At 31.4% G+C, this 57671-nt stretch carries 59 protein-coding genes and 1 pseudogene (1 of these 60 running past the window's edge); 26 read left to right on the forward strand and 34 right to left on the reverse strand.

All coding sequences use genetic code 11. The annotated features are described in order from the left end of the window. Positions 1-234: 234 nt before the first annotated feature. From NiCM35_RS23255 to NiCM35_RS23350, 20 genes are all read left to right on the forward strand, one after another. Positions 235-423, forward strand: coding sequence for a hypothetical protein (locus tag NiCM35_RS23255; protein WP_047944802.1), 189 nt, complete (start codon positions 235-237; stop codon positions 421-423). Positions 424-435: 12 nt separating this feature from the next. Continuing rightward, entirely contained in the window at positions 436-609 is a 174-nt protein-coding gene (locus NiCM35_RS23260; protein WP_186325669.1) for a hypothetical protein, read from the forward strand. Positions 610-794: 185 nt separating this feature from the next. Further along, positions 795-1415: a thermonuclease family protein gene (locus NiCM35_RS23265; protein ID WP_144545656.1), complete on the forward strand. Its 621-nt coding sequence runs from the start codon at positions 795-797 to the stop codon at positions 1413-1415. A gap of 40 nt (positions 1416-1455) precedes the next feature. Further along, positions 1456-1629 (forward strand): aspartyl-phosphate phosphatase Spo0E family protein, encoded by a 174-nt coding sequence (locus NiCM35_RS23270; protein ID WP_016204211.1) that lies wholly within the window; start codon positions 1456-1458, stop codon positions 1627-1629. Positions 1630-1659: 30 nt separating this feature from the next. After that, positions 1660-1905 carry a hypothetical protein gene (locus NiCM35_RS23275; RefSeq protein ID WP_144545658.1) on the forward strand — a complete coding sequence of 82 codons (246 nt, stop codon included), beginning with the start codon at positions 1660-1662 and terminating at the stop codon, positions 1903-1905. Between the two features lie 296 nt (positions 1906-2201). Beyond that, complete coding sequence (locus tag NiCM35_RS23280; protein WP_016204213.1) at positions 2202-2528, forward strand: DUF4257 domain-containing protein; 327 nt, start codon at positions 2202-2204, stop codon at positions 2526-2528. Positions 2529-2643: 115 nt separating this feature from the next. Continuing rightward, entirely contained in the window at positions 2644-2898 is a 255-nt protein-coding gene (locus tag NiCM35_RS23285) for a hypothetical protein (protein WP_016204214.1), read from the forward strand. Between the two features lie 265 nt (positions 2899-3163). Further along, entirely contained in the window at positions 3164-3619 is a 456-nt protein-coding gene (locus NiCM35_RS23290; protein WP_152112338.1) for a hypothetical protein, read from the forward strand. A gap of 15 nt (positions 3620-3634) precedes the next feature. Next, entirely contained in the window at positions 3635-3916 is a 282-nt protein-coding gene (locus NiCM35_RS23295; protein WP_144545662.1) for a hypothetical protein, read from the forward strand. A 261-nt stretch (positions 3917-4177) separates the two neighbouring features. Beyond that, the gene (locus tag NiCM35_RS23300; protein ID WP_193224516.1) at positions 4178-5773 is read left to right on the forward strand and encodes an NlpC/P60 family protein; all 1596 of its coding nucleotides are present in this window, start codon (positions 4178-4180) and stop codon (positions 5771-5773) included. Between the two features lie 26 nt (positions 5774-5799). After that, positions 5800-5994 (forward strand): DUF2187 family protein, encoded by a 195-nt coding sequence (locus NiCM35_RS23305; protein WP_047944806.1) that lies wholly within the window; start codon positions 5800-5802, stop codon positions 5992-5994. Positions 5995-6352: 358 nt separating this feature from the next. Beyond that, entirely contained in the window at positions 6353-6907 is a 555-nt protein-coding gene (locus NiCM35_RS23310) for a GNAT family N-acetyltransferase (protein ID WP_152112339.1), read from the forward strand. A 53-nt stretch (positions 6908-6960) separates the two neighbouring features. Continuing rightward, positions 6961-10998, forward strand: coding sequence for a YobI family P-loop NTPase (locus NiCM35_RS23315; protein WP_152112340.1), 4038 nt, complete (start codon positions 6961-6963; stop codon positions 10996-10998). A gap of 453 nt (positions 10999-11451) precedes the next feature. Next, positions 11452-12258 carry a eukaryotic translation initiation factor eIF-2-beta/eIF-5 family protein gene (locus NiCM35_RS23320; protein ID WP_152112341.1) on the forward strand — a complete coding sequence of 269 codons (807 nt, stop codon included), beginning with the start codon at positions 11452-11454 and terminating at the stop codon, positions 12256-12258. Between the two features lie 22 nt (positions 12259-12280). After that, positions 12281-12835 (forward strand): hypothetical protein, encoded by a 555-nt coding sequence (locus NiCM35_RS23325; RefSeq protein WP_152112342.1) that lies wholly within the window; start codon positions 12281-12283, stop codon positions 12833-12835. Positions 12836-12927: 92 nt separating this feature from the next. Then, on the forward strand, positions 12928-13725 hold the full coding sequence (locus NiCM35_RS23330; RefSeq protein ID WP_152112343.1) for a BAR domain-containing protein: 798 nt from the start codon (positions 12928-12930) through the stop codon (positions 13723-13725). Further along, positions 13688-14125: a helix-turn-helix domain-containing protein gene (locus NiCM35_RS23335; protein ID WP_152112344.1), complete on the forward strand. Its 438-nt coding sequence runs from the start codon at positions 13688-13690 to the stop codon at positions 14123-14125. The genes NiCM35_RS23330 and NiCM35_RS23335 overlap by 38 nt, the downstream gene beginning before the upstream one ends. A 125-nt stretch (positions 14126-14250) precedes the next feature. Beyond that, entirely contained in the window at positions 14251-14838 is a 588-nt protein-coding gene (locus NiCM35_RS23340) for a DUF6037 family protein (protein ID WP_152112345.1), read from the forward strand. Continuing rightward, the gene (locus NiCM35_RS23345) at positions 14838-15233 is read left to right on the forward strand and encodes a hypothetical protein (protein ID WP_152112346.1); all 396 of its coding nucleotides are present in this window, start codon (positions 14838-14840) and stop codon (positions 15231-15233) included. Before NiCM35_RS23340 ends, NiCM35_RS23345 begins: the two co-directional genes overlap by 1 nt. Positions 15234-15389: 156 nt before the next feature. Continuing rightward, the gene (locus NiCM35_RS23350; protein ID WP_152112347.1) at positions 15390-17072 is read left to right on the forward strand and encodes a hypothetical protein; all 1683 of its coding nucleotides are present in this window, start codon (positions 15390-15392) and stop codon (positions 17070-17072) included. A gap of 512 nt (positions 17073-17584) precedes the next feature. On the opposite strand, the gene NiCM35_RS23355 is transcribed toward NiCM35_RS23350, so the two are convergent. From NiCM35_RS23355 to NiCM35_RS23365, 3 genes are all read right to left on the reverse strand, one after another. After that, complete coding sequence (locus tag NiCM35_RS23355; RefSeq protein ID WP_152112348.1) at positions 17585-18238, reverse strand: hypothetical protein; 654 nt, start codon at positions 18236-18238, stop codon at positions 17585-17587. Between the two features lie 739 nt (positions 18239-18977). Continuing rightward, complete coding sequence (locus tag NiCM35_RS23360; protein ID WP_152112349.1) at positions 18978-20660, reverse strand: ATP-dependent helicase; 1683 nt, start codon at positions 20658-20660, stop codon at positions 18978-18980. Beyond that, positions 20645-22792, reverse strand: coding sequence for an ATP-dependent nuclease (locus NiCM35_RS23365; protein ID WP_152112350.1), 2148 nt, complete (start codon positions 22790-22792; stop codon positions 20645-20647). The genes NiCM35_RS23360 and NiCM35_RS23365 overlap by 16 nt, the downstream gene beginning before the upstream one ends. A 322-nt stretch (positions 22793-23114) precedes the next feature. Between NiCM35_RS23365 and xerS the strand changes: the two genes are divergently transcribed. Next, entirely contained in the window at positions 23115-24230 is a 1116-nt protein-coding gene (gene xerS, locus NiCM35_RS23370; RefSeq protein ID WP_226793376.1) for a tyrosine recombinase XerS, read from the forward strand. Between the two features lie 406 nt (positions 24231-24636). Here the strand turns inward: xerS and NiCM35_RS23375 are convergent, their stop codons facing one another. The 3 genes from NiCM35_RS23375 to NiCM35_RS23385 form a co-directional block, all read right to left on the reverse strand. Continuing rightward, on the reverse strand, positions 24637-24876 hold the full coding sequence (locus NiCM35_RS23375) for a hypothetical protein (protein WP_144545499.1): 240 nt from the start codon (positions 24874-24876) through the stop codon (positions 24637-24639). Positions 24877-24960: 84 nt separating this feature from the next. Next, positions 24961-25734: a hypothetical protein gene (locus tag NiCM35_RS23380; protein WP_152112352.1), complete on the reverse strand. Its 774-nt coding sequence runs from the start codon at positions 25732-25734 to the stop codon at positions 24961-24963. Positions 25735-25763: 29 nt separating this feature from the next. Beyond that, positions 25764-26009, reverse strand: coding sequence for a helix-turn-helix domain-containing protein (locus NiCM35_RS23385; protein ID WP_152112353.1), 246 nt, complete (start codon positions 26007-26009; stop codon positions 25764-25766). Positions 26010-26102: 93 nt separating this feature from the next. Here NiCM35_RS23385 and NiCM35_RS23390 point away from each other — a divergent pair, with 93 nt between their 5' ends. Next, complete coding sequence (locus NiCM35_RS23390) at positions 26103-27074, forward strand: DNA adenine methylase (protein ID WP_152112354.1); 972 nt, start codon at positions 26103-26105, stop codon at positions 27072-27074. A 64-nt stretch (positions 27075-27138) separates the two neighbouring features. Next, a complete protein-coding gene (locus tag NiCM35_RS23395; RefSeq protein ID WP_152112355.1) occupies positions 27139-27786 on the forward strand; it encodes a hypothetical protein in 648 nt (215 codons plus the stop codon). 20 nt (positions 27787-27806) lie between these two features. Here the strand turns inward: NiCM35_RS23395 and NiCM35_RS23400 are convergent, their stop codons facing one another. The 4 genes from NiCM35_RS23400 to NiCM35_RS23415 form a co-directional block, all read right to left on the reverse strand. Further along, positions 27807-29069, reverse strand: coding sequence for a Y-family DNA polymerase (locus tag NiCM35_RS23400; RefSeq protein WP_152112356.1), 1263 nt, complete (start codon positions 29067-29069; stop codon positions 27807-27809). A gap of 10 nt (positions 29070-29079) precedes the next feature. Further along, positions 29080-29301: a hypothetical protein gene (locus tag NiCM35_RS23405; protein ID WP_016204233.1), complete on the reverse strand. Its 222-nt coding sequence runs from the start codon at positions 29299-29301 to the stop codon at positions 29080-29082. Between the two features lie 338 nt (positions 29302-29639). Beyond that, positions 29640-29792, reverse strand: coding sequence for a hypothetical protein (locus NiCM35_RS23410; protein WP_162837595.1), 153 nt, complete (start codon positions 29790-29792; stop codon positions 29640-29642). 133 nt (positions 29793-29925) lie between these two features. Beyond that, the gene (locus tag NiCM35_RS23415; protein WP_152112357.1) at positions 29926-30786 is read right to left on the reverse strand and encodes an ATP-dependent DNA ligase; all 861 of its coding nucleotides are present in this window, start codon (positions 30784-30786) and stop codon (positions 29926-29928) included. A gap of 323 nt (positions 30787-31109) precedes the next feature. Here NiCM35_RS23415 and NiCM35_RS23420 point away from each other — a divergent pair, with 323 nt between their 5' ends. Continuing rightward, entirely contained in the window at positions 31110-32291 is a 1182-nt protein-coding gene (locus NiCM35_RS23420) for a hypothetical protein (protein WP_152112358.1), read from the forward strand. After that, entirely contained in the window at positions 32284-33030 is a 747-nt protein-coding gene (locus NiCM35_RS23425; protein ID WP_152112359.1) for a hypothetical protein, read from the forward strand. Before NiCM35_RS23420 ends, NiCM35_RS23425 begins: the two co-directional genes overlap by 8 nt. On the opposite strand, the gene NiCM35_RS23430 is transcribed toward NiCM35_RS23425, so the two are convergent. From NiCM35_RS23430 to NiCM35_RS23465, 8 genes are all read right to left on the reverse strand, one after another. After that, entirely contained in the window at positions 33031-33678 is a 648-nt protein-coding gene (locus tag NiCM35_RS23430; RefSeq protein WP_152112360.1) for a hypothetical protein, read from the reverse strand. Beyond that, positions 33675-34220 carry a hypothetical protein gene (locus NiCM35_RS23435; protein ID WP_152112361.1) on the reverse strand — a complete coding sequence of 182 codons (546 nt, stop codon included), beginning with the start codon at positions 34218-34220 and terminating at the stop codon, positions 33675-33677. The genes NiCM35_RS23430 and NiCM35_RS23435 overlap by 4 nt, the downstream gene beginning before the upstream one ends. Before the next feature lie 17 nt (positions 34221-34237). Next, positions 34238-36310, reverse strand: coding sequence for a peptidoglycan DD-metalloendopeptidase family protein (locus NiCM35_RS23440; RefSeq protein WP_226793379.1), 2073 nt, complete (start codon positions 36308-36310; stop codon positions 34238-34240). A gap of 6 nt (positions 36311-36316) precedes the next feature. Next, complete coding sequence (locus tag NiCM35_RS23445) at positions 36317-40699, reverse strand: hypothetical protein (RefSeq protein WP_053215801.1); 4383 nt, start codon at positions 40697-40699, stop codon at positions 36317-36319. Between the two features lie 20 nt (positions 40700-40719). Further along, positions 40720-42834 (reverse strand): VirB4 family type IV secretion system protein, encoded by a 2115-nt coding sequence (locus NiCM35_RS23450; protein ID WP_047944562.1) that lies wholly within the window; start codon positions 42832-42834, stop codon positions 40720-40722. Next, positions 42782-43690 carry a hypothetical protein gene (locus NiCM35_RS23455; protein WP_016204244.1) on the reverse strand — a complete coding sequence of 303 codons (909 nt, stop codon included), beginning with the start codon at positions 43688-43690 and terminating at the stop codon, positions 42782-42784. The genes NiCM35_RS23450 and NiCM35_RS23455 overlap by 53 nt, the downstream gene beginning before the upstream one ends. 1 nt (position 43691) lies before the next feature. Continuing rightward, positions 43692-44042: a PrgI family mobile element protein gene (locus NiCM35_RS23460; RefSeq protein WP_016204245.1), complete on the reverse strand. Its 351-nt coding sequence runs from the start codon at positions 44040-44042 to the stop codon at positions 43692-43694. A 68-nt stretch (positions 44043-44110) separates the two neighbouring features. Then, positions 44111-44494, reverse strand: coding sequence for a pilin (locus NiCM35_RS23465; protein WP_016204246.1), 384 nt, complete (start codon positions 44492-44494; stop codon positions 44111-44113). 849 nt (positions 44495-45343) lie between these two features. On the opposite strand from NiCM35_RS23465, the gene NiCM35_RS23470 reads away from it, so the two are divergent. Beyond that, entirely contained in the window at positions 45344-46678 is a 1335-nt protein-coding gene (locus tag NiCM35_RS23470) for a hypothetical protein (RefSeq protein ID WP_016204248.1), read from the forward strand. A 949-nt stretch (positions 46679-47627) separates the two neighbouring features. On the opposite strand, the pseudogene trxB reads toward NiCM35_RS23470, so the two are convergent. From trxB to NiCM35_RS23550, 16 genes and pseudogenes are all read right to left on the reverse strand, one after another. Continuing rightward, a pseudogene (gene trxB, locus NiCM35_RS23475) lies at positions 47628-48579 on the reverse strand (thioredoxin-disulfide reductase). Between the two features lie 168 nt (positions 48580-48747). Next, complete coding sequence (locus NiCM35_RS23480; protein WP_371471656.1) at positions 48748-49692, reverse strand: MFS transporter; 945 nt, start codon at positions 49690-49692, stop codon at positions 48748-48750. 205 nt (positions 49693-49897) lie between these two features. Further along, positions 49898-50047 carry an SHOCT domain-containing protein gene (locus tag NiCM35_RS23485; protein WP_019380829.1) on the reverse strand — a complete coding sequence of 50 codons (150 nt, stop codon included), beginning with the start codon at positions 50045-50047 and terminating at the stop codon, positions 49898-49900. Positions 50048-50094: 47 nt separating this feature from the next. Further along, entirely contained in the window at positions 50095-50694 is a 600-nt protein-coding gene (locus NiCM35_RS23490; RefSeq protein ID WP_016204385.1) for a class I SAM-dependent methyltransferase, read from the reverse strand. 26 nt (positions 50695-50720) lie between these two features. Continuing rightward, entirely contained in the window at positions 50721-51287 is a 567-nt protein-coding gene (locus NiCM35_RS23495) for a peroxiredoxin family protein (protein WP_016204386.1), read from the reverse strand. Further along, positions 51284-52009, reverse strand: a complete 726-nt coding sequence (locus NiCM35_RS23500; RefSeq protein ID WP_019380828.1) for a cytochrome c biogenesis CcdA family protein — start codon at positions 52007-52009, stop codon at positions 51284-51286. Before NiCM35_RS23500 ends, NiCM35_RS23495 begins: the two co-directional genes overlap by 4 nt. A 19-nt stretch (positions 52010-52028) precedes the next feature. After that, positions 52029-52691 (reverse strand): hypothetical protein, encoded by a 663-nt coding sequence (locus tag NiCM35_RS23505; protein ID WP_016204387.1) that lies wholly within the window; start codon positions 52689-52691, stop codon positions 52029-52031. A gap of 225 nt (positions 52692-52916) precedes the next feature. Next, positions 52917-53309, reverse strand: coding sequence for a rhodanese-like domain-containing protein (locus tag NiCM35_RS23510; protein WP_019380827.1), 393 nt, complete (start codon positions 53307-53309; stop codon positions 52917-52919). A gap of 319 nt (positions 53310-53628) precedes the next feature. After that, a complete protein-coding gene (locus NiCM35_RS23515; RefSeq protein WP_016204390.1) occupies positions 53629-54009 on the reverse strand; it encodes a peroxiredoxin family protein in 381 nt (126 codons plus the stop codon). A gap of 14 nt (positions 54010-54023) precedes the next feature. Further along, the gene (locus NiCM35_RS23520; RefSeq protein ID WP_016204391.1) at positions 54024-54371 is read right to left on the reverse strand and encodes a DsrE/DsrF/DrsH-like family protein; all 348 of its coding nucleotides are present in this window, start codon (positions 54369-54371) and stop codon (positions 54024-54026) included. Positions 54372-54423: 52 nt separating this feature from the next. After that, a complete protein-coding gene (locus NiCM35_RS23525) occupies positions 54424-55200 on the reverse strand; it encodes a sulfite exporter TauE/SafE family protein (protein WP_016204392.1) in 777 nt (258 codons plus the stop codon). A gap of 52 nt (positions 55201-55252) precedes the next feature. Then, positions 55253-55480 (reverse strand): sulfurtransferase TusA family protein, encoded by a 228-nt coding sequence (locus NiCM35_RS23530; protein ID WP_016204393.1) that lies wholly within the window; start codon positions 55478-55480, stop codon positions 55253-55255. Positions 55481-55506: 26 nt separating this feature from the next. Next, positions 55507-56634 (reverse strand): MBL fold metallo-hydrolase, encoded by a 1128-nt coding sequence (locus NiCM35_RS23535; protein ID WP_016204394.1) that lies wholly within the window; start codon positions 56632-56634, stop codon positions 55507-55509. 52 nt (positions 56635-56686) lie between these two features. Then, positions 56687-57079, reverse strand: coding sequence for a DsrE/DsrF/DrsH-like family protein (locus NiCM35_RS23540; protein WP_016204395.1), 393 nt, complete (start codon positions 57077-57079; stop codon positions 56687-56689). 12 nt (positions 57080-57091) lie between these two features. Then, positions 57092-57325 (reverse strand): glutaredoxin family protein, encoded by a 234-nt coding sequence (locus NiCM35_RS23545; RefSeq protein WP_016204396.1) that lies wholly within the window; start codon positions 57323-57325, stop codon positions 57092-57094. Between the two features lie 16 nt (positions 57326-57341). After that, positions 57342-57671 carry the 3' portion of a sulfurtransferase TusA family protein gene (locus NiCM35_RS23550; RefSeq protein ID WP_016204397.1) on the reverse strand. 246 nt of this gene lie beyond the right edge of the window, so only the last 330 of its 576 coding nucleotides appear in the window; the start codon falls outside the window, past its right edge; the stop codon is at positions 57342-57344.

Raw genomic sequence — 57671 nt, forward strand, 5'->3', positions numbered from 1 at the left:
TTTAATGATCTATAAAAATGAAGAAGCGGCTATATTTGTTGCAAATGAGTTTGATTATGATATTAGCGAAGAGGTTTCTTATTTATTTGATATCGAAAAGATTAAAAATATTTGTGAAAACCAAAAGGATGTACCAGATTTCTCTGATGATTACTATAAAGAAAATTAAAAATTCTGATATTTTTTTGAAATCATATTAGTAATAATTGGTACAGGTTAAATGGAGGAACTGAGATGTATTACGATCGTGAAATACATATAAGAGTGGAAAGAGAGAGAAAAAGAATAATCGAATTCCTAAAAGAAAAGGGGATCACACGAAATAAAGATGATGAAAAAATAGATGATTTAACACTTTTGTCATTAACTTTAATGGAAAATGAATTACTAGCAGATATAAATACCAAAAAAGTATCTATATAGGAGGATTATTTAATGATTAGTTATACTGAAGAAGAAAAAGAAGTTGTGACTAAATTAGTTATGGAGTTAGCAAGAATAGATAATAAGAAAAGAAGAAAAGATTTAGTTTGGTGGTATTCCATGGCCAGTGGAATCAATAATAATGAAAAAACTAAGAAAATCATGGAGGATATAGAAGCAATTTAGCTTTGCCTTTTCTGAAAGGAGAGTTTAGTTTTTTTTGGGTTGAATTTTTCTATTTTTATCCTTATTATAAATATATAGGAAATTAGAAGAGTGAATATAATATATTGAGAAATGGGAGCACCCCAATTACTAAGTAAAGTCTTAGTATATTGGAGTGCTCTCTTTTTTGGAAATGAGGGGTTTAGATGAAAAAGATTATTTCCACTTTATTTATTTTATTTTTATTAAGTGGATGTTCAACAGATAGCCTAGTTACTTACCAGTCTAAAGAGAACTACAAGACTGATAATCAGGTAGAAAAGGAGATTTCGTTTAAGAAGTACTTTAATGATGTCAATCGTTCTAGTGAAAAGGCAGCTGATATTAAAACAGAAAAACACAAAGCTATAGTAAAAAAAGTGATAGATGCTGACACTTTAGTTTTGGAAGCAGATAAGTATACCGCTTTGAGGTTAATCGGAATAAATGGACCTGAAATTACAAAAGGGAAGAATGAGCCATTTGGACAAGAAGGTAAGGAATATCTGGCTAACCTTATAGAAGGAAAGGAAATTACCTATCAATTGGATCCTAATGCTGATGAAAAGGATAAGTACGGAAGAATTTTGGCGCATGTCTTTTTAGATCAAATTAGTATTCAGTCATATTTATTAAAAGAGGGATATGTTAAATTAGCTTACTTATTTGATGAATATGAATTTATTGATGTCTATAAGGATGCAGAAAATATAGCAAAAGAAAAACAATTAAATATTTGGAGCATCCCTGGTTATGCAGATACTGACTTAAATGGTTTTGTTAAGTAATACAAAGATATTCTAAAACAATAAAATTGGAGGAATACTCATGTATAAACTAAGAGATCAAATAGAGCGGGTAAGAGAAGAAATGTTAAAAATTGCATTCTCAGAGGGATTTAATTCTCCCGAAGCAATAAAGAAGAGTAAAGAGTTAGATGAATTAATACTAAGATATCAGCAAATGAACCAAAATGAATCGGTAGAAGTTAGAATTTGTTAAGAGGGTAAGAATAGTTTAGGAGGGGACATAATGATAGATTGGAGAGAAGAAGACGTTAATAGATTCTTTAGCTATCATAAAACAATTACTTATTATGGTGATGAAATACCTAAGTATCTGGTTCTAGAAAATCCAGATGGGGACGGTTGGATAATTGGTATGTTTTATCCATTTATAGGAGGAGAGTACGTTCCATTAGAAGAAGCGGGAGACGTACGACTATTATTTTCTACATTAAAGTCAGCAAAAAATTATGTGGATTTTAATTTATGGTGAGAAGTGATCAAATAATAAAAATTCTTAGACTTGAAAATTTATATCTAGTAAAAAGGGATAGGTTTACTATCTCTTTTTAAATTGTGTAGTGTTATAAGAAAGAAAATCGTATAATAAATGTATAACCATTTTTTCTTTTTTCTTTTTTGGCAATCCTATTTAGGATTAGCGTCTTAACTAATAAACACGCAGCCTTTGGGCTAATAGGCATAATACATGTAACGCATGTATTTATTGTCTATTGCCTCAAAGGCTTTTTTGTGTTTGCGCAAATTTTTCAAGAGAGGTGAATAGGCATGTTAAATAAAATAATTTTGGCTGGTTGTATTGGATTTGGTATGGGAGTTTTAACTCACGCAAAGAGGTATGGGACAATAAAAAAACCGAGGAATAATAAACTTACATTCTATCCGGGTTTCTTATTGGATGGTTGTTTTGGAGCTGTTGGAGCTATTGTTACGATTTTATTCAGTGATCCAAATGGAACGGAACGAGTAATTTTAACATCAATCTTAGGTGGATATGTAGGTGAAAATGCAATTATTAAAGTTGAAGAATCACTTCAATCAAAGAAGGAAAGCAGAATAGAGGAAATAAACAGAAAGATAAATCAGGATCTGTAGTGTTTATTTTTTCAACATGATTTCGATATGTTATAATATTTATAACAATAATCGTAGTATAGTGCAGAAGAGCATAGAATATAGTCGAGGTAAGATAGACGAGAGGAGAGAAATCATGAAACTGAATGATATCCTAACGGAAGAAGAAAAAAAACAAGTTAATGATTTAATGGTAGAGTTAGACGATTGTATTACTGAACGCCAAATGGATAAGATAACTAAGGCTATAGAAGAGATTTTTAATGAAGCTAAAAAAAGATATTATGAATCAATAGGTTCAAATAAAGAGCAAGCCGCTTCATTACAGGAAGATAGAAGGATATTTCATAGAAGATCCCCTAAGCGATTAAGAAAAGTATCATCTTACTGAACAGAGAAGAGATTAATAATCTCTTCTTTTTGTTTTGTTTTTGATAAGTACATAAGCACGATTCTTATGAAAATAAGAAAATAAAAGTGCTTATAGGATAAAGGAACATTAAATTAATGAAAATTAATAACAACTAGACTTTTCGTTATATGGTTGCTATAATTTACCTATATAAATAACGAAGAGGGAATCCCCCTAGATGAAGACATATAAACTGTATGTCTTATTCTAGGGGGATTTTTTTGTTGAAAGGAGAAAAAACGTCATGGAAAGAGAGAAAAAACTGAAAGAAGGCACATACTGTACGAATGTTTTATTAAGATGGTTAACAACAGATTTATTATTAACTAATAAAAGGTTTAAAGGGTATGATCGTAATACCGTTTTAGGTTTAATGCCTATAGGAAAAAATGAAGTTACTATGTCCTTAAAGAACATAGCTAGTGTTTCAACATCAACAAAATTTCATCTAAAGAGATTTTTGTTTGGTCTGTTTTTTACATTCATATTAGGACTTCCTTCTTTTGTTAATGGTGATTTTTTCATAGGATTAGTCCTTATTCTTATCGGTATTGTTCCCTTGTTTAACAGTTATACTTGTTCGTTAAATGTATCGAATAATGGAGGGGTAGCTTTACCTATTGAGATTTCTATACTGGAAAGAGGGAATTTACAAGAATTTGCAAATGCGATTAATGACACAATTGCTGAAGTAGAATAGGGGGCTTAGAAACAAATGTCTCTATCTTCAGAATTAGTTAAAAACGACTTTATTCAATTTCCTACAGATTATACAGATATGGTAATTAGATATGAATTAAGTAAATATGAATATATTGAAATACCCTTTATTAAAAAAAAAATTGAGAGTAAAGAATTAGCAGAATTAATTATAGAAAAAAGTAGTAGAGAAGAGAAAAAAACGCTTGTTGAGATGATAAACCGTATTCAAAAAAGAAATAGCTCGACAAAAGGGTATTTGGGGATCCTAGCAGTAGCTTTATCTACCAAAGAGTAATGTTTGAGAAAGTAATCACTTGATTTAACAAAGGTTTGATAGAGAGTGAGAAGTAAATGTGTATAGGAAAAGTACTTTTTGGTCTGAATATGGGCATTGTGCTAGCATTACCTCAATTAATCCTAATTTTAATTGATTATTTAAAGTGTTAATACATGAATATGTTGAACAAATTGAAAATTCAAATGGGATAACCCCAAGATTCATAGAGAGACATTCATTTCTATGTATTCTTGGGGTTATTTTTTGGGGAGGGTTAAAATGAGTAGTAAAATTAAAAGTATCACTTTTCTTTCTGCTATTGGGTTATCCATAGGGTTGATAAATGGACCAATCCATGTTGATGCAAATGAGAGTGAAAAAGAAATAACAACGATTGATTCGATTGATGAATATAATAAAAATTTGAAAGAACAAATTGTAAAGATGGATAAGGCTATAAATATAACCCAAAATGAATTAGTTTTAAAAAAAAGGCAACTAAATCATTTAAAAACAGCAATAGACTTAAATAAAAAGCAGGTAAAAAAAGTTAAAGATGAACTGGCCGCGAAAGAACATGAATATCAGGAAAAAAAGAAAAGTTCGGTGAATGATCTACCCTTTCTTTCGGATAATTTGGCCGGGATAAATGAAGATATTATTATAAAGAAGCACGTAAAGAACTTTAATTTCGTAGAAGATTTGAACAGAGATTTTACGTATTTAATGGAAAAACAAACATTACTTAATGAATTTAGCGATTTGAATGAACAATTGCAACAACAACAGGAAGCTTCCAGTAAATTAATAGATGCATTGAATGAAAAAGAGGATACTTATAAAGTAGAAAAAGAAAAATTAGAATTAAAAAGCAAAACTTTATCAAAGGATAAAGAGATGATTGAAGCCGCTATTACTAATGAAAATGCCAGGGTAAATGGAGAACGATTTGAAAGTGATTTTTACCAAAAAAGCATTACATCATCTAAAGAGGTACCAGAAGAATATATGCTATATTATCTTTATGGTGAACAGACATATAACATACCATGGTATTACTTAGCGGCTATACATGCTGTAGAAACCTCCTTTTCCACTCATGTTACCATGGAATCCAGTGTTGGAGCCATAGGACCTATGCAATTTATGCCTTCTTCATGGGTAGGATATAAGTACGATATTGGTGGAGGATTAGTAGCTGAAGATATAGACATCACCGATTTAGAAACCATAAAAAGAGGAAACGGGTTTGGAATTGATGCTAATAATGATGGAAAAGCAGACCCATGGAATCCAGCGGACAGCATTGCAAGCGCAGCGTATTACTTAGCCTCTCATGGATTTGAAAATAACAAAGAGAAGGCAATATGGGCCTATAACCATGCAGATTGGTATGTTGATAAAGTTATAAAGTTAGCAGAGAGCTTTAAGTTCCAAAAGGACATATCTATAATCGATCTAAATATTAATAAAAGTAGTGGGATTGATGTTACAACAGTAGGATATAAGTGGATAAATAATTCTTATTACGTATTTGGAGGAGGAAGGAGCAAAGAGGATATAAGTAGAGGGTATTTTGATTGTTCTAGCTTTGTTCATTGGGCATTTGAACAAGTTGGAGTAACCTTAGGCAATAGAAGCGGAGTGACAACAGACACTCTTAAAGAAATGGGGAATGCGGTTAATTATGAAGCTGCTAAACCAGGAGATCTCGTATTCTTTGATACTTATAAAAAAGATGGGCATGTTGGGATTTATTTAGGAGAAGGGAAATTCATCGGCGCCCAAAGCTCTACCGGAGTTGCAATTGAAGATATGGAAATAGGATATTGGAGTCAAAAGTTTAATGGAAGAGTTAAAAGGATTACCCATTAATGACATGCTGGAGGAATGGGAAATGGATGATAAAAATCAGAGCGAAAATAGACGATGTGATTATCTTTTTGAGAGCAAACCAAGAGGTGACAGGAGTAGTAACCTTAGTTAAGGAAAATTCAGTTATTGTTCAGTTATCTTCTTATGATACAAATTTTCTTCAATATGAAAGTAATTTAACAGTGGTTAATCATAAGAATTACACTGTACTAGCAAATTAATCTATATAACTGCTGAACCTAAAGTCTTTCTAAAAAGGAAACTTTAGGTTCTTTTGGTAGTTTTGATATAAAAAAGAAAAATTTAAAAGAAGAAGGTGATGATTTGATATCAGTCATAATGTTTTAAAGAAAGTTGGAGTCTCTTTTACTAAGAAACACCTTACATAGTTATTAAAAGAGAATCCTCCCTTGCAAATCTAAAATCTCTGCTATTGAAATCTCTGCTAGGATGACATTTAAAGGGATGAAACCTGCTACTAATGCTGTTCAACTTGTAGCGAAGAAACATATGAAATGCTAACATAGAAAATAGCTATGAGTATAGAATTTTTTGAATACAATGAGGTGATACGGGGTTATGTTTGATTTTATGTCGGAGATAGATAAATATAGAAATAAGAGATCTTTTTCTAAAGTAAACTCACAGGACTTGAAAAGCGTCTTAAAAAATGAACTAACTAAAATAGGAGATGATCCTGAAAAATTAGTACTAGATGTAGTGTACAAAAATGAAGAAATATTAATTGTATATCGTAATAATCTTGATTTAGAGGACAAGTATGGAAATTTTTTCATTGAACTAAAAGTAATTACTTCTCAAGGCGTTCTAAAAGACAGGGTTAGATTGGCGGCGAAATATATAATGAGAGAAGTAATAGAAATTCTTGAAATACAAGTATTTGGAGATAATCAGCATAGGGGATATGGTTCAGTTTTATTAACTGCTTTGATTGATATTGCGCTAGAGAATTCTATTAAAGAAATATCCGGATGGATTTCTTATGCTGATGAGGATCATTTTGATAAACTAGATTATTTTTATAAAAAACATGGATTTGCTGTATTCTGGCTTGATAACAAAAGACATGTTCATAAAGCAGCTGATATTATTTGGATAAATGATAGATATTAATTAACATTTTAATCATTTTTGAATATGGAAGTTGCTTAATAGAGGAGAATATAATGACCGAAATTAAATATGAGAGCTTAGCAGCTAAGAAGGATCTTGGTGAAGATGATGTAATTAAGAAATCCTACTTTTATGCATTAGATGAAGCGTTAAAGGAAAGGGATAATAAGAATATTGCTATTACAGGTGGTTATGGTGCGGGAAAAAGCACTATAATAGAATCTTACTTTGAAAAAAATGATAAAAAAGCAAAAAAAATGATGCGAGTATCAATTGCCACATTTCAATTAGAACAGAATTCGGACCCGAATTTAAATGAAAATCTACTAGAACAACAAATTTTGCAACAAATGTTTTACCAAGTAAATCCAGACCAAATTCCTAATTCAAGATTTACTAAGATTAGCGATTTAAATTTTTGGTATGTTTTTCGTATATTAGTATTTCTGATGTCCACCATAATTTTTACTTATTTATTAATAAGTAATGAATGGATGAATAGTCTTAAAGAAGTTTTAATTGATTGGGTGGGGAAAGGATTGTGGTCAAACGTAATGTTATTTTTAGGATATATAATTTTAACATTACTTTATGCTCCTGCTATTTATTTGATGTTAATGATTTTTAGAAAACTAGGTGTTAGTAAGTTTGGAATTGCAAATGCAAACATTGAGTTTAAATTGCAGGATGGAAACACTGTATTTAATAATTATATGGACGAAATAATATATCTCTTTCACAAATCAAAGTACAAATATATTGTATTTGAAGACTTAGATAGATTTAAAAATTTAAAGATATATGAAAGCCTTAGGAGTTTAAATACTACACTTAATAATTCAGCCCTATTAAAAGATTCAGATATAAAATTCATCTATGCATTAAAAGATGATATTTTCACTAACGAAGATGAATCAGAGCTAATTAATAATCGTACAAAGTTTTTTGATTTTATAATACCAACAATTAAAGTTATGCATAGCTCTAATGCTGAATCATTTCTATTGGGCAAACTAAAAGATGTAATTGAAGAAGAGAATTCAATCGGAGTAGTCAGTAACCAGCAAAAAATAAGCAAAAAGTTAATAGAAGATCTATCCTTATTTATTAATGATATGCGTACCCTCATTAACATTTGTAATGAATTCCAAGTATACCGTACTAGGTTAGAAGACTCTAGTGTTATTTATGATCAACTTTTTGCTTTCATTGTTTATAAGAATATCTATCCTAAGGATTATTCACATTTATTAGAGAATAAGGGATTAGTTTATAGAATTTTTAATAATAAAACAGAAATTATTTCAAACTTAAAAAATAAGATATCAGAACTAGAAAATAAAACAAAAAATGGAATCGGTAATATAATAACGTCTAAAGAAGATGTTGCTATGTTGTTTGCTAGAAAACAAAGATTAATGGATACGGTTTTAAAACAGGAACATAATATAATATTGAACATGACTAGTTATTCTAAAGATTATACGGCTGTTGGGATAAGTGTGCTTGATTATATTATGAATAATGGAATAGTTGGTCAATTTGGGGTCTACTCCAGGGATAATCATTATAATATGATAAATTCATATTCAAATTTAGAAGAATTTGTTACTATTGATAATACTAACTTTTTAAATCTATACAAAGATTTTGATCGAAATATTGTTCGACAAGAACTAGAAGTAGATGTGCAAATTAAAAACCTGGAGAAAAAAATAAAAAATATACAATCCAAGTCTATCTCAAGGTTAATGTTAGAAGATAAAATAGATCTTCATGTTGATTTATCTAATAAAGGATTACTGCAGCTACTTATACGAAATAATTGGTTAAATGAGTCTTATGAAGATTATTTGTCAGTTTTTCAGGAAGGTTCACTAAAAAAATTAGATATAGAGTTTATTCAAGCAGTTAAAAGAGGATTGGATGACAAAAAACATCTAGATGCTCCTTTAAAGAGTATTGAGAAAATCTCAAAGAAAATTAGAGTCGATGATATATCTAGTGTAGCTGTACTTAATATATATTTTATTAAATATTTACTAGAGTTTAATACAGAAGAAAATAATGAAAAACTATCGAAGATAATAAATATTTTATATATGGATATTGAGCAAGAGGATAGTGAACAAGAAAAAAAGATTGAAGAATATATAGAGTTTCTTGAAAGTTTACGGGATGAGAACGACCAATCAGAAAACCTAATTAGAAAGTTTCTGAAAAAAGCTATTACTAACGACATTGATATATGGGATATAGTAGTAATGAATGAGGATATTCCTATTGTACTAATTGATAAATATGTAAATTTAATCTTAATGAATGCCGATTCTATTGATTTAGAAAAATTGAAGAGTATTGATAATTTACGTCACTATATCTCAAAAGAAACTGATGTAACTAATATTTCTCTATCCGAAAACTTTCTTAAAATCGTTGGAAAACTAGATATTAAATTTAGTTCTTTAATTGGTTTTTCAGATGAAGTACTCGCTTGTTTAATAGAGATAGATGCTTACGAAATAACTCTTGAAAATTTAAGTGAAATATTTAAAGAACAGAAAATTTCTATAGAATTAATTAAAGGAAATAAAAGTGTTGAAAAATATACCTTTAATAATTTTGATATCTTAATAGATAAAGTTTTAGTATTTCAAAGTGAATATAATGAAAATGAAGAGGTATTAATCAACTTTATTAATACTATTGAAGAAGAAGATTATTCTATTCTGGAACCCTTGATAGTAAAATGGAATGGTACTGTAAGTGACTTATCTGCCATAAATCCAATTAGTTTGTTAGAAATGTTATATAAGAATAAAAAGTTTTCTCTCACTTGGTCAAATATAAAATATTGTACAGAGGCATTTAAAAATAGCAATATTAGCTTTAAAATTGGCCATTTATTATCAACTGATGAAAATTGGTTAGATTTAATAGAAAATAGTTTGAATTCTATACAAGAGGTAAATGCTAATAACGGCTTTTATAATGGATTTGTTAACTCGATTTTGGAATTAGGTATCCAAGATTATTCCTTGTTAGAAATGTTTATTAAAAAGTTAAACTACCCTGTAAAATTTGATACCTCTTTTCATATAAATCAGGAAACATTGAATGTGCTTATTGATAATGAATTACTTATATGGGATAAATCCGTATATATTCATTTAGAATCTTTAAATCATAAAAATAAGTATGTCTTAGACAAATTTAAGGATGCAAAAGAAGATATATCTTCTCTGATTTCAGAGAATGAAATGGAATGGTCGTTAAATATTTTAGAAATAATTCTCGAGGAAGGTAATACAGAAACTGTAACTATTAAGAACTACCTTAGTAATAAAGTTTCAGAGATACAGCTACGAGAATTTAAATTTATATTAGAAGAGGGATTTATCAGTTATGATAATGATATCCTTCAGTCATTGTTAAATGAACCTAACAAAAGTGAGTTAGTAATTGAATACCTACTATTTCTGTTATTAAATGGTCGTGAAGAGAGGGTAATAAAAGTATTTGAAGAAGATGAAATTACTTGGGATTATAGACTCTTTGAAGAGGTCAGAAAAATAAGTGCCGACGCTGCAAGTATATACTTAATAGATAATAAAGAAAAAATAGATAGTATTCAAATGGATCAGAAATTATTTGAAGGACTAATTAAACACTCAGCGGACGTCAGCTTAAGTCTGTCTGTAATTAACAATAATTATCTAAATATCAATATTAACTCAGTTGTTTCCAAAAAAATATACGAGCATTTTCAAAATAATAGTGAACTTGTTATTGATACCCTAGAAAATGTGTCTATCATAGGAATAATCAGAAATTTACCTATAGAAAATGCTTCAACTATGTTATTAGAGTTATTGAAAGTAAAACTTTTTGATCGGGAAGAAACATTTATAGTCCTCTCACAAATACAAACACCTTTTAATGAAATAAAGAGAAACGGTAAAAAGGTAGAGATTGATACTGTAGATAATAATATAAGCGAACTATTAGAGTACTTAAAAGTAAATCTACAAGTAATACTTGATTATACAGAAGAAGAAAAAGGTTATATTGTTAGAAATAAAAGGAAGTAGTTTTATTTTATGTTATAAATCGTAGAGACATTGATTTTTTCGAAAATGTAAGACGCTCAAAACTATAGATGATCTTTATTAATAAAAATCCTTTGCTATAATAAAATGTAGAGAAGGATTTTTTTATATAATTTGGATTATACTAAAGAAGGGACAGCATTTATAGCAGGTGTTTAACTATTCGTATAATACAAATTTTACGAATAAATATATAGAAATCAGAATGTATGTTTGGTATAATAAAAAGGATTAGAATAATCAATATTCTAATCCTTTTTATTATAGGTATGGGAACTACGCACCGCTGATTCAATGGCGCAGTGAGTACTTCCACCAAGTAATAAATAACGTGTCGCTATTTAAAGGCGCAACAAGTTATGTATTACTATACCCAAAATTAATGATTTATATATTATTATGCATGATTATAATTAAATTGTAAAGAGGGATTTTATGGAAAGAGACTTTGGGAGTATAAATTTAAAAATATTTTTTGATGAAAGCGGTAAAAATCAAACAAAACCTCATTTAATGGGCGGTTTAGCAATTCCAGAGTCTTATTATAACTCGCCTAAAGTACTTGCTTTAAATGAATTAATAAGAAAAAAAGAAATTCATTGGACTGCCTATGGAGGTGATAGTACAGAGAGAAATATAATTTGGAAAATAATATTGACATTGCTAGAACACCAATACCTATTGAAAATGAATGTTATTTCTTATAACCAGTCAAAGATTGAGGAAATTTCCAAAAAAATCAAAAATGTTTATGAAAATATTGCTGATCAAACAATTTATATGAAATTTCCTGAAAGGATAATATATGGACTTTTAAGAAAATATGGTTCTCATGTTCACTTAAATACTCAAATTTATATAGAACATGATACCACTTATCAAAATAAAAATTACGATTTAAGAAATCAACTTTTTGAACAGTTGAATATACAATCTGTTTATAGAGGTGAACATTTTACTATCCAAGAATCTAACTATTATTCAAAACAAGAAGAAGTTGGTATTGAATCAATAGATATTCTTTTAGGTATGGTACGTACTATAATTCGCAACGACTCCCCTACTTCCAAGAGAATTAGAGAAAAAAATAATCTAGTTATGAAGTTGCTTCTAAATGAAAAATTTTATCGTTTTATTACGCAAATTAAATACTTTGAATGGTCAAATTCTCCAGAATTAATTGAAGTAGACTTTGAAAATTATGTTCATATTTTTATGAGTTCAAATCAGACATTCGAATGAGAAATCTAGGATGGTGGTAAATTTGAAATATGATAAATTATATCTTATTAAAGTAGCAAAAGAGAATGCAGCATATTTTTCATCAGTTTCAACCTGGAATCAGCATGCTCAAGAGAATAATCTTCCAAGAGCAATGACATTTTCATATTATTTTGGGAGTTGGAATAAGGCTAAAGAGGAATTGTTTCCGAACATTGAAGTTTATAATCCATTCTTATCTGATTATACCAAAGAAGATCTTATAAAATTCGCTGAAACATATAAAAAGGAATTTACTACAGCTAGAAACTGGAATGATTTTAGTAAAGTACAGGGTCTTCCATCTTCCAAAGTTTACATTTATATATTTTCTTCATGGAACAACGCTAAGAAAGTGATTTTTAACAATTCATCTGTTAGAAAACGATATTATGAAGAAGATGAACTAGTAAATATTGCTTTAAAACACAACAAAGTTTTCACAACTATTAGTCAATGGACAACTTATTCTAAAATTAATAATCTCCCCTCTTCCAAAGTCTATGAACAACGTTTTGGCAGCTGGAATAAGGCTAAAGATAAAATATTTAATTCTTAAAGTAATAGAAGATGTTCCTCTGCCATCTGTTATAAATGTAACTTCATTTTTTATTATTATTACTTCAATGATTTAAAAAGGAGATGAAAAAAATGACTAAAATAGTTAGTTTGTTTAGTAGAAAACCAAATATGCAATATTTTTACAAAATTTTATCAAGGTTTGAGAGAGAAGTAGATTTCATAGTAGCTGATTATGCTCAATGGAGTGAAAAAATAGAAAAAGCAGATTTTGTAAGTAATGTAAATCTATATAAAAGACAAAACAGTGAAGAAACATATGAGGAATTATTTGCTAGGATTTCGAGTTCATTAACGGTGATAGAATCCCTCTGGAATTATTATGTTTTTGAAGATGATTTTATTAAGCGTACAAATGAATTAAATAGGAAAATAACACAACTTAAGAAAAGTGTGAGTATGGTTAAACAGAAATCAGATGAAATTACACAGGAATCCTTTTCACATATATTAAAAAAGATATGTGAAGAAAAAAACAATACAATAACTAGAGAAAATATCAAGAACATTTTATCAGTTTCTTATTCTGATTTTATTAATGAAATATTGATTCTCCCAATACATATAAAAAAGAAAGCCTATTTGTCACTAATTGAAACATATATTTTGGATTGTCAACATGGTAACTTTCGTTCTAGTAAATTTTCAATGAAAGTAGCTGAAGGTATTCATAACTTACCTTTTTTCTTATCCCGAGACCTAGAAAATTTTGAAGATGATTATTTTTGGCATCCTATTTTCAATTCTAAAACAAAAAATTATTTAGTTCAGCATTTTTTTAAAGGGTTAGTAAGTGCAATTGTATATCATCCGTCAGGGAGTGATTATTTAAATGAAAGCAATACCTCAAAGAGACATGAAGCCCATTAAAGAAAAGGTAGCAATACGGTTAAAAGCAATTCAAAAAGAGTATAGTCTATCTTTATCAGAAATGGCTATGTTATTAGAAATTCCAAAAGCTACTCTCAATTCGTATCTTAGAGGCTTAGCATTACCACCACTTTCGGTAGTAGAAAAATTTAAATTTAGCGATTTAGATGTTGAATGGCTTTATTACGGAGATATAGTTGAATATATAGGAGACTATTTGCTATTCAGAGGGCATGGGAAATTTCTAGATAGTCACCCGAATACTCCGCAGATGGTGTATCTGATGTATGACATAACTACTAGTGGTTCCAATCCTTCTGAAAAGGTAAGTTTAACAGATAAAGATATAGAGAGATTTTTTGAGAAGTACTATCGTGAGTGTATTAAACAAGTTTATTAAAATAAAATAGTTTTAGAATTTGAACAACGTTTTGGAAGCTGGAATAAGGCTAAAGATAAAATATTTAATTCTTAATATAGTTGTTGAGAAAAATAACTAATTCGGTTTGAAAGGAGAGTAGAATTATGAAACTTACTGGTTTAAAAGATTTATATAAAAGTATGAAACAACAAAATATTGATAGATACCAATTCGACTTTACATACTATAATGTAAAATTTGATGTACTTTACTTTATAGATGAAGTGCCTAATAAATTGGGATTCGGGATAAAGACACATAATTATTATTTTGAAACAGAAGTTAAAGCTGGATTTTATATAAGAGAATTTATAGAAGAGATAAGTACATTTTACAAAATTATGAAATTTAAAAGCAACAAGGAATCCCCATTTAAACCCAGTTATTTTTTTGAAGTATTTAATAAGCAAATACCTAATCAAGCTTTAAGAACGAATGTACCTCGTCCTAGTACTATTGCTACTTATAGAAAAGACGTGGATGAAGCAGACAAGATTTATTTTAAAGGCTGGATAAATCACAAAATAAAAAAAGTATCACCAGAAAATCTGGATAAAACTAAAAAGCTCCTCTCTTATAAGGCTTATGTTATGTGTAAAAATAAAAATATTAGTAGTAGTTGGAGTCCTAATCCTACGGATGAAAAACAATACGATTTATCAAAAAAAATGGAGTTCATGGAGGAAGATTAATGTTTAAGAGTGTAATAACTTCTCTACCAATTACTAAATTTAAAATTGATCATACCCGAATAGAGGAGAAAACAGAAGAAAATCTATTACAAAAAATTGCAAAAGATTATGAAAAGAAAACTGGAGTATCGATAACAAATGAGTATACCCTCCATCTAGTGCATATAAATGACATTCTACAGTGGGAGGCTACTAAAGAGCTAATTGGTGCTTTTTTTACTCAAACGTTAACTAATGGTTGTGGAGATCCACTAAGGTATTTGACCATGTTATTGGTGACTGGTAGAGCCCAAAAAAATATTGTTATAATTGAATGCGATGAAATAGAAAAGATTAGAAAAATTGAAGATCAGAGTTTAACACAAGCAATTGATGCAGAGACAATTTACTTATAAAAAATATAAAATGTGAAGATATTATGTAATGTATCTCACATAATATATTATAGAGTTTGATAAGTAATAAGATGGAGTGTTTAAAGGGGTATCAATACGCTAGTTTGCCCTACTTTTGTACTTTAATTAAGAATGATTTAAGGTGGTTCCTAAATTATGTTTTATAAAAATTTAAATTTATTTGGAATTCTTACATTTGAATCCAATAATTATAATAAAATACTTAAAGCAATAAAAGATTCCAAAGCTTATATTTCATTCGTAGAATCTAGTAAGGATAAAGGTACTCTGAATAAAAGGTATGAAAATTATGTTATGTTAAAACAGGCAGCTTATACTTTTAATGCACCTAAACGTAATAAGGATTCGAATACAACGAGTATCTATTCGTTGTTAACACCCCAGAGTATTTCAACTGAAATGATAGATAAATTTCTCAATGAACATGGAATGAACGATGACTTTGAGTATGAATATGGAATTGAACATTCTCAAGAGTCTGTGTATACAGCTACTCATAAAGTGATTCCGATTGAATATAGTACGTTTCATTTAGCTGTGGATCTTGATAATCATTATGAACAACTTAATCGACGGTATTTAAACGACACTTTTTTATTTAATAACTATCAAAGATTTTTTTTAATTCCCTTTTTAGGAAAATATGAAAACAAGTATGTTAAGCCGGTTGTAATTGTGAATGTATATGATGTCGGTATAATCACCATTCAACTTTCAATTGCTATTTCTAAAGGGAAAATTGAAATTACAAACAAAGAACCTAATTCCATTCAGTTAACAGATGTAGAGTTTTATCAGGAAAAAAATAATTTCTCGAAAAAGGATTATTGGAAAAGAAAGAAAGTTGATAGTGTTACAATTTATCAAATCATGGATTACTATTTCGATTTGCTGCAGTTAATTTGTAAGAAACAAGAACTAGTCCCTCAATCGCAAAAACAAATCGCATGGGTTTTAGGAGATTTTGAACCAAATAAAAGATCGTTGCATAAAGAATTTGTCGACAAAAATAAAGGTTTATATGTTTCCTATTTGACAAACGCACAAAAGGATATCATAGAGCGTATGCCAGATGAGTATTTAGATGAATACTTAAATAAAACAATAATTAATAAATATAACACTATGCATTTTTATTGTTCTGATGCTATTTCATTACTTAGTTTTTCTCACTCTGCTTTTCATAAGGAAGCAGTTGCAGCTTTAAAGGAAAATGAAAAAGAATTAAAAAAGGAAAAAGTATACGATCAAGCATTAAGTGAAAGCTATATTCAATATTCTATGTTTTATATGTCTGAGTTTCTAAGATTCTACGAATTAACATTTATTAAGAGGTTCTATGCTTTAAAATTATTAAATAGCTTATCTAGTAGTTCGTTTAATTCATTAAAAGAGTATAACTCTAATCGGAAAGAATTTAATGCTCTAAAAAGAAATTATGATGAACAACTTCTTTTTAAAACCTATGGAAGCCCAATGGAGTTGTACATTAATATACTAGAAAAGTCTGGGACGGATAAAATAGTAGATAAAGTTGAGAAACTTTTTACTAGTGCACGAGAAGATATTAGTAGTGCACGAGAATTTGCAATAAAACAATCGGAAACCTATATACTTATTATATCTTCAATTCTAACTGTCTTATTAGGTTACAGAGGAATTCAGTACTTAGTAGAGGGGTTATTGTTTAATTTGCCATTTAAGGTTGGGGAGATAATTGCTTTGCATCCCTTTAGATGGACAGTTTCTCTTTGGTTAATACTCTGTTTTAGTATGTTAATCTTAAATCTTATTAGATTTAAAGCGATTAAAAAATAATATTTCGTAATTATTGTATTATACGAATGTTTGTTCTATTCGGTTATATAAAATATATTTGTTATTTATGGAATATATTATTTAATAAATATTCCTAATTTCACCTTATAATATTAATTTGTCCTTTTATTTAAATAAAGAGCCCGTTAATGCAATAAGGAAATTTATTTTCTTCCTACCAATGTACTTGAAGTTAATTACCATTTGGATCATAAAAGTGGAAATATGAATGACCGTTATCTTCTTGTATAACCTCAACTTTACCTTATTACAACTTTTTGTTAGATAAAATGGCAGCATGGCTTTATTCATGCTGCCATTTATCGTATTAGTTACTTTATTATTCGATTTACAATTACTTCATAAGAGAATCGAGAACATCAAATTTCTGACCTGGGCGACTTAGATTTTTACAATAACACCCTGGTTTGGCAAATATGGACAGTAGATATTGCTATTCGGTTTTTTTGTTTAAATATAATTTTTAGTGTAAGTGTTGACCATAAATTATGTTAGAGTTTTATCAATAAATCATCTAGGTTACCATTATAGGATTGGTTTTCTATAGAATTAACTAGAAGAGTGGCATTTGTATGAACTGCATATAAGTATCTAAATATATCTCCTGCCATACATTCCATTGAAAGGGTATCATTTAGTAAATAAGCATCAATATATGGATTCCTTTTAAGCTCTTGTGCTTTGACTCTATGATTTCCATCGATAACAATTACAGTATTATGAGGATCATATGCAACGATAAATATTGGATTAACTTTTGTGAAATTGATGCAAGATTGTACTTTTAAAGGGTTTAATTGTGTTAGTCCATCAAGTAAATATTTTACTGGTACAGCCTCTGGTTTTAGCTTATTCCTTTTTATTATTTTGGTAGCTAATTCAATATCCCAATACAAACTAAAAAAATCTTCATCATCGAAATAAAATTCACGATGATAAAACTGTTTCATACCAAATCTTGAAAAATTGGGAACTGGCGCATTTTTCAATTTTTTATATAAATCCTCCATTAAATTCAAATGCCTAATCTCAATAGAGTCACTATATTCTATAAAAAAGTCACTGAAAAAATTATCAAGCCTATGAAAATTAATCTGTTTAAATTTATTTAATAATTCTAAATCTGTTAGTAGTTCCTGATTCATAATTAACCCTCAAATCTATTACCAATATTTTATGTATTTCTTTCTCTTTCAATATAAATTTATACTTATTTAAATTTAATAAATCTTCTTATATTTATATCATATTTTTGTTCTAGAAGTTTAGTAACAATTGGAAAAAACAAGAGCAAGGTTAATTATTAGCTTTAATCAATCTGTGGCCATTTTTAATTTTGGGGAAGGGGAATATCCTATATCTCTTCTGAAAACCTGATTACCTCAAAAAAAGGAGTCGCAGATAATCAGCTTCTTTTATGTATTAGAATTATTTGTATATAGAAGTTAATCGAAGGATAATATTATCTTAACTTCCTAATGACGCCGTTATTAGTGAAACTTGTTGAAGAATACCTGTAGCAAGAAGATTTCCTGTCATAAAGACTAAAATTAAAATAATATAGAGAATATAAGGACTCATTCATATTAGATAAATATAAGTACGAGCCTTATATTCAACAATCGCCCCCCCTTTTATCTATTATTAGCAAGGGTTTCACTTATTACAGGGTTGCTTGCTGCCCCTTTTCTTCCATAAGCTAGTTTGGCCCTATTGCAGTTGAGGGAATTGAAGGGCTATCCTTTTTATAAAGTGAAGATCTCTGCTCTTCTATTTTACAATATACAACATCTTTTATTTTTTATTACCTCTTTTAACAAGCCTCTCATTATCTATCTTTAAGCATAATTACTTCCATATAACATTATAATTAACTACCTTTTATCATGTTATTAATGTACTTTTTTCTCTTAGTTGAATTACTTCAAAACCTAAAGTTACAAGCTTCATCCTATTTTCATCACTGATAGCTTCCATTTTAATTATTAACCTGTTTTGAGCTCTACTCAACGCAACATAGTAAACCCTATGTGATTCTTTATTCATATCCGGTTTAATAAGAAAATCAATTTCTTTGCCATCACCCTTTGAAGGTAGACTTACACAAACTGTCTCATATTCTTCACCTTTAGATTGATGAATAGTTTTAAAATTGATCAATCCATTTTCTATAATCTTTATTTGCGAGACTAGCTGTATATAAGTTAATTTATCATATAAAGCCTTTACTTTACCTCTAGTAATTTTCCCTGTTACGTCATAATGACCAACTATATAATTATTGTGAAGATCGGTAATACTTTCATTTTGGATAACTTCATAATCATTTATAAGTCTCCTTAAGTTTTCTAAAGCTTCCTTTTCAGTAAACCCAATTGTCTTCCGATAGGCCTGTTTCATATATTTTAATGCATTCTTTATATCAAGATTTTTAGCTAGTTCTAAAGCTTGAACTAAATAATATATTCTCCAACTTCTATCTCCATCTGAATCATCTACCAAAATATTCACATTGGGTTGATTGGTATTTTTATACGATAAAAACATAACCTGCCCTAAATTATCTTTTAAATAAGAGTCTGCTTCTGAACTATCTCCAACTAGAATCATCGGTGCTGGACCATCTAAGTTAGTAGGGGAATATTGCTTAAAATCCACTGATTCTCTCATATGGTTTAATACATTAATAATTTGATTTGTAGATCGTCGATTTCCAGACAAAATATAAACTTTCATTTCATTTAAAGAAAATTCTCTGAATAAATCCACATTAGCTCCTTGAAAGGAATATATAGATTGACATATATCACCAATAATCCCAATACAAGTTTCCTTTTCACCAATCATTTTTAAAATTTCTGTTTGGATTGGACTAGTATCTTGAAATTCATCAATCAAAATATAAGGAAATCTAGCTCTTATAATTTCTATGACTTCTGGTTTTTCTTTAAGAATACGATAGGTGAAATAAAGGACATCGTCGTGGCTTATTTTACCCTCCGTCCAATATAATTGTTTATAAAGCATATACGATTGTTTCTTAATTGAATAGCTTCCAATTCGTCCATCATTAAATTTTATAAACTTAAGTACTGGTTCCCCAGCTTCTAAAATCCATTTTAGTTTCCCTAATGCTTCTACTAAAGATTTATCATCAGCAAAATGTAACTGCTGACTCCTTGTTTTAAAATCTCTTAACTGACTTTTTCTTAGCTTAATTTCCTCGTGCCCATCCATTTTTTCTAAAGGAATTAAAGGATCATTTAAAACCCAAATATATGGCTTTACAATAAATTTATAACAAAAACTATGAATTGTGGAAACTTCTGTAGAATTTGTACAACCTTGCAATCTTTGAATTAGAGTATTCACCGCTGTATTGGTATAAGTGATACAAGCAATTTGTCTGGATTTCTTTAGTTTATGTGACTTTTTGAGAATATTTCTAATATGATTTGTCAAAAAAGTAGTTTTCCCTGCACCTGGACCTGCATAGAGTTTAAAATTCTGGTCAATAGGAATTTCACTTAAGCTATTTTCCAATTCAATTGCTACTGAGATATCCATTTTATCGCCTCTCTTATATAATCTGGGGGACTAATTAAGTTTTCCTCATCATTACTAATTAAGTAAGCCATTTCTTGTGCTGCTTCCCCTTTTTTAACAGATAAAAGAAATCTACTTGCAAGTAATGCAATTCTATTTTCCTTAGAATCTTTCAAAACTCCATTTTCTACCGATTCTAATAGTTCCGTTTTAAATTTTGATTTTCTAATCCTACTTATCATTTCTTCTAAAGCTTCTTCTCGGTCAACCATTTTAAATAATTCTTTCAACTCATTACTATTAGAGATTGAACTTGTTACTAAGATATCATTGGTATAATTTGTTCTGATCATTTCATATTCAAAAGTAGAGCTCAAACCAATTGGTTGTGTATATACTCTTATGTTAGATGAATAGCTTTCTCTGTTACTGATAAGGTGATTCGATGTTTCTTTGTAATCATATAATTCATTATTTATACTAAAAAAAATAGGATGACATTTTTCCCAATTGCTTGAATCATCTTCTGTAGTGTCATAATTAGCATTTGCTTCTGCTGATGTTCCTTCAATTATTTTCTTTCTCACCGGGTCTAAATCCGTAATACAAGCAATTTTTTTATTAATTGCATAAGGAGATTTAATAGTATTAAATAATTTTAAGAAATGATCAAAATATCTGCCACCAATATTTAAAACTGTTGTATGGCTATCTTCCAAAGATAACCCTAGTTTACTAGCAAACTCTGGTATAACTAGTTGTTCTGCAATTCCCTCAACTAGTATAATATTTTTTGCGAAAAATAGATCCGCCTTAGTTACATCCAAAAATCTTTTTACATAATCTCTAGACTTCTGATCTTCTTCAGAATAGGTATTACCTTCTTTAGTTTCAAAAACTTTATATGGGTAAGCCGGCCTTATAACTTCTATAGGTTTTTCGTTTCCAATGTTAACTTTTAATTTTTGCATAATTATTATATCTTCTAAGTCAACAGCGGCTGTTATATTAGGAGAATGAGAAGTAATAAATATCTGTCTTACTTCAGATTCTTTATTTCTTTTTAGAAATTGTAAAAACTTGTATTGCATACTAGGGTGTAAATGAGCCTCTGGCTCTTCAATTGCTAAAATTGAAAATACTTTAGAATTAGATCCTAGATACTCTCCAGAAGAGTCCTTTTGCATTTTGGAAAGCAATAAAGAGATAAAGATTAAATTGTTATATCCTAAACCATTGCTTGTTGCGGGTAACTTAACACCCGTTTCCTTTTCTACAATTAATCTTAAAGCCGAATATAATTCATTATCGAGAATTTCACCTTCAAAAACGGGTTTCGAATTGTCTATACCTGCACCCGTATTTTTTACATACTTCAGAATTTGTTCTTCACCTTGAGTCATTCTATCTTTTAATGACTTTATTAATTTCTTTGATTCTTGAGCAAAACTATCTTTTTTTTGTTGAATTTTATCAAGCTTTTCTTGGATTTCTAAATTTACATCATTTTTAATTTCATAGTCCATATAAAAATCTATTACTTCTTTTAATAACATATTGTTACCTTTAAATAAATCCCTTTCAACATCCCTTATTGCACTAAGAAATTGAAAGTCGAATCTAGATAGTTCTGAGAAATTAACCTGATTTTTTAAATCTGCATTTCCCACATATGTTTTGCTAACATATTTCTTTAAAAAATGTTGCTCGATTACTTTCCAGTAAACATTTATATCAGTACTAGATATTTCATTCATTAATTTTCTGTATGTATCTACATCATTATCAGGTAAGAAAAAATTGAATGTTATAGTAGCTTCATATGGAGTACCTATACTTGTCAGCCAGTTAGAAACTGCAACCAATTCATCCGAGTACGATTCTTCATTATCTGATTCCATTAATTTCGCGGATATAGAGATATTGGGAGGATTAGATTTTAATTTATCTAATGCTAAATTGTGATTAAAATCATTAATATTTAGTTTTCTAGAGGATTTACTGTCAAACAAGATTTCTAAAGCTTTAATTATTGTAGTCTTCCCTGCGTTATTTTGACCAATTATCACGTTAATCCCTTCTTTAAATTCAATAACAGTTGGTTCACTAGTAAATCCTCTAAAATTAGTAACTTTTAATTCTGATATAAACATTAAAGTACTCCTTAATAGTTAAATTTTGTAATTCTATTTAATTATTTATATATTAACATATATTAATTTACAATATTCGAACATTTCCTTTATTCTTATTCCTCTATACGGCAACTAATCTACCATTTTGACATATGAATAAATACTTATCTCTGTTAAATACACAGTTTCAGGCAGTAATAAGCGTTAATCCTTCTTAATTTGAATTATGATATAATAAAGAAAACGTCTAATCCCTTATATACCAAGGTTTTAGACGTTTACCATTAGAAATTATTTAAGAGTTATTATACATTATGTAAAGAAATGTTTTTATTTAGGGGTGATAGAATTGGCTATAACAAAACAACATGAATATTATGAAAAGCGATTAGGGGAACTTCTAAAGGAAATGCCAGACTTTATAAATGAATATGTAGAAGCCAAAATGGATAATCGCTCCCCTCTTACCCTATTCAATTATGTTAGAGATTATAAGGAGTTTTTATCATGGTTAATGGCTGATGAAAGGGTCAAATGGTCTAGTTTAAAAACATTTCCAGTAAGCTTGTTAGGATCTCTTCCCCTATCAGATGCACAAGATTACTTTAAATATGTCAGTCGAAAAAAGTACGAGAAAGCAAATGAATCTCATAAAATAAGTTCAAAAACGGTTAATAGGCATAAGTCCTCCCTTCGTTCGCTTTTCAATTATTTAACGATTGAAGCAGAAGTTTTAGGAACACAAGGTGAACCATACTTTCATCGAAATGTAATGAAAAAAATTCCTATCAAGAAAGTTTCGGAAACTTTTAATGAAAGAGCACGAAAGATTTCGGAGAAAATCTTTATAGGAAATGAAGATCTCAATTTTTTGGAGTATATAAAAAATGAATATGAAAACACTCTTTCCCCTTCAGAATTAAAGTTCTTTAATCGTGACAAGGAACGAAATTTTGCTATCATTTCATTATTTTTGGGTAGCGGAATTAGAGTAAATGAACTGATAGAATTACGCCTTAAAGATATCGATAGTAAAAATAACGAAATAAGTATTATTAGAAAAGGCGGTAAGAAAGATACTATTCCAGTTACTCCTTCTTCGATGTTAGATGTATTAGATTATCTATCTATAAGAAATGAAAGGTATAACGCAGGAAATGAGGAAAGTCAGTATTTATTTGTTAAACAATATAAGGGAGATACACTCCCTCTTACTGCACGTGCTGTTGAGAATATAGTTTATAAGTATACCAAATCATTTGATAAACGAATGGCCCCCCATAAATTAAGACATACTTACGCTACTAATTTAGCAGAACAAACAGGAGGAGACATTCCGCTTATTATGAACCAATTGGGTCATACACAATCTGACATTTCCTTGCTTTATATCAATACATCTAGAGAAAAAGCTAAGCTTGCTGCAGAACGTCTTGATCAAAGGAGAAATAAATAACAAAGGGAGCATTAAAGTGATAACTTAATGCTCCCTTTGTTTAGAAATAATAAAGATGATTAAAAATAAAATAGCTGTTTAAAAAGTACAATAAAGTCACTTCGTGAACGTAACATCCATAAGTAATTTTTTTCGTTGTTACTTTGACTTACTTAACGATAAACTGGTTGCTCTGTTCTACTAATAATTTCAGAATCTTTTAACCCATGTATTTTACGAGAATACTCAGTCCCACACTTCGGACATTCGCCTACCATTCTAGGAGAGAAATCCTCTGAATATGAAAAGTCAATCACATTATCACAACTTTTATTAAAGCACTTGATTTTCATATGAATAATTGTATGATCTAAGGTTGGTTCAAAAAACATTAAATCACCCTTTTTGTTTAATTATTTGTTATTTATTATAAATAACGCACTTCTACTGAAGGATTGAGATCCTGAATTACTATACCTAAATCTTTTTTTATTTTATCTGAAGCCTTAACTATTAATGAAATGTGGTTAATATCTTTGTTTGGGTTATTTTTATCTCCATTCAAATCTGCTTTTTCTGTTGCACTCTCAATATTAATTTTAGTTGCTATTTTTGTTTCTCCTATTGTAAAAATTATTTCTGCATTTTTAGTTTTTTTTGAAAACACAATCTGACTTCCTTTCTTCTATTAGTGGGTGCAAAGTTTGTAATTCCCTGAATATGATCTTTCAAAAGCCAAGTTTTTTAAACTTTATATTTTATAATTAAGCTCTTTCTTTTTCCTTTCTCCTTTATAAAATTTTAAAAGAAAATCAACTACTATTCCGTAAGTTTGATGAAGTAAAGATAGCCAAACTTTAGGATGAATATATCCTAATAATCCACCAATAATTAATTTTTTTAAGTAGAATTTTGTATTATATGAATTATACTTTGTATAAATGATTCCTGGAACCTCTAAGTCGTTTATTATTATTACGTTATTGTTACTTGGTCGAACTAGCATTCTCTCCTTCTCAAGATCGGAAACTCTAATAATAACTTTATACTTTCTAGGTGAATTTTCATGCATATGTGAAAAGTAATAAGAATTGAAATTTGGCTCCATATTTTGTTCCTCTTGATGAAACCATATGTAGTTTTTTCTTTTATTTTTAAATTTCATTACATAATTTGTCTTGGCACTACTTTTAGCTTTCAATCTAATTTTACCTGTTTGTAAAAAATACTGATAGTCTTCATCAGATATGGAATTAGTGTAATGTATTAAGTGCCTATCTTTGATTTCCTCATATTCATTTGAAGTAATAGGATAAACATAAAAATTATTTGTTCTTCTTAGATAAAATTCATAAGAAATAAATAAAAGTATAAATAGTGACAATGTTAACCATTTTCCTATAAGTAGGTAAGTAACAAATATTAAAAAAATAAATAGGAGAAGATAAATAGACATGGATAATACAGCTATTGGTAGTTGTACTAATCCCCTAACTGTTCCTAGTTTCTTATTAAATAACTTCATATATTGTCCCCTCTTTCTAATTTTGAATGTTACTCCGCTTCCTTCTTTTCCACACCAAACCAAACTTCCATTGCGTCCTTTGAAAGTATCCACTCTTTTTTGGTATCAAATTTACTTTGGTGGTATTTTAACAAGCCGAGTTCAATCATTTTTTCTGTTTTTTGCCATTTTTTTTTATTTGAAGGTTTTAAATAGTTTCTTATAGTATCGGCAGGAACACCCCACCTTTCAGCTGCTTCTGAAACCGTCATAAAATTATCAATTGTTTTCTTCATAAAAAAATCCTTTCTATGCTGTTTCTACTACCATTTTAAACCGTATATGGTTATAATACAACCATGTATAGTTTTTGTTGAAGGAGTTTGATTATGATAAAAAATTTTAAATGTCAGTATTGTTATAATGAAGAAGTAGAGGATCTTACCTTTAATAAAGATAAAACTGGATATTGGTGTGAGGTATGTGATGGGTTTACTTTAGTTAATCAAAAGGATACAGGAAGGTATTTACTTATATTAGAAGATTCCTCTGGAAAAAACGAATCCATTGCATCTACTATTAAGTTTAAAAAGAGACTCTCACCTTTACGTTATCCTGGTGGTAAGAGTAAAATGGTCAATTACATATATAATCAACTCGATAATAAAAAAATGAATCACTTTGTTTCACCATATACAGGTGGTGGAAGTGTAGAATTCGCATTGTTAGAAGCGGGCGTTATTAACCACTTACATATAAATGATAATGATTTTGGTGTATATGCCCTTTATTGGGTAATTTTTAATATGCCATTTGCTTTAACGGAACGATTGAAAACATATACTCCTTCACGTGAGGATTTTTACAAAGCACAACTTACTATTAAGAAGGACTTTGACAAAATAAACATTGTAGAGGCAGCATGGAATACTTTGATTGTTAACAGGTTAGCTTATTCCGGAATATTTAATGCTAATCCACTGGGAGGAAAGAAAGGTACACCGCAACAATTAACTTCTAGGTGGAATCCAGATGAACTAATAAGACGAATAGAAAAATTACATTCCTTTTCAGACCAAGTAACGATAACTAATCAGGATGCTTGTGAAATGATTGAAGAGAGTTATTGGTGGGATCAAACTACTATTTTTATTGATCCCCCATATGTCAATAAAGCCTCTTCACTATATCGATGTTATTACAAAGAAGAGGATCACATTAAACTTAATTGTTTATTAGATACTTTATATCATGGTTTTGATGGTGCGGACTTAATTATAACTTATGACAATAATGAATGGCTGGAGAGCTTATATTTATACCCAACTGTTAAAGCTGTATCAAGAGCTTACACCATTTAAATATCAAGAACATTTTAAAATCGTCGATAATAATAGTAGATAAGAAAGGAGATTGTAAATTATAATGAGTTGGCCGTTTAGTAAAGAAAGATTATTTTTATATCTCTCATTTGTTATATATAGTTTTATAGTTATCTATGCTATTACATACATATATCCAAATTACTTTAATGAAACGATAGTTATATTCCTTGCTGTAATGTTTTTCAGCTATGGTGCATACTTGATATCCTGCTTAACTGGTGTTTATAAAAAGGTGCAGGAAATCGAGGGGGAAATTTATCGACAAGAAATTAAGAAAGCATATGCTCATTTCTACTCAGAAAAAAAGAGCGATATTAGGAATTCTGCTTCTTCAAAGGAAACGAAAGTGGAAAAAGAGGAATGGATAGAATTCGAGAAGGCTCAATGGTCTTGGAAAGGGAAAACCAACCGTGAATTAACAGCTGCAGAGAGGTATTTCAAAACTGAAAATAGTTTAAGACGGATAAATACTTTCGATAGGATTATAAATCTCATTTCTTCTCATTGTTACGGATTCTTTATTTTAGTTAATCCTCTCTATGCTTTTCTAACAACTATTCCAGTAGTTATCATTTCATTAGTACTATTTTTAATCTACAGAAAACTAAGAAAAAAATTACAGGAATTGTATATTGAAGTATACCCCGAAAATGTACGAGAGACATTGGAGAGTCTTGGTATAAAATAAAATCCCCCTTTAAGGGGGGATTAGGCTCTATGCCCACCAACCAATTTGGAACGGTGTACAGCTGTCCCTCCTGGAGTATAGGAGACTGCCCTTAGTAAAGAGGTGGGACCAAATTTATTTCTTAATTCGTCTACTACATAACCTATTTTTCGTTTTTTCCAACTATTAGTATCAAAAAGATCCAATTGCACTTCGTAATCATCTACGAGTTTGGACAAACTAACAGATATTTGTCTAACAATTTGTCCGCGATAATTTTCTCTCATAATATCCAAACATACCTTATATATATCCATGGTTGCATTAGTAGGATTTTCGATTGTTCTTGACCGATTAAATCCCCCACCATACTCATCTCGACTATATCCTAACCCAAAACTTATAGTGCGAACCGCATGATGATTTTTTCTTGCTCTTTTACATACCTCTTCGCACATTTCTAATACTACAGTTTCTATCTCTCTTCTTTCCTTGTAATCCCGAAGTAATATTTGACTTTTACCGTAACTGACTTGTCCAGCCATAATTGGTGAACCAATTTCGGATAAATCTATTCCCCAAGCATGATGAAACAATTGGTTTCCCAATATTCCAAACTTATTTTCCAGTAATTTTAAATCGTATCTAGCAAGTTGCCCTATAGAAAATATCCCCATACTGTTTAATGTTTTTTCAGTTCGCTTACCAATCCCCCACATTTCACTTAATGGTGATATTGGCCATAATTTCATTTGTACATCATTGAAAGTCCAAGTTGCAATACCACTATCCACCTTTTTAGCTTCTAAATCTAGACACAGTTTTGCCATAAGCATATTTGGACCGATTCCTACTGTACAGGGGAGTCCGAAATCACTGTAAATATCATATTGAATTTGTTTAGCTATTTCTTCTGGAGTGCCCCATTTATCAGAAGGGCCAAGTTCTAAAAAGCTTTCATCGATGGAGTAAACATGTACTTTATTAGGAGGTACATATCTATAAAATAACTTAATAATTTCTGTAGATACGCGGACAAATAAGGACATCGATGGATCCACTACAACAATACGAGGATCTTTTGGAATTTCAAACTTCCGAGAACCCGTTTTTATCTTAAAATCTCTTTTCATAGCAGGAGAGGCAGCAAGTACTATACTCCCCTCCCTCTCCATATTCCCTACTACAGCTAAGTGACAAGTAAGAGGGTCGAGACCTAATAATACAGCTGATACTGATGCATAAAATGACTTCATATCAACGGCTAGTATGTTTTTATGAGGAAACTGAGAGTAGTCGAACATAAACAATCACCTATTTTGTTATTTTACTTATCATTGAAAAAGGTAAATATAAAATTTCTTCTGTTGTATCTTTAACTAATCGAAAATGCTTGTTGTTGTAATCAATGAATATGGTTTTCCCTGTTATGATTGTCTCGCCTAATGCTAGGTGGTCAAAAACATAAAAAGAAACCGAAGAATTAGTTTCCATTGCATTATAAATTGTTTCTTCTTCAAGAAAAGAATAAGTCATTACTATCTCCTCCAATTAATATAAAAATTATATAAGAACTTATGTTCGATTACAATGTTATTTTCTTACTGGAATGTGTGATTTATACTATCGAATTTCAAATAATTGATATGATGAAATGAGAAAATGGAAGAAGAAGGTGAAATAAAAATACCTGTTATTGGAGAATTTAATTGAAGATGAATAGAGAATGTTAGAGGATTATCTATCTGTGATTTTAGATCCTAACGGATTGAAATTTTTGTAGTAAGGGTATATTATAATATATAAGAATTAAACTAAAAAACCAAGGAGCTACAACTCCTTGGACAACTACTTACGAGTGGTATGCTAAATAGTTATTTAGAAGACCCACCCTTTTGCTTCCTACGGCGCGGGGCGGGTTTTCGTTTGTTCTTCTTTTTGCTTGCAAAGCGATTTGCATAGCCTGCAGCAAGAGTAGTAAAAAAGATTTTTGCTACATCTTTGAGTAAGTCCAATACGAAATCCATTTGTATGTCACCTCCTTTCCCTCTTAGACAGGAAAAGAGTGCATACCACCCGCACCTATGTAGTTGTATCACCATTATATCACACCATTTTTCCATTAGGACAAACAAAACCCCTTACATTGTGTAAAGGGTGTTAAATGATAAATTTTTGAAAGCTAGCACTTCTCATAAAACCTTTAGAAGTTAAACATTGATATTTAATTTCGCCCTTTAGAAGAGGGTCTAAATATACAAAGTTCTTATCTTCTCCGATAATTAATTGTTTTGAAATTTTATAAAAGGCTTCCCTTTCCTTTTTGGGGACAAATTCCACAATTCCTCTTGATTGGTTCCCTTCTTTTATCAACCATCCAAAAGAGTTTTTTTTATATCCATAAATATTTCCTATTAAGAATTGGTAATTTTTGATTTTTTGGAAAGCGAAGGTTCGACTATCTAATATATATTTAGATGAGAGTTTTTTACTTACTATCCCTTCTAATCCTAGCTCCTTCACTTTATTAAATAAGGTTAGTCCATCGTTAAATGAGGTAGCTGCTGAAATTAGATGGTCATTATCAATAATCGAACTTAAGATATCTAATCTCTTTTCTAGGGGATCATGTATTGTAGATACTCCATTAAGGAAAAGAATATCAAATGCAACGAAGTGTACGGGGATAGCTTTCGCTAGAGAAACAATTTTATCTCTTTGAGACGCTTGAAATCGTGCCATTAGGCATTCGAAATTTGGTTTGGGTATTTCACCATTCTTATCAAGAACAATCACTTCTCCGTCCAATATACATGTTTGGACAGGCAAGTTTAAATTAAGTAATTCAATGTACTTTAATGTAACATCATTTCCATGTCTGGTGTAGATAGTGATTTTCCCATGATCGTAATGGAATAAAGCTCTATGTCCGTCAAATTTCAACTGATGTATATAATTTGAATCAGTTGATATAACCTCAGATGGTTGTAATAACATTGGTTTTAAAGGAGTGTTTAACACAGATTTTTCACCTCTTCTAATATCATAACAGAGACAGATTGGTCGATAAATAGAACGTTATTGTTAAAAGAGGAATAATGTGGTGACATAACCAAGGATAAGCCCTTCAGTTTATTAGAAGGACTTAAGTGTGGTGATTCATGCTTTAAGACTAATATATAACCATCCCGTCTATTTTATGCATTTGAAGTATGTATGATTGTATTAATTTTGATTACAGTTTTATCGTGGCGAAGAACATTGACTAAACATTGGTAATAATTTATAATTCAGTTATAAGCGGTGTAGTCATTGTTTTGTTCATAAAAAGGGAGAGGGCAGTTATGAATACGATACTTACATTCCTTAACGGTTTTGTTCAATACCGAAGGGGGAAACAGACAGGTTTAGCTGGATTATTAGGACTTATTATTTTTGTTTTGGCAGTTTACAGATGGGATATTACTTATCCAATTTTAGAATCGCTAAAAATTATTGATTTCTTTGATAATTTGGGTTTGATATATGAGGGCGAACCAGGAACGACGTTGTACGCAATAATGTTATTCTTATCAAGAGCAGCAATAGTAATAATGTTTTTCTTAGCAGTAGCTTTAATTCTAAGTTTATTTTTAATGATTATTGGATCTTCTAAGTTAGGCCAAAATTTATTAGCATACGTTGTATTAGTTATTATGACACCATTGGCAGTCTTGTGGATTATAGGATATGAGATTCTTCACTTATTGGGTTTCCGAACAAAAAAGGAAAAGGCAGAGGAGTCATATGAAAACTGGCATCAAGAGACTTTTGGAGAACATTCTGATAGATATAAGGAAGAGCAATTAAAGTATGAAGAGTCTCGTCTTTCCCCTTCTGATTTATTAAAAAAATACTGCACTACTTATTATATAGAGGATACAATTAGTCAGTTAAATAGATTGCCCATGTTTGGTGATACAGTTTTCATGCTAGGAGAAACCTATGATGGATCACTCTATATCTTAATGCCTGACCCTTTATTGAAATATAATAGAAAGATGGATATCGAATATAGGAGGAACTATTCTACTCCTATTAAAGCAGTACCATTTACTGTGAAAAATGTTGTGTTAGAAAAAAAAGATGATTCTAATATCATGAAATATAGACCAGAAAAAATGGTCATTTCTTTGAAGAAAAATCCCGAGTATAATGTAAATAGTGAATTAATTAAATATGAATTTTTAGTGGATATAGACTTTTTGGATATCAAGTCTTTTTATATGCCGGATCTTGATTTAAAAGACATTAAGCATTACATTAGCTCTTTCGGCAAAAGAAATGATTATCGAAGTTATTTAGAAGATAAGGTAGAAAAGTATTTTTCTCAAAAACAACATCTTTTAAATTTTTTATATAGAGACATATCAAGCGAAAAATTTCAAGAAGTTACTAATGACCTTAAAGAATTAAATGCAACAAATGAAGATATAGTTAAAATGATAAATGATTCTCCCAAAATACTAGGAGTGAATAATGAATAAAGAAACTTTAATAGAATTGTTAATTCCTCATAAAGAACATTTAACAACGGTAGGCAAGTGGGAAGAATATGCTTCAAAGCACAACCTACCATCCTATTACTCATTAAGAAAGTTCTTTAATGATTGGAACGAAATTAGAATCGCTTTAGGAACAGAGATAAAGGGAAAATATGATCGAAATAGCCTTATTCAAATCGGAAAGGAACATAAAGAGCACGCTAAAACAATAAGAATGTGGAAAGATTACTCTGCTAATCAAACACTAGATCTTCCGTCTCCTGGTCAGATTTTAACAGTATTTAAAGATTGGTCATCGTTTAAAAATGCCATTGGAGTAGAGAATGAAAGAACTCCGAAGTATACAAAGCAAAAAATAAAAGAAATTCTTGAAGAACATAATGAATTTTTTATTTCACGTTCTCAATGGGATATATATGCTTCTGAGAATAAATTACCAACTTATAAAACAATTAGAAATCATTATACGTACGATGAAATATTGGATATAGTAGGAAAGAAAAAAGTTTTTAATTTATCAAAAGAAGAACTAATAATACTTACATTAAAACCAGAGTATTTATACAAATTTCTCAATTCTACTAAAACAAAGTGGGATGAATTTGCAAGGGAAAATAATTTACCTTCTTCATATAAGTATATAAAAACTTTCGATACATGGTTAAAAGCAAAAGAAGAAATTGATAAAGCCTATCTAACAATGTCAAAAGGTACGGAATAATTACTTTACCGTACCTTCTATTTGTTTAACTATTTCCCAAGCGGAAGTTACAATAGAATATGTGGAATGGTGATGCTCCTCTGAGTGAGCGTACTCCGAGGGAGAAATACGAATTTCTATCCTTTTAGAAAGACCGTCTGAGTATTTTAATTCTAATAATACTCTATTAGAATTAGGACCAATCCCTTCTTTCGCTTCTTTGATTTTTAATCCCTCAATACTGCCGTTTCTTGAAATTCTGTTTATTATTTCCTTTACCACTAATTCTTTGTCCTCTTCTTTTGATTGGAATAAATCCTGTGAAAGAACTTCAATATCAAATGCAGAAGTAAAATAATCAATATTATCTTGTAATAACCCAGTCATAAAGTAGTTGATGACGTTTCTCTGAGGAGAAACGTCACTATGTTCATTTGGTTCATAAAAACCTAAGTCTAACTCCATGTCACCTTTTGCATTTTTTTCTGCCCACTCCATTGTCTTTTTTTGATATTCTTTATTAAATGATACTTCCTTAGCCACATTGTTTTGCATATCTTTTAAATCAACTGGAGTAAGTTTTTGACTGGAAGAAACATTGATATATATCGCAATACAGATTGTGATTATTGAGATACTGATAATCCAAATATAATGTTTTTTCATCATTTTTCTTCTTCCATAGCTGCACTTGCCAGCTCTTCTCTTAGTATTTTCCATTGGTTAGCAGTATTTGCTTGTTCCTTTTTAATTTCTATATATTCTTGTCTTAATGTGTCCTTATCCATGGTATTAGATTCATCTGTACTACTATTATTGGCACTTTCAATTGCTGTAAGTAATAATTGATGCGAACGATTGACTAAGACAATAAGATTTTGGTGTGCCTCAAAAAGTTCTGGATTAACATCTAGTGCCTCCACGTTGGAAACTAGTTCATTTGATTTTTTTATTGTTTCTTTCATTATTGTTGCAAATTGACTATTACTTACCTCATGGGTGTATAGTCCATCTAAAGAATTGTTAAAATTTGTTAAAATACTAGTCATTTCTGTTATAAATGTTTGTAACGATTCATCGTATTCAATGAGGTAGTCTATATTATCTTCTGTCACTTTTATATTAGCTTTAGAACTTGAAGAGCATCCACTTAAAATTATTACTAACGACAAAATTAGAAAAGAAAAACGTAGTTTACTAGTACCTTTCATATACTCACCCCTATAACTTAAAATTTGATGTATAAAGCGGGATTTTTAGCATTTGCTTTATTTGCAGTCCATGCTGGTGAATGGATTTCAAAATGCAAATGAGGTCCGGTGACGTTCCCAGTACTACCCATATATCCTAAAAACTGCCCTTGTTTTACTTTTGTACCGGCAGAAACAGCTCTATTTTGCATATGTGCATATACAGTTTCATATTTCTTACCACCTATTGTATGTTGAATGTAAACAACATTCCCATATGAACTACTTAGATAGGATCTATGAACGACACCATCTGCAGCAGCATATATTTTCACGTTTGATCTACCACCTAATCCAATATCTATACCATAGTGAGTAGCACCCCATCTTGCACCAAATCCAGAAGTAACTTTTCCTGTGGTAGGTCTAATAAAACTTCCTGGATTTAGTTCTGGTGAATCAGATCCACCGCTATAACTAGCGCTTGTTTTGAATTTTTCTGACCTAGCTAGTACATCGTTAACATACCAATCTGCATGGTTATATTGATAAATTGATTTTCTCTTATCTGTAGAGTAGCCGTTCTTTGAAAGATAATTTGCTGCGGTGAAAATAGCATCTTCTAAAGTAAATGGATCTGCCTTTCCATCATTATTACCATCTACTCCGTATCCTCCACCTGCTTTAATAACATTCAAATCTGTATAATTTGTAGTATTTGAAACTCTTCCCCCTCCAATATTGTATTTCCATCCTGCCCAAGTTGCAGGAAGAAATTGCATGTGACCAACAGCTCCTGCATAAGAAAGCATTGGTTTTATTGTACTGAAGGCTGTCTCCTTACTATGAATAGCGGCTAGTGTATACCAATGTACCCCATACTTTTTTTCTGCAGCAAGGTATATAGGCATGTATTGCGGAGGTACCCCAGCTCCAGGAATTATGTCACCATCATAACTGATATCATCAAACCCATATACGCCACCATTCCCTTTCAACCAATCTATATAATTTATATCTCCTTCAAGGAAGCTATAATTTGCTTCTATAAGCATCTTATCGTCCAAGCCCAGTCCCATTGAGTTTAATATTGCATCAAAATTCGCATAATCTTGTTTTACTTGTTTACTAGATTCAAAATATTGCTGTCTAGTTTTAGTTGTAGTTTTTACTTCTACAATTCTTTCAACTTTAACTGTCTTAGTTTTTAAAAGGTACACTTTAACATAACCTGAAGTGTTAATCTTATTTTTTTTCTGTCTGGTTTCTTCTGCTAGTAGTGATTTCCACGTTTTGCTGTTTGAATTATAAAATGGAAAGTAAGGATCTGACCTATCTACAAGATACATAGGGACTTCTAACGCTTTCCAATAGTCAACTTTTTTATTTTCTTTTATGGTTTTGTGGGTAATGACTGTATTTGATTTCCACGCTGTGACTTTGGGTTTATAGGTGAATATAGTTGAACCATTCCAATATTCTACAGAATTTAATTTGGTTACCATGTTTTTTGTATGTTGAACTTTCCCAACATTACATTCTTTACCTTCCTCACAAACAGTCACTTGCTTTTCTTTCCATTCATCATATTGACCATACTCAAATTCAGGAGCGAGTTTAGTAGCCATGTTTCTAATAATTTTTTTCGTTTGGGAAAGACTGTAATCTTTTTGCTCAAAAAAATCTAACATTATAGTTGAGGATATTAACCCTTCTGGTACACGATAAGGTCTTTCTAAATCACTATCCATATTCACAGTAGATTCGGATTGTTCCTTAATATACGCTTGAATTTTTGCATCATCACCACTTAAATTATCATCTGAAGTCCAAAAAAAGGATAATGCAACAGAGATGATAACAGTTACAATTATTATTCCTAAAGTTATTAAGATACCAGGAATACCTACTGTACCAATTAACCAAGCAAAAATCTGTTTTAGTACTTTTAATATTACTTTGGCTGCAACTTTTATGGCTTTTTTTGCAACCGCAGCAGCTTTTTGTTTAAATTTTTTACTGAAGGGTTTAGATAGTAATCTACCTAATCCCTTCATTCCATTTACTAATTTTTCATTTAAGGTTTCTTGAGTATTTTTGTTATCACTCATCACTTATCACCTTAAAGAACTAGTAAATGCCTTATTTCTATGCATTTCTAATTGCTTTCTTGCAAAATTACGTTTATTTGGTACAGCATATGCCATTAAATCTTCGGGTTTAAGTGAAGTTGTAAAGTCACTATCACTAAAAGAAGGAATTAATTTTTTATTTCGTACTTCACAATTAGCAGTTATTGTTTTATCATTTTGAACTCTTGCATCCCCTGGACCGTAAGGAGAAATACGATAAGTCGTTCCATTTCTAGTACCAGTCATATAACTTCTATTATGATCAATGACCATTTTGATGTTTTCCATTTCGTTTAAAGCATCTTTCATGTAATACTGTCCACTATCGACTAATTGATTGTAGCTTTGAACCTCTTGTACTACTCTTGGAGTCTTACTAGTGTTTCTATTGGTAAATAACTGGTTTGGATTTACATTAATTTTAGGTGCTGGTACTTTACCACCTCCACTGTCTAAAGAGTAGGAAGAACTTGCGGATAATAATTGACCGTCCCTAACAGTTAAATCTTGATAAACCACTTGGTTATTTTTCAGTCCAGAGTGACCTGAAGCCATACGCGAAACTACATGAGTTTGACCAGTTTTATCCCTAACTTGGACAACTGTATTCTTATTATCAGTTACCATTTGAATAGCCCCTTGTGCAATTTCAGTTTGGCCATTATCTAAAGTAACTGTTTGAGCCATATGTGCAACATCAGAAATTTCTTTTATTTGTTTATTAACTGCATTATTATATGGATTAAAACCTTTTAGACCAAAAGCCTTTGAGTTGCTCATACTTGGAGCGGCATATTTAGCCATCACTTGATAACCCCCAACTCCTGCAACCATACCACCAGCATAAGCAACAGCGTTTCGGAATTTCGCTTGCTTTTCTACCAAATTACTTGGAGTATATGTTTTAAAATCATTGGTAAAAGCCTTACTACCATCAATTAAGCTTTCCTTAGCTGCCGTCATTTTATCAGTTAAGCTTGTTAAATTTGGCTGTTTAGCAATATATGAAGTCGCCATTGCATTACCAAATGATTTAGTAGCATGACCAATTTTGGTATCTCCAACAAATTGACTTACCTCTTTAAGACCAGAGGCACCAACAACACCTTGTACTAATCCATTTCCTAGTCCAGCTGTAATACGTCCAGCTGAATTCTGAATAATTCTTTGTCCTAATGGAATGTTAGAAGGCATCGACTTTTGAACAGACGAAGTAATCTCTTGGGCTTTGCCACTTGAATCAAAGTTTTGATACGCTTGTGCGCGTGGTAGATTACTATTATTCGCAAAGGTCTCTCTAGCTTCATTTATTTTCATACTTGCTATTTGATTATTAACATAAGGAACATTCACTTCCTTACCAGAGTACATGGAAGTCCCTTTAACAGATGCAATTGAATCTTTTACATTATTAATAGAACTAATTGATTTTAACCCTTTATCAACTAACGATGGTGATGAAATACCTGTTTGAAGTTGTTGAGTAATAGCATTCATACCAGCTGTATTGTTAGAACTAATTCCCATTTCTTTTGCGATAGCTGAAGTTACTTTACTAATTTGAGAAGGAGTTCCATGAAGAACAGCATTGCTATTATCTCGGATAATATTACTAATACTTTGTTGTTTTTGTTGAACCTCAGAATTCCATGCTTTTTCTTTTTGTTGATTATGACTCGTTATCATTTCAGAAGTTGCATTGGCAGGAAGTGGATTAGACTTATCATAATTTTTCATGAAATTTTGTTTGTTGTTCTTTGCCCAACTAGATGCTAATACTTCAGTAGTATTGCTTACTTTTGAACTAGCACCTTGTACTGACGACAATCCAGTTTGTACTTGTGATGAAATAGCATTCATTTTACTACTATCAGAAGTACTAATTCCTAGTTCTTGTGCAATTGACTTTGTAACATTTTCTAGTGGAACATTTTTACCACTCATTATTGCGTTACTTTGGCTAGTTAAAATATTTCCAAGTTTTTGTTGCTTTTGTTGTACCTGGTTATCCCAAGCATTCTGTTTTTGTTGAGCATGGTTTGCTTTTACTTCAGATGTTGCATTATCTGGAAGTGGATTAGATTTATCATAATTTTTCATAAAGCTAGCTTTATTATCTTTAGCCCAACTGGATGTTAATGATTGAGTAGCGGTAGAAATCGGATTAGGTGAATACACATTATGAAGTTGATCACTTATTTGATCCATTTTTTCTGAGTTTTCGTTTACACCTATAATAGAACCGATATCTTTTGCCAATTGATTAGTAAATAGCTGATTTTTTTCTTGGCCATTTCTTAATTTCAAATTCCCATTGCCAAGAACATTAGCTATACTTTTCTGTTTATTATCAATTTCATTTTTCCATGCTTCTGCTTTAGCATTTGAGTGTGCAGATTTTTGTTCTGCAGTCGCATTTAAAGGTAAAGGATTTTTCTCATCATAATTTTTCATAAAGTTATCTTTGTTATCTTTAGCCCAATCTTTGGCAAGGTTTGTACTTGTTTTAGCAATAGCCTTTTGGGATATACCACCAGCCATTCTTTCGGCCATTCTTTTTTCAAAGTCCTCTTTATTTATATAACTATGATTTAGGGAAGCACCATTTCCGATATCATTAGCAACATCACTCGCTAAATTTTGTATCGAGCTTTCTTTTTCCTTTAATTGAGATTGCCATGCATTTTCACGAGCATTTTGATGGCGTGATATCTCCTCTTTACTTGCATTTTCGGGAAGAGGATTTTTCTGATCATATTCCTTCATAAATGGTTCTTTATTTTTCTCTGCCCATTTATTAGTTAGATTACTAGTTGCGTTTTTAACTAAAGAAGAAGCATTAGCATTTTTCCCTTCTTTGCTTTTCATACCCGCAACCATTCCTCTTGCTTCATTTAAAAATCCTGCTTTTTTTGAAGCTTTTTCATTATCCCAAGCTTTATTCACAGCTTCTTCATGGGCATCCGGGAAACGTTCTTTAAAGTCTTTTCTGAACCCTTCTTCATTTTCATTTGCCCATGCTGTAGCTTTTTCATCAGCAATAGTATTAGCTAGTTGTTCATCCGCTGCTTTATCAGCATTATTAATATCTTTAAAACCTTTAAGTCCACTTTTTAAAAGAGCTGAACCTCTGTTTGCTAATAATTGAGCACTTGCTCCACCAACTCTTCCTGCAAGTCCACCAGCAACACCGCCGGCATGAAAACCAATTGTTGAACCAGTTAGCACACCCATTGGTCCAAGAGCAGAACCAGCAAGGGCACCAGTAGCCCCAAATACAGCTTTACCACTTCTAGACAAAATGTTTCCTGGCTTTAACATTTTTTCAGCATTAGCAGTAGTCCCAGTATCTGTTCCTGTATTTCCTGCAAGAGTTTTTTTGATGTCACCTACTGTATCATTATCTTCTGATGATACATTGTCAGAGTCTTTTCCGTTACCTTTACCTTTGTTTTTAGCATTAAGGTATCCCCTTTTAATAGCATCTGTAACGGATGTACCTTCTAATGCCCCTTTAGCTGCTCCATACATACCAACTAAAGCGGACCCACCCATCATAGCAGCTGCTTTTGAGAAGCCATCATTCATTTTTCCTCCAAGACCTATTAAAGCTCTTAAAGATTCAGTTACTGGAATAAAGATAATCATTAGAATAACTGCTTCAATCGGATTTGCTGCACCAACCATAACAGCCATTATGAAATAAACGGCTGCATGAATAGATTGAACAAATATAGTGCCTACTAATTCTTTAAACCATGCCACTGTAATGGACTTTGTTTGAGGAATTAAGAAAAATACCAGCATCAAAGGACCGGTAATTAACAACAACATAAGTGTAAATTTCCGCATTGAATAATAGAAATAAGCCCATATACAAAGACCGACTTTTACAATCGTAATTGCTAAAACACCTAACACTCCACCTGGATATTTAGACATTTCTATAGCATTTTTTAAATTTAACAAGTCTACATCAGATCCAAATAATCCGACAATTGCCTGGTTAGTAAGAAACAAAATGGCATAAATTGAGTATAAGTTTGCGAATAGTACTGAAACTAATAATAATTCTTTAAAATACTCAATTACATAGGTTCTATTAGATGGATTGATACTGGTCGATGAAATTTTCATTGCTGCCATAATAATACTAATTAATAAAGCGGTAACTGCTAAGGCTGTGAAAATATTCATTCCTGGAGTGTAAACCTTAGTAATTTCATTTTCTGTAAAAGTTAAGAAAGCTAAATTTTCATCCCCTCCAAAAATCAAATTCTTTAATGTTGGGAGACTTTTAAAAGGCGATGCTATCCAATCACCCATAGCAGAAAAAAGTGAGGATATAAGTTCCTGGATTTTATTCAAAGCAAGATAACGCCTCCTTCCTAATAAAAACTACTAGCTTTTTGTTTTTGTCTTTGCATTGTTTCTTCATAAACCGCTTCATTGGATTCAATAAAGAATAATTCTTCTTTACTAGGATTCGTTCGTAACCATACAGATGATTTTCCGACTCGGAGAATTCCTTCTCCTTTATCCGGATTACCGAATAGAATGTTAATTTCTCCTTCAGATAAATCAAAATTTTCTCTTATAGCTTTTAAATCCAATTTGCTTTGTTTTAAAAACATAAAAGAGTAAGTGTTTTGTAGGATCCCCCTAGCTTTCTTATTTTCAACAAAACGAACAAAATCTTGACTTGCAAGTCTTAAACCAGCGTTCCGCTTACGAGAACGTCTTGCCATTTTCTCAAGAAAGTTAACAGTTTGCTCTGAATCTATTAAAGTCCAAGCTTCATCGGCATAAACAAATTTCTTTTTCTTTGCGTTATCCAAACTCTTAACAAAGTGTTCCCATGTATAGTTAAGGAGTACATGATAAGCAATAGGTCTTAAAAAGCCTTCTTCCATTTGACTAATATTGAAATTTACGAGTCTAGCATTTTCTAATGATTGAGTGACTCCCTTTCCTAAAAAAGTTTGTCCATCAAAAATAGGTTTACTACCAGTTCTTAAGAATGGTTTGATGGCAGCTATTAAGCGAAACGCCCTTGGTTCTTCGCCGTATTTTGTTATTAAGTATTCATTAACATCACTTATTGTTGGTTCTGGTTTTCTAACCCTCGATTGAACAAGATGATTATCGATAGTTCTTACATTGTTTTCAAATAAGGATTCAGGGTGTGAATTTATGTTTAATTTGTTATGAATAACATGCTGAAGTGCTTCTTCCAAATAGTTTCTTTCAAAGACATCTAAACCTTCAGCTTCTTGGTTTTTACCTCTACATATAATGTCAAAGAAATCGATTGCCTCATTGATTTTTTCTCGAATAGGTACAAATCGAATATAGATTTTCCCATCCTTTTCTATAATTTCCTTTTCGTCGCTTTCTTCTATTAAACTAAGTTCTTCATCTCCATCTTCAAAGGGAATATCAGAATAGTTTAATGCAAGAGGGTTGATACAGATATCTTCTTCTTCGTTAATATTTAAATTAATTCCACCTAAACGTTTTGTAATTTTAACAAATTCACCTTCAGGATCTATTAATCTAGCATATACATCTGCTCCGGTAAGTTCTCTTGCAATTAAGAGTTTAAGAGTAACGGACTTTCCGCTACCAGAAAATCCAGAAATAAACATATTATAATTATCAGGTCGAAAATCTTCATTTCCGAAACTATTTATAAATTCAAGTTGATCAGTAATTTTATTTATCCCAATAGGAACTCCACCCATGTACTTTCCACTTCCAGAAATAAAAGGCGAGAAAGTAGATAAAGCACGTCTATCTATATTTCTAAGAGAATCATGTATTTGGTTTTTTCCAAAGGGCAAGATACTTTTGAACCCCTTTTGGATCCTGCCCCATGTACTAGTTAATCCAAAGAAAGAACTACTTAATTCATCCTCTAAAGACTCACTAAAATAGTTTAATTGCTTCTCATTTTCTGCATATAACATGGCCAAAGTTCCAACATTAAACATATCATTTTCACCAAACTGTATTTCAGACATCAATAAGTCTGTATCTCTTATCTTTGCTGTTAAATCATTAATTTGGTCAATATTCCCTCTTTTCGTTTGAAAGGAGAGGTTAGATTCCAACATTGTAATTTGTCGCTGAAGAGTACGGATTGCATCTGATTTACCAACTTTATGAATATCAAGAAATACATCTACCTCTCCACTTGATAGTAAGGAATTGAGCCAATTGGTTTGCATTTTCCGTGGATATCCATCTCGAGGTATGTACATTGGTCTAAAATATGTTTTTGTACCTAATGATGTCTTTATAACCCCATAATCTTCCGACTCAATTTTTAAGCCTTCCGGAGAAATAATTTCCCACATTGTTGGTTTTGTATCAATTTGATAATCTATATCTTTTACTTCATTGCTTTTTTTATTTTTATTCCCTTTTGCTTTCTTACTAGTATTTTTTTTAGCTAGCTTCTTTTTCTCTTGCTCTCTCTCTTTCGTTTTCATTATCTTCATATTCCTGAATCGTCTCCTTTACTAAGTCAATATGAGAGTCTGTTTGATCTGCAGTTACATATAATGCATCCTTTTCTTGATTAACCAAATCTTTAAATCGGTTTTTTACAGCTTTACGACGATTAAATGTATAGTAAAGTAATTCATAAATACCTTCTGTTGGTAAAAGAGAGACATGTATATCGGCTTTTCGCAATTGATTTCTTGCTGAATTAACCCTTCTCATTAATTCAGCAAAAGCTTTATCTACAATTTTTTCTTCTAACTCTTCTTCAGAATCCGCGCTAATAGAGTTAACATTTATTTTATGAGTGAAAATCATATAAATTTTAGTTTCAAATCTTGGTGCAGATTTTTGCCATTCAACAATATCTGCAATCATCGCTTTTCCAAATGAAAGGGCAGCTTCATTTAAATCCTTGGATTCTTCCATTACTTTATTCATTGCTTCAATAGGCTCCGAAACATCAACGAATCTATTTTGGAGATAAACACTTACAGGATAATTAAGTGTTGCTGTCCAACTCTCAAAAGTCACATCAATTGCCTCTTGTTCAAATTGGCTTTTAAGAAAATAGTTAACAGGGTCTACTTCAGCGATTATAGAAAAAGAATAATCAGTATAATGAATAAGGTGATTAGATATATCTTTTACATCTGAGAATAACTCTTCGAATATTCTTGGATCTTCTTCGGCCTGAAGAGGATTATTCTTCCCTTTTTCATTATTTTTCTTATTTAACTTTATTGGTGTTGCTTTTTTTCCTCTACCTGGGATAATCGGTTCCTTCAGCATGATTTTCATGAAAACATATGCACCAACTGCAAAGAGCAGCATAATCAAAAGAGTTCCCACTTTAACTATTCACCATCCATTTCTTTGGATACGTTCCTTTTCTCCATATGCCATTTTGTTTTTTCATGTTCATTTTTATTAAAAAGTACTGATCGAAGTTTAAATGAAGATTTTTCTTTTTAAAAAAGCCAAAAACAATTACGAAAATTGCTGTTGGAATAACACTAAATACACATGCTATCAATGCCACAATAACACCGGCACTTGAGAATATTTTGTATACCATTGGGATATATGCATAAACTATTGACCCTGCTGCTCCTAGATAAATCAATTGTCTAATTGAGATGAATCCCAAAATAGTTTTTTGTTCAGATGCCATATCTATTGGAACCTCAGCTCTTCGACTCATTTAATAATTTCCCTCCTAGAAATGAACCCCTCAATGTAAAGTACGATAGAGGGGTTTCAAATCAATATTTAAGCTCCAAATCCTGCAAAATAACCAGCTATTACTTTTGCTTGTACAATAACAAAGACTCCGATACCCGCCATTGCAAGACCAATAAAACCTTGTGTTCTATTTTGTGGATTCCCTTGTGAGCCTGATAACTTCATTCCAGCAAAGATAATACAAGCTAGTGCCCATATTGCACCGATTCCTGTGATAAGATATACAACGTTATTTAACTGGGTATATATCTTACTGTCTTTTACATTCCCTTGACTGGTGATTCCAGCTTTTTTCCATGCTGCTAATGCAGACTCTGGAACAAATAAGTAAAGATAGGTTAGTATCAGTGCCCCTAGGTAAAAAGGAATATCATTTAACCCTTTTACTCTTTTGATTGCCCCTGTCTTCATTCTTAAAATCCCTCCTTTTAAATCAAGGAAAAACCAATAAAAAAAGTCCCCGAAAAGACTATGGAAGATTGTACTTATGTACAATGCCATAGAATTCTCGGGGACTTCCCGTTGTTTTTTCACTTGTAACCTTATCATAATAAAAACAAGAAATATGGTCAAGGTATTTTAGCCAAAAAATATACTGATACGAAACCCAACTTTAATTTAAAACATCAGAAAGTAAAACTATTAGAAGAAATACTAGATAATGCTGCTCTTGATATATTTATTAATATGATTTTAGAATTTTAATTTCTCGTGATTAATTCTTAGGAAAATTAAATCATTCAACCAAAATATTACACTACTAGAGATGATCATATAATAAAAATTTTGGTCTAAGTAAAATTTGGGATTTAGATCGGTAGCAAGCGGATAGAAAATCAAATTAACTATAAAACCTAATATAAAAAATAATACAAAATTTTTAATATAGGAATTATTTAGGGACTTTCTAAAGAAAAATTGAATGGGCGCTCCTAATACTAGATAGATTAAACTAAAAATTGTAAAAAATAACAAGAATGAAGCTAAATCAAAAGAGTCGAAAATAGAAAATGGAACCGTGTTAATAAAGTAAAACAAAAAAAGAGCAAGAAAAAAAGCTGAAGAAACAGAACAAATTAATAGTCTGATAAAAAAGTTGTTTATTAATTTCATGATAAACATAGTACCTCCTCCTAATTCCAATATTAGTAAGTTATACCTATATATAGTATAGATGTATATTGTTACAATTAATTATAGCATTACTACTATACATATATAGGTTTGTAATGAAAATTTAAAAAATAAAAGGAGGAAAAAATGTATAAAAAAAAGATTATTTTTACTTCAATTATAGCCTTAGGATTTGCTATGTCTCCCTTAATTGTTAGCGCTGACAATGATGTAACTGTTAAAACAAATGATAATAAGGTGATCTTAGAGTTAAGCCCTAAAAAGAACGAATACTATAAAATATACAAAGACGACCAGTTAGAATATAGTGGTACAAACAATAAATATACAGACTATATTGATCAATCACAAAAATATAAAATAGGAGTCTATTCAAATGGTAAACTAAACGAGGTACTCTCTGTTAAAGCGGCTGATAATAAACATAATATTTTTGAACCAACATCTATGAATACCGCAGAAAAAGAGGAATATATTGATAGCATAGTTCAAAATACAAGATTAGAAACTATCGTCACCTCTAATTCAGTAACTATACAATGGCCTAAACTTCCAGATGAAGATAATGTTTATGAAATATTCAAAAATAATGTAAAAATCGCTGAGACAACAGATCTACATTATGTTGATACTAATGTAGAGAGTGGCAAAGAATACAATTACATGCTAAAAATTAATAATGTTGTTTCTGAAGAAACTGCAGATTTAATAAAAAATGAAGCAATAAAAGAAAAAATAGTATTAACTGATGAAATGTTTGAATATGATGGCTCAATATCTACCCTAGTAGCAATACCATCCGTAGAGGAAGAGTCATTGACTGAAGATCCAATTATGGATCCTATCTTTGAAAAGGCAAAGGGTAGCGGCACTATTGGTACAAAAGCAATTCCTAAATCAAATGAGTTTTCATTTGATTACAGGACTTATATACCATTCAAGTCAGTTAAAAATCCAAATGTTTTAACTAATGATGACTATCCTTACTTAAAAGGAGATAATAGATCAAATCCTACTGCTTATTCTGACAAATACAGAACAGAAGCTAGAGTATATGCAATGTTAAGTCAACCAGCAGCAGTAACCTTATGGAAAAGTGTTTCAAAATCACATTATTGTACTGCTTCAAGCTGTTCATCACCAAAATCTCTTGGAACTGCATCGGATAGTGGAATTAAATTACTTAAACATAGAGTTAAAACTAATGACTTAATGTGGGCTGTGAATCATGCAGTGGGTGTTCCAAAAATTTCTGCTCCTAAAATTGATTATAATTATGTTGCTCAACTTTCTAATAAATCATTTATTGCTTATGGAAAACATGATAGAGCACCAAGTCATGAATTTTATATGAATTACCCAACTGGTAGCAAGAAAATTTATTCCCATCAAGTTACTAGTTCACTCGAATTTTTATTGCTTTTTGGTGTCGTACAAGGATCATGGAGTTTTGATATGTAATAATAAAACCATAAACTGTGCTCACTAGAAGGTGTATTGAAGCAAAGTTTTTACATCAAATAAAGTAAAAAAATGCGAGTATTAAAATTTTCTTCTCATAGCATGGGGTAGCGTCAGGAAAATGCGGTTTTGCAAAGCTAAACCTATTTTCCTGACGATTACCCCTTCTTTATCCTTATGATGATATATGGTTTATTTTCCCCTAGGGTATTGACTTATTCCCCAAAGAGGGGTAGCGTCAGGAAAATGCGGATTTACAACGTTAAGGAAATTTCAATATCAAAAAGCCTAATTTCTCAATTAACTGTGAAGAAACTAGGCTTTTTTCATTTCTCAATTAAAGCGCCTGATTGTAGAATATAATTTTCTTGTTGAACAGTATTTTTGTACTGTGCAGTAAAGAAATTCTATGTATAATTAAAGGACCTTTCTTTACTTTTTTTATTTAGAGCTTTCCCTCTTTATACTATATTCACCATATCATGGGAAAAAATTGCTTGTCTCTAATCTGCATTTGTCTCGATCAATAATACATTCTTTTTTACCGATACTCTTTTTTGCCCTACGAATTTAATGACGTGAAACAATCCATTATGAAGCTCCCCCTCTTGGAGTAAAACTTCGCCCATAAAAAGAAGCATATACTGCTGGATTAATCGAAATAGAAGACCTTAACGAAGAAAAGGAAAGGACTGAATGGAAAAAATTATTGCCGATGTTAATACAGAAGCAAAAACCTGAGAAGTCGATTCAAAACATTAGGGATACTATTGATTCAATTCCACCCCAAGGCGCTGAACCATTACTACAAACTAGTGTAGAAAAAGTAGATGTTTATGGAGATTAAGGAAATAGAAATTGGACTTAACATAATTTAACGAACTTCTAATTAAAAAAACGAGATTCAATCTCGTTTTTTCTACTTTTTGTAATGTTTTTTACTATCCACTCAACTAAATGTTTTACTCCAGTCGTGAACAGCACTACCTTCTACGTACCTTTCTGCATCTAGATTCTGCCATACAACCTGTACCTGCGGCTGTAATGGCTTGCCGGTATTTTTTATCTTGAACATCCCCACATGCAAAAACTCCAGGAATATTCGTTTCTGTTGTTCCAGACTTAACATTGATATAACCCGTTTCATCGGTTTCAATTTGACCATTTAAAAAACCGGTATTAGGTGTATGTCCAATCGCTACAAATATCCCATCTGTTTGTATCACTTCATCTTCTCCAGACTCATTATTCTTCACTTTTAAACCTGTAACGCCATTCCCTCCTGCCAAAACTTCGATAGGTGTTTTATTTAATTCCCAAGTAATCTTTGTATTTTCTCTTGCGCGGTCCTGCATAATTTTTGAGGCTCGGAGTTCAGTCCTTCTATGCACGATAATGACTTCATTTGCAAATTTAGTTAAAAAACTTGCTTCCTCCATCGCAGAGTCCCCACCGCCTACAATAATTACCTTTTTTCCTCTAAAGAAGAATCCATCGCAGGTTGCACAGGTACTCACTCCTCGCCCGATGTTTTCCTTCTCTCCAGGAATATTTAAAAGTTTAGCTGAAGCACCTGTTGAAAGGATGAGAGACTCTGTTACAATTTCTGCTTTTCCGTTTACTTGTAAGGTATACGGTTTTTTCGAAAAATCAACGTTAGTTACCCATCCTCTTTTAAACTCAGCTCCAAAACGTTCTGCTTGTTTTCTCATATTATCCATGAGTTCTGGTCCCATAATGCCATTAATAAAACCAGGAAAGTTTTCAACTTCAGTTGTTAGTGTTAATTGGCCGCCTGGTTGATCTCCTTCTATAACAATTGGTTTCATATTTGCTCTTGCTAAATAAATAGCAGCTGTTAAACCTGCAGGACCCGTTCCTAAAATAACGACTTTTTCCACGATTATATCCTCCACTGATTTTAATATTTTACGATTATCTTATCCCATCTTTTCTTTATTTACCCAAGGAGTAAAATAAAACTAAAAGGTAGGAAGAGTTACTACACTAGCAATTCCATAACAATTAACCTAGTTCTCTAAACAGACCTTTATTACATATATATATTACTAGTGGATAACCAAAGAAAATAAAAAGATTGGTATGTAATGATATCCCTGTGTAAAATCTAGCCCCATAATAAGGAATAAATAAAAGGAAGTACGCCCCACATTGAGCATAAACTCCCTAATTAACAGATAGTGAGCCGTTAATCCAATATCACAATCCACCTCTGACTCGCAAGCTAGCTCCTTAATCTTTGTATAATGAATAACACTAACCGGGATCCATATTAGAGGTAAAGCAATTGCTGCCAATACATTAAAAATAATCAATGTTGAAAAACTCGGGAAAAATAAAAAAATAGTCATGACGGTCGCTAATATAGCACCTACATACGTTACCTTCATTCTACTTTTTACAAGTCGTGGACGGCTTATGAAAACAAGTGTTAAGATTCCTGTAATTGCAAATAATGTGTTTAACCATCCAACAATCGTTTCCTTCTGAACATATTGAAATAAGAGAATGCTGGATGCGAGTTGAATTATACTTTGAAAGAAACCAAAAGCCACTATAGAAACGAGAACAGCTTTATACTCCTTCCATATATCTTTATACCGTAAGGATGAAATATTGAAGTTGCTTTTATATTTTGGTGTAAATAAACTTATAATCACTTGAATAATCAACATAACAAATATTAATCGAAATGTTTCATTATAATCATAATAAAGAATTAAATAAGAAAATATTAATGGTGTTAAGACTGCGGTGATCCGGTTCATACCTTGCTCCATCCCCATAAAAAGTTGCCTATTTTCAGGGTTGGTTAATAATATTGAATAAAGATTAAATCCAGAATAATACAATCCTACAGCTGTACCATATAAAGTACCTAAAATGATAATATATCCTATTACATTCTCTTCTTTACTTATGAGTAATCCGAACACCGCTAGTAGAAAGGAAGAAGATAAAACAAACGTCATTCGACTATTCATCCACCTCATCGTATATGCCCCTATCATTGTTCCTATGAACACAGATACAAAAACCGAGGCATTGTATACTCCTATAGTAGAAAGACTTGCTCCTTGATTCCATAAAAAAATGTTTATATATAAGTTTGAAAAAGCTAACACACCTGAGAAGACGGTATTCATAAATAAAACAATAAAAATAGGATTTTTCATTATCAATTCACTCATTTCACGACTATTTTGTGTTATCTTCATGTCCGTTTTCTTTATTTTTCATGAATGTGTATACAAAATAGCCTCCACCAACAAAAATAACTACCCAAAAAATGGTCATAATTAATCCACCCATACCATAAAACATTATATTCTCCATTGTATTTTCCACTTGTATTCACCACCAAAAGAGTTGCTGAAGGCAACTCCAAAGTTATTTTATTCTCTTTTTTGCGCCACAAACTGAATAACATGTGACAAACCATTATGAAGTTCTCCTTCATTCCTTACAACCTCGCCCATAAAAAAGTGAACAATCCGCCAATCAAAAAAAACGCTTAAAAACTCTTCTGGTTTATAAAGTAGTTCTACGTTTTGTGGTCCTCCACTTTTGTATGGTAGCTGATAAACCGAATACACCTCTGAAATAAAATAACCACCTGGTTTAACTGCATCTTTAACACCTTCAAGTGTTTTTGTACGTAATGCCTCTGGAAAGTGACCAAAAATACAAATCAATTCATCCCACTGCTCTTTATCCCAGTTAGCTTCATTTAAGTCTACAAGCTTTGTTTGAACTGTTACATTTCTATCCTTGGCAAGCTTTTCTGTTTTAGCCAGTCCGGATTGCGCATAATCCCATGCAGTTACATTCATTCCTTGTTGCGCCAAGTAGACTGCATTTCTACCTTCTCCTTCAGCAATAGCCAATGCATCTCCTGATAGGTTTAATTTTTTATGGACATCCGCAAGAAATACGTTTGGATTAGTTCCATAAACATAATTCTCATTTTTAAATCGATCATTCCAGGAATTCATAGCTTGTTCTCCTTTGATTTAATTTTTTAGTCAATACTTTTTATTAATTGCTCCATCATTTCCTTATCCATCGGTCCGACAATTTTCTTTCGAACAATCCCCTGCGAATCAATTATATAACTTGTTGGGATCGTAAAAGCTTGATATGTTTCTCCTGTATCGCCTTTAGTATCAAGCAGTATTGGAAAAGTTAATCCATAATCTTTTACAAATTTTCCAATATCATTTGTGTTCTTTTCTGCAGTAGTTAAATTAACTGCTAAAATTTCTACATTTTCATTTTGTTGATCTAGATAAAATTCTTGCATATGAGGCATTTCAGCTTTACAAGGAGGACACCAAGTAGCCCAAAAATTTAAAATGACTTTCTTTCCTTTATAGTCAGACAGTTTTACTTCTCTTCCTTCTAAAGTCTGGAGTTGAAATTCAGGTGCCAAATTTCCTTCTTTTATTCCACTAATTAAATCATTATTTTCTATTCGATTGTTAAGGGAGGTTTCATCCATATTGTCTTTTTCTGAAAATGCATAGTCATATACTCCCCAACCTAAAAGACCAATCAAACCTACTAAGACGAGTATTTGTTTGTTCATAATCCCACTCCTTCAAAAATCGTGAATGTAGAGAGATAAGCACTGATCTTTTCCATTTGACCAGTGAATAATAACAATCCCATTATGATAAGGATTACTCCATTAACTAACGAAAGCTTTGGTAAAACCTTATTGATTCTTTTAATCACATTTAAAGAGTATGTCACAAGAAAAGATAACATGAGAAAAGGAATGCCTAGACCTAAGGCGTATATCCATAATAAAAACATGCCAGAATAAATCGTTTCAGTTGAACTAGCCAGTAATAAAATGGACGATAAAGCAAGTCCTACACAAGGTGTCCATCCTGATCCAAATGCTAAACCAAGGATAAATGATTTTAGAGAACTAGCTTTGGACTTCCTATTATAATCAAACCGTTTTTCAGTCATTAAAAACTTTATTTTAAACACACCAAGCATCTGTAACCCAAAAATAATGATGAGGAATCCCCCTATCATTTGAATTAATTTCTTATTATCTAAAAATATTTGTCCTACAACACTTGCTGAAGCTCCTAGTAACACAAATACAATACTAAATCCAAAGATAAAACTTATTGAACGAGAAAACAGGACACTCTTCTGGGTATTTACTTTTCCATCTTTTACTGAACCATCGGTTAAATGAGCAACATATGCAGGAATTAATGGAAACACACAAGGTGAAAAAAATGAAAGTACCCCTGCAGTTAATGCAAAAAATATTGTGATATTTTCCAATTCTTACCCACCTATCTTTCTACTGTAGTTTTCTATCCCAAAGGTAAAGAGACAAGATTATTAATCCTACAAAAAACCACTGCTCCATCGAGAAAATAAAAATCGTATTTTCATTGATTAGAACCAATGAGAGTATTATTTTGTAGAATGAAAATAAGACGATGACAGAAAAAAATGATTTATATGAGGATAGAATTTTTTGAACTAGAATGAGTATCAAATTAGTCAACGAATAAATGCCAAAAAGAACATGATAAATGAAATTATCCTCTACAAAGGTGGCGGATAAAAAGTGATAGACAGACAGCACTGAAAAACTAAATAGTAAGCCGTATTTCAAAGTAACTAGCATTGAAATATCTAATTTCCTTGCTTTATAAATAAAGTAGTAGATTGAAAAAATAATAGCTAAAATTAAGCCACTTCTTCCTCCTGTAAAATACAACAACGACAAAGGACTTTTTATTACTAATGAAGGTTCCGTAAGAAGTAAGCTACCTTTCCAAATAAAAAAGCCTAAAAACACGCTATTAGTTAATAAGTCAAATACTGCCTTATTATGTTCCCTATTCGGTAAGCGTAGGAGCAATACTTTTATAAAAACTATTCCAAATAGAATTGCCACTCCAAGAAGAAACCATTTAAGGAGAATCGTAAATGAACCGATTTGAATGATATCCATGGGTACCTCCAAAAAAATTGCTTGATGTTTACACAAAAAGGGGCTGTTTAGCCCCTCTTCTTAAAAGATTCTTTGAAACAAGACGATGACTCCTACCAGGAGCCAGACTAAAATCCCTGGTCATATGGGTGGGAAAAATGACCGTGATTTTTTGTTAGGAATTCCTCAACTACCTTTGCCACAGTTGTTATGATCTTTATTCATATTATCAGCCTACTCCATTACTTATTTTATAATTTCTCCCTGCCATTCTTGAATACCGCCACTTACACTTACAACATTACCATAACCATAGTCTTTTAAAATGTTTGCAGCTTGAAGACTTCGTTTCCCACTTCTGCACAATAGAACGATTTCCGCATCTTTAGAAAGACCTTTATAATCGGATTTTAATGTGCTTAGTGGAATGTTTTTCATCCCTTTAATATGACCTGCTTCATATTCATGGGGTTCACGCACATCAACAAAGATTATGTTACTTGATTTGGGATCCTGTAATTTTTGCTCCAACTCATTAATTGAAATTGTTTTAATGCTATTATTTTCAAACTGGGTATAGCCAAAATATAATACTAAAATGACAAGGGGTAGATATAATGCTATTGTTTTAATCTTCAAGGAAACTCCTGCTTTCAGATGTACTTATAGTGTAAGGACAATAAATTGCCCGCCACCCAATATGGTCTTGGTATAATCAATTTTGACATTATTAAAATATGGTTTACTTGTTTCATGTACTAAAAAACTTATGCCATCTTGTTCAATAATCTCATCATTTTCTAAAGCTGACTCTTCCAGAGCCAGACGAAGCTGAGGTCCCCCTCAACCAATGCCCATTGCAAGACGAATAAATGGTTTTTTTACATCTTTAACTTCTTGTTTTATTTTTGATATCGCAGCATCTGTAATTTTAATCAACGTTATTCCTCCTCAATATTTAAAAATGTACAAACAAATCCGCTGAAACTGCCTCATTTAAAACCCATTTAATGGGGACTTGCTCAGCTGGGTACTTAAATTGCGTATGGTCCTTTATATCTAAGTCCACCACATAAAATTTAACGCCAGATTCAACAGCTATCTCAAGTAAATCGTTAATTGAAGGTGCGTTAAAATCAGCTAGAGCATTAGACAAGTATTCAATTCCATCCGATGGAATAGGAATGTATTTTTGATCTAAAATGTTTACTCCTTTTCGTGAGAAGGCTAAGATCACATCAGCCCCGGATGAAGCAGCTCCAACAGCAACATTTAAAGGTGGGTAAGCAGACTCTAATTCATCATGAAGTGCTAAAACGACAACTTTTTTCGTATTCATGTTTAGTCCCCCTCTTAAAAACTTAAAACAGCATCAGCTTGGTAGGCTGTTTCTAAAAAGGTAACAACGCCCGCGAGTTCTGCCCCTTCTATTAATTCCAAACCATCAGCAATTAACACATTCATTTGACAACCATACAATTTAATTCCCGCATTTAAAGCCAAGTTAAAAAGTAAGGATAGATCTACTCCATGTGTTCTCGTCATTCTTTTTAAATAACGTTTATCTAAAACACGCGCTCCATCAAGATCAAAAAATATGGCGACTTCATTTTTTTGTTCAACCATTTCGATTGATTTCTTCAACACATAGGGAACATTTGAGCTTAACGATACAAAATAAACAAATTTCTTGTTCGTCATTATAACCCCTTCTTTCAAACCTACTATGAATACACTTTATTTTCCCCTGTTTTTACAAAATATCTAACCAAATCTTAACGGCAGTAGCTCCAATTAATAACGCTAAAATGACTTGCAACACTTTGGTATTTACTTTTTTTCCAGCCATTGCACCCAATGGGGAAGCAATTAAACTTGCAACGATCATAATAAAAGCTGGGAAGTAGTCAATTTGTCCGGTCGTAATTTTACCTACTGTCGCTCCGATTGATGAAATAAACGTAATCGCTAGAGAAGAAGCGATCGTCATTCTTGTTGGAATTTTTAATACCACTAACATGATTGGCACTAATAAAAAGGCTCCTGCTGCTCCAACGATCCCAGCCCCCACCCCTACAATAAGGGCTAATAGTGCTGCAAGCCATTTGTTAAATTTCACCTGATCTAATGGAATGTCGTCTATTCCCTTTTTCGGAATAAACATCATCACTGCTGCAATTAAGGCTAATATCCCATAAATTAAATTAATGCCTCCTTCAGACATTAACTTTGATCCAAATCCTCCAACAAAACTACCCACTAAAATACTAGCACCCATATACATAATTAACGTTTTATTTAAATATCCACCTTTTCGGTAAGCCCAAACTCCACCAATAGTTGCAAAGAATACTTGAATCGCACTTATGCCTGAAACTTCATGTGCAGTAAATGCTGCTAAGCCAAATAACGGTGGAATATATAATAACATTGGGTATTTAATAATAGACCCGCCGATTCCTAACATTCCTGAAACATATGATCCAATAAATCCTATTAAGAAAATCGTAATGATGAATCCAAAATCCATGGTGTTACCTCCTTTTGAAAAAAGGGAACCCTACATAGGCTCCCCTTATTTTTTAACCTTTTTTAATCCAAAATTTAAATACATCATTTTCTTCTTCATGCTTAATTAGTTCATGACCACCAGATTTTGCCCAAGCTGTTAGGTCGTTTTTAGCACCTTTATCAGTAGCATGAATTTCTAGAATTTCACCTGATGCTAATTCATTGATTGCCTTTTTTGTTTTTACAATTGGCATTGGACATGCTAATCCTTTTGCGTCTAATACTTTAGTTGCTTCCATTTCGTTATTCCTCCTAAAATAAGTTTTTATCGAACCGCACAACGGTTTGGTCCAATTTCCATTTCACGTTGTTTTTCATCATCTGGGTTAATTTTCCCCATGTTAGTTTCACGAATTTCTTGATACGCATTTGGTTGTGGTGGTAGGTTTTCTGTTACTAATTTTCTGAATTCATTTTCGTCCTCGATGTTTAGACCATGATTTTTTGCAAATAGTGTCCCTAATTTTTCTGATACACTACCATCGTCATTCAATTCATCAATGATCATAAAGTGCGCTGGTAGAACAACTAGTTCTTCTGAAAGCTCTCTGTAACGGATGTACAAACTTTCTCTTAAATCTGCTACCCAGTCTTCTGCCATCCCAGCTAAGTCTGGTCTGCCGATTGAATCGATGAATAGGATATCACCTGATAATAAGAACTGAGAATCCACAACAAACGATGTAGAACCAATTGTGTGACCTGGAGAATACAGGGCATGAATATCGATGGCAGTATTTCCGATTGTTACCACATTTCCATCTTCTAAAGGCTTATACTCAAATGTGACTTCTGTTGCATCCTTTGGTGGTAACCAATACGTAGCACCTGTTCTCTCAGCAATGACTCTTCCACCAGAAATGTGGTCAGCATGAAGATGCGTATCAAATACATGCGTAATTTTTGCACCAATTTCTTTTGCAAAATCAAGATAAATATCAGTCATACGAGTTGCATCGATGATAGCTGCTTCCCCATTTGAGACGACCATGTAAGATAGGCAGCCCTTACCGATACGAACGAACTGATACACTTCACCTCCATCGTTTAAGTCCCCGACCTTCACAGGCTCTAAGTACTCACTCCACGCTTTCATCCCACCTTGCAGGTAAGAAGCCGTTAATCCTTGTTCTGATAACATCTCTGCCACCATTAATGAAGATCCTTCTTTTGCACAAACGACTAAAACTTCTTGATTAGCCGGGATTTTATCTAAGATTCCTTCCACTCCATCCAGTAACTCGAAATACGGAATATTATAATAGTCGAAGTTTTCTCCTTCAATTTTCCAATCTTGAAAGTCACTTTCATTACGAACGTCTAGAATAAATAATGGTTCTTTATTAAATACTTTTTTTGTTACTTCTTTTGAAGTCATAGCCTTTACAGTCATATCATTTTACCCCCTATGGTATATTTAAATTCAAAAAAATAATTAATTTTTATTAAAACGTAAGAGTTACATCTGCATCTTTTGCAAATTCTAAAAAGGTTACAGCTCCACCCACTTCAATTCCATCCACAAATGCTTCCTTTTCTAATCCCATCACATCCATTGTCATTTGGCAACCAATGAATTTGACACCCATTTCTTGTGCCATTGCCACTAACTCAGGTATAGCTGGTACGTTTGCTTTTGCAAACCCTTCAGCAAAATGCTCTTTCCCCTCTGGCATTGGTAGTTGTGTGTATGCCTCTTTATGAATTAAGTTTAATCCTTCAAATGTAAAGAATATGGCAACTTCCTGATCAGATGCTGCTGCAGCTGTTGCGATATTAAAAACTTTATATGCATCAAATAATCCACCATTACTTGCTATAATTGCTACTTTACTCATTCTTAATTCCTCCTAGTTTCTTAATGCTAGCATTATATTATTTGGATCATAACCAACAACCCACTTGCCATTTACCTCTGTTTGAGGCACACCCAGTTGTCCGGTCTTTGCGACTAGTTGGTTCATAATCTCTGGGTTTTCTTCAACATTTACCTCTTTAAAAGGTATAGTTTGATCTGCCAAAAAGTTCTTTAGCATAACACAATACGGACAGCGTGTGGTTGTGTATACCGTTACTGTGCTCATATCAAATTTCCCCTCCTTATTTATTTAAACTATTGGTTTTGCCTGACCAAGCACTCATCCCTGGCACAACATTAATCACATTTGCAAAACCTTTTTCAGCTAATTTTTGAGCTGCGAGATCACTACGGTTTCCAGTTCGACACACCACATAAATCTCATCAGCTGTATTAAGCTCTGAAAGACGATCCTCTAACTCTCCTAACGGAATAGAGATGGCGTTTGGAATATGGTTGAATGCGTACTCCGCTGCTTCTCTAACATCGAGAACAACAATATTCTCGTTAACATCTAGTTTTTTCTCCAACTCTTCATTGCTTGTGATGTTAGGATGTTTTCTTTCAATTGT

Source organism: Niallia sp. M35 (genome assembly GCF_050971705.1).
In the GTDB taxonomy this organism is placed as follows: Bacteria; Bacillota; Bacilli; order Bacillales; family Cytobacillaceae; genus Niallia; species Niallia circulans_A.

What these genes read in the sequence shown, in the direction of transcription:
- NiCM35_RS23380 (WP_152112352.1), bottom strand. Translation starts at nt 25,734, where the DNA reads ATGAAGTTATTTAATAAGAAACTAGGAACAGTTAGGGGATTAGTACAA.
- NiCM35_RS23270 (WP_016204211.1), top strand. Translation starts at nt 1,456, where the DNA reads ATGTATAAACTAAGAGATCAAATAGAGCGGGTAAGAGAAGAAATGTTA.
- NiCM35_RS23330 (WP_152112343.1), top strand. Translation starts at nt 12,928, where the DNA reads ATGACTAAAATAGTTAGTTTGTTTAGTAGAAAACCAAATATGCAATAT.
- NiCM35_RS23390 (WP_152112354.1), top strand. Translation starts at nt 26,103, where the DNA reads ATGATAAAAAATTTTAAATGTCAGTATTGTTATAATGAAGAAGTAGAG.
- NiCM35_RS23350 (WP_152112347.1), top strand. Translation starts at nt 15,390, where the DNA reads ATGTTTTATAAAAATTTAAATTTATTTGGAATTCTTACATTTGAATCC.
- NiCM35_RS23295 (WP_144545662.1), top strand. Translation starts at nt 3,635, where the DNA reads ATGTCTCTATCTTCAGAATTAGTTAAAAACGACTTTATTCAATTTCCT.
- NiCM35_RS23385 (WP_152112353.1), bottom strand. Translation starts at nt 26,009, where the DNA reads ATGAAGAAAACAATTGATAATTTTATGACGGTTTCAGAAGCAGCTGAA.
- NiCM35_RS23465 (WP_016204246.1), bottom strand. Translation starts at nt 44,494, where the DNA reads ATGAAGACAGGGGCAATCAAAAGAGTAAAAGGGTTAAATGATATTCCT.
- NiCM35_RS23335 (WP_152112344.1), top strand. Translation starts at nt 13,688, where the DNA reads ATGAAAGCAATACCTCAAAGAGACATGAAGCCCATTAAAGAAAAGGTA.
- NiCM35_RS23300 (WP_193224516.1), top strand. Translation starts at nt 4,178, where the DNA reads ATGAGTAGTAAAATTAAAAGTATCACTTTTCTTTCTGCTATTGGGTTA.
- NiCM35_RS23305 (WP_047944806.1), top strand. Translation starts at nt 5,800, where the DNA reads ATGATAAAAATCAGAGCGAAAATAGACGATGTGATTATCTTTTTGAGA.
- NiCM35_RS23255 (WP_047944802.1), top strand. Translation starts at nt 235, where the DNA reads ATGTATTACGATCGTGAAATACATATAAGAGTGGAAAGAGAGAGAAAA.
- NiCM35_RS23540 (WP_016204395.1), bottom strand. Translation starts at nt 57,079, where the DNA reads ATGAGTAAAGTAGCAATTATAGCAAGTAATGGTGGATTATTTGATGCA.
- NiCM35_RS23395 (WP_152112355.1), top strand. Translation starts at nt 27,139, where the DNA reads ATGAGTTGGCCGTTTAGTAAAGAAAGATTATTTTTATATCTCTCATTT.
- NiCM35_RS23340 (WP_152112345.1), top strand. Translation starts at nt 14,251, where the DNA reads ATGAAACTTACTGGTTTAAAAGATTTATATAAAAGTATGAAACAACAA.
- NiCM35_RS23345 (WP_152112346.1), top strand. Translation starts at nt 14,838, where the DNA reads ATGTTTAAGAGTGTAATAACTTCTCTACCAATTACTAAATTTAAAATT.
- NiCM35_RS23355 (WP_152112348.1), bottom strand. Translation starts at nt 18,238, where the DNA reads ATGAATCAGGAACTACTAACAGATTTAGAATTATTAAATAAATTTAAA.
- NiCM35_RS23410 (WP_162837595.1), bottom strand. Translation starts at nt 29,792, where the DNA reads ATGGATTTCGTATTGGACTTACTCAAAGATGTAGCAAAAATCTTTTTT.
- NiCM35_RS23420 (WP_152112358.1), top strand. Translation starts at nt 31,110, where the DNA reads ATGAATACGATACTTACATTCCTTAACGGTTTTGTTCAATACCGAAGG.
- NiCM35_RS23535 (WP_016204394.1), bottom strand. Translation starts at nt 56,634, where the DNA reads ATGACTGTAAAGGCTATGACTTCAAAAGAAGTAACAAAAAAAGTATTT.
- NiCM35_RS23440 (WP_226793379.1), bottom strand. Translation starts at nt 36,310, where the DNA reads ATGAGTGATAACAAAAATACTCAAGAAACCTTAAATGAAAAATTAGTA.
- NiCM35_RS23480 (WP_371471656.1), bottom strand. Translation starts at nt 49,692, where the DNA reads ATGAGGTGGATGAATAGTCGAATGACGTTTGTTTTATCTTCTTCCTTT.
- NiCM35_RS23450 (WP_047944562.1), bottom strand. Translation starts at nt 42,834, where the DNA reads ATGAAGATAATGAAAACGAAAGAGAGAGAGCAAGAGAAAAAGAAGCTA.
- NiCM35_RS23265 (WP_144545656.1), top strand. Translation starts at nt 795, where the DNA reads ATGAAAAAGATTATTTCCACTTTATTTATTTTATTTTTATTAAGTGGA.
- NiCM35_RS23400 (WP_152112356.1), bottom strand. Translation starts at nt 29,069, where the DNA reads ATGTTCGACTACTCTCAGTTTCCTCATAAAAACATACTAGCCGTTGAT.
- NiCM35_RS23520 (WP_016204391.1), bottom strand. Translation starts at nt 54,371, where the DNA reads ATGACGAACAAGAAATTTGTTTATTTTGTATCGTTAAGCTCAAATGTT.
- NiCM35_RS23280 (WP_016204213.1), top strand. Translation starts at nt 2,202, where the DNA reads ATGTTAAATAAAATAATTTTGGCTGGTTGTATTGGATTTGGTATGGGA.
- NiCM35_RS23490 (WP_016204385.1), bottom strand. Translation starts at nt 50,694, where the DNA reads ATGAATTCCTGGAATGATCGATTTAAAAATGAGAATTATGTTTATGGA.
- NiCM35_RS23405 (WP_016204233.1), bottom strand. Translation starts at nt 29,301, where the DNA reads ATGACTTATTCTTTTCTTGAAGAAGAAACAATTTATAATGCAATGGAA.
- NiCM35_RS23460 (WP_016204245.1), bottom strand. Translation starts at nt 44,042, where the DNA reads ATGAGTCGAAGAGCTGAGGTTCCAATAGATATGGCATCTGAACAAAAA.
- NiCM35_RS23545 (WP_016204396.1), bottom strand. Translation starts at nt 57,325, where the DNA reads ATGAGCACAGTAACGGTATACACAACCACACGCTGTCCGTATTGTGTT.
- NiCM35_RS23530 (WP_016204393.1), bottom strand. Translation starts at nt 55,480, where the DNA reads ATGGAAGCAACTAAAGTATTAGACGCAAAAGGATTAGCATGTCCAATG.
- NiCM35_RS23275 (WP_144545658.1), top strand. Translation starts at nt 1,660, where the DNA reads ATGATAGATTGGAGAGAAGAAGACGTTAATAGATTCTTTAGCTATCAT.
- NiCM35_RS23470 (WP_016204248.1), top strand. Translation starts at nt 45,344, where the DNA reads ATGTATAAAAAAAAGATTATTTTTACTTCAATTATAGCCTTAGGATTT.
- NiCM35_RS23315 (WP_152112340.1), top strand. Translation starts at nt 6,961, where the DNA reads ATGACCGAAATTAAATATGAGAGCTTAGCAGCTAAGAAGGATCTTGGT.
- NiCM35_RS23525 (WP_016204392.1), bottom strand. Translation starts at nt 55,200, where the DNA reads ATGGATTTTGGATTCATCATTACGATTTTCTTAATAGGATTTATTGGA.
- NiCM35_RS23515 (WP_016204390.1), bottom strand. Translation starts at nt 54,009, where the DNA reads ATGAATACGAAAAAAGTTGTCGTTTTAGCACTTCATGATGAATTAGAG.
- NiCM35_RS23320 (WP_152112341.1), top strand. Translation starts at nt 11,452, where the DNA reads ATGGAAAGAGACTTTGGGAGTATAAATTTAAAAATATTTTTTGATGAA.
- NiCM35_RS23260 (WP_186325669.1), top strand. Translation starts at nt 436, where the DNA reads ATGATTAGTTATACTGAAGAAGAAAAAGAAGTTGTGACTAAATTAGTT.
- NiCM35_RS23290 (WP_152112338.1), top strand. Translation starts at nt 3,164, where the DNA reads ATGGAAAGAGAGAAAAAACTGAAAGAAGGCACATACTGTACGAATGTT.
- NiCM35_RS23435 (WP_152112361.1), bottom strand. Translation starts at nt 34,220, where the DNA reads ATGAAAGGTACTAGTAAACTACGTTTTTCTTTTCTAATTTTGTCGTTA.
- NiCM35_RS23285 (WP_016204214.1), top strand. Translation starts at nt 2,644, where the DNA reads ATGAAACTGAATGATATCCTAACGGAAGAAGAAAAAAAACAAGTTAAT.
- NiCM35_RS23310 (WP_152112339.1), top strand. Translation starts at nt 6,353, where the DNA reads ATGTTTGATTTTATGTCGGAGATAGATAAATATAGAAATAAGAGATCT.
- NiCM35_RS23360 (WP_152112349.1), bottom strand. Translation starts at nt 20,660, where the DNA reads ATGGATATCTCAGTAGCAATTGAATTGGAAAATAGCTTAAGTGAAATT.
- NiCM35_RS23505 (WP_016204387.1), bottom strand. Translation starts at nt 52,691, where the DNA reads ATGGATATCATTCAAATCGGTTCATTTACGATTCTCCTTAAATGGTTT.
- NiCM35_RS23430 (WP_152112360.1), bottom strand. Translation starts at nt 33,678, where the DNA reads ATGATGAAAAAACATTATATTTGGATTATCAGTATCTCAATAATCACA.
- NiCM35_RS23495 (WP_016204386.1), bottom strand. Translation starts at nt 51,287, where the DNA reads ATGAACAAACAAATACTCGTCTTAGTAGGTTTGATTGGTCTTTTAGGT.
- NiCM35_RS23425 (WP_152112359.1), top strand. Translation starts at nt 32,284, where the DNA reads ATGAATAAAGAAACTTTAATAGAATTGTTAATTCCTCATAAAGAACAT.
- NiCM35_RS23365 (WP_152112350.1), bottom strand. Translation starts at nt 22,792, where the DNA reads ATGTTTATATCAGAATTAAAAGTTACTAATTTTAGAGGATTTACTAGT.